The organism is Xanthomonas sp. BRIP62415 (assembly GCF_003993515.1).
Lineage (GTDB): Bacteria > Pseudomonadota > Gammaproteobacteria > Xanthomonadales > Xanthomonadaceae > Xanthomonas > Xanthomonas euroxanthea.
In genome coordinates this window covers 171805-227930 of record NZ_QEZH01000032.1, presented here as the reverse complement: position 1 = coordinate 227930, position 56126 = coordinate 171805, and the positions used below count along the sequence as shown (strand labels likewise).

Below are 56126 nucleotides of genomic sequence, written 5' to 3'. Positions count from 1 at the left end.
GCTGCGCCTGGCCAAGCCGTTCGTGCCACGCGCCAGTGCCGAGATCGCCGCGCAATCGCGCGGTGCGCGGCTGCGGCTGGCGTTGCAGGAACTGGGGCCGATCTTCGTCAAGTTCGGGCAGATCCTGTCGACCCGGCGCGACCTGATTCCGGCCGACGTGGCCGATGAATTGACCCTGCTGCAGGACCGTGTCAAGCCCTTCGATGGCGAAGCGGCGCGGCTGATCGTCGAGCGCGCGCTGGGCCTGCCGGTGAGCGTGGCGTTTGCCGCGTTCGACACCGTACCGCTGGCCTCGGCCTCGATCGCGCAGGTGCATGCGGCCACCTTGCCGCCGGATGCCAACGGCGTGCGCCGCGAGGTGGTGGTCAAGGTGTTGCGCCCGGACATCGAGCGCCAGATCGATGCCGATATCGCCTTGCTGCAGTCGCTGGCCACGCTGGTCGAGCGCACCCACCCGCGTGCGGACAAGATCCGGCCGCGCGAGGTGGTGGCCGAGATCGAAGGCACCTTGTCGGCCGAACTCGATCTGCAACGCGAAGGCGCCAACGCCAGTGTGCTGCGCCGGTTCTGGGAAGGCTCGGACGATCTGTACGTGCCCGAGGTGATCTGGTCGCACACCGCCGAGCGTGCGCTCACGCTGGAGCGCGTGTACGGCATTCCGTCCGACGACATCGCCAGGCTCGATGCGGCCGGTATCGACCGCAAGGCGCTGGCGGCCAAGGGCGTGCGCGTGTTTTACACGCAGGTGTTCCGCGACAACTTTTTCCATGCCGATGCGCATGCCGGCAACATCTGGGTCGATTCGGATCCGGAGCGCCGGCTCAATCCGCGCTTCATCGCGCTGGATTTCGGCATCATGGGCCAGCTCTCGCAGGAGGATCAGTACTACCTGGCCGAGAACTTCATGGCGATCTTCCACAAGGACTACCGCCGCATGGCCGAGCTGCACGTGGAAGCGGGCTGGATGCCCGACAACGTGCGCATCGACGAACTGGAAGCGGCCGCGCGCTCGGTGTGCGAGCCGTACTTCACCCGGCCGCTGTCGGAGATTTCGCTGGCCGAAGTGCTGATCAAGCTGTTCCGCGTCGCGCAGCGCTACGAACTGACGCTGCAGCCGCAGCTGATCCTGTTGCAGAAAACCTTGCTCAACATCGAAGGCGTCGGCCGCCAGCTCGACCCCAGGCTGGATATCTGGGCCGTGGCACGGCCGGTGCTCGAACGCATCCTGCGCGAGCGTTACAGCCCGCGCCGCGTGCTCGGCGAGCTGCGCAAGCGGCTGCCGGAAATCATGACGCATGCGCCGGACATGCCGCGCCTGGTGCACAGCTGGTTGAAGCAGCAGGTCGAGGGCCGCCATCAGCTCGACATCCGTTCGGCCGAGCTGCGCGCGCTGGACCTGAGCCTGCGCAAGCTGCAGACGCGCGTGGTCACCGCCATCACCGGCAGCGGCCTGCTGGTGGTGGCCGCCGTGCTGTATGGCCTGCACCCGAATGGCTGGTACCTGGGCACGGTGCCGGTGTGGAGCTGGATCAGCGGCGCGGCCGGCTCGGTGGCCCTGCTGGTCGCCTGGCTACGGCGCTGAAGCACTAATGCTGAAGCACTGCCGCAGGTGGCCTGCTGCATCCGGCTTGGTAGCGGTGGTGCCTGCAGCAGCACGATGACGAAGCCGTTCCCGGCGAGGTGGTGATGATCGATCTGCAGGCGTTGAAAGACGAATTGGCACGGTTCGGCAGCGACAACGATGCGCAGCAGCTGGCGCGCGACCGGCGCATGCTCAACATCACGCCCGACACCGGGCAGTTGCTGGCGGTGCTGGTGCGTGCCACCGCTGCGCGGCGCGTTCTGGAGATCGGCACCTCCAACGGGTATTCGACGCTATGGCTGGCCGAAGCGGCCGCGGCGATCGGCGGGCATGTCACCACGGTGGAACATGCGGCCGACAAGGTGGCCCTGGCGCGGGCCACGCTGGCGCGCAGCGGCCTGGCGGCATCGGTGGAGCTGGTGCACGGCGATGGCGGCGCGTGGCTGGCCCAGGCGGCCAGCGCCAGTCTCGATCTGGTGTTCCTGGATTCGGCGCGCGATGCGTATGTGCACTGGTGGCCGGCACTGCGCCGCGTGCTGCGCAGCGGTGGCCTGCTGGTGGTCGACAATGCGCTCTCGCATGCCGACGAACTGGCGCCGTTCACCGCGCTGCTGGCTGACGATCCGGCAGTTACCTGCAGCGTGGTGCCGGTGGGCAAGGGCGAGTTGCTGGCGGTGTGCGGCGGGGCCTGAGCATGCACTGCCCACCCGCCAGACCTCACGTCCCAAGCCGCACGGCTGGCGTGCGCCACCTGCTCTGACGGCGCCGGGTGCGGTCAACGGCGTCATGGCGTGCCGGCGCAGTGGCATGCGCTGCCCACGGCGCGGATAATCCGCCGGTGAGCACATCCCCCAAGCACTTGCAGATTCTCTTCCAGGACGAGCTCCTGGCCGTCGTCGACAAACCCGCCGGGCTGATGGTCCACGACAGCAAGCTGGCGCGCGGGGAGGACGACTTCCTGGCCGACCGCCTGCGCGAACAGCTGGGCCGGCCGATCTTCCTGGTGCACCGGCTCGACCGCGCCACCAGCGGCTGCCTGCTGCTGGCGTTCGATCGCGAGGCCGCCAGTGCGCTGGGCAAGGCCTTGATGGCCGGCGAAGTGGAGAAGGACTACCTGACGGTGTGCCGCGGCTGGCCGGCCGAGGAGCGCTTCAGCGTCGACCACGACCTGGACGGCGGCCCCGGCAAGCCGGTCAAGAAGCCGGCGGTGACCCACTTCCAGCGCCTGGCCACCGGCGAGCTGGAGATCCCGTCCACCGGCTTTGCCACCTCGCGCTATGCCTTGCTGCGCTGCCAGCCGCAGACCGGGCGGTTCCGGCAGATCCGCCGGCACATGAAACACCTGTCGCACCACATGATCGGCGACACCAGCCATGGCGATGGCCGGCACAACCGCAGCTTCCGCATGCTTGGCATCCACCGCATGCTGCTGCACGCCGAGCGCCTGGGATTCCCGCATCCGGCCGATGGACGGCGCATCAGCGTCACTGCGCCGCTGGATGTGGAGTTCGCCAAGGCCTGCGCGTTGTTCGGGTGGGAGATGCCGGGGTTGGGAGTCATGCCGGCGGCGTGATGGGGCGTGCCTGGTCCAGAGATCGAGACATCCACTCGGCATCAAGAAATCTGCGCAAGCGTCCCCGCACCCCAAACCCCTCTCCCGCAGGCGGGAGGGGCTCAAGCACGACGCCCACTGCCCGCCTTCCCCGCGTTCCCGCGTTGCCGCCTTCTCCGCTCACCTTCCAAGTTGCTTCCTTCCCTCGCTTGCGGGGGAAGGTGCCCGAAGGGCGGATGGGGGCCTGATCGCCACCGAGCCTCAGGACCGCGGCTCTCCCCAATGGGGGAGGGCTGCTTCGGTCAGCGGAAAAGTTGAAGCATTGCGATAACCGGCAACGCACTCAACCCCGGAGTCGCAACCGCCGCAGCAAGCACGCCGTTGCGACTCCCCAATCCCGAATCCCCAATCCCCGCCCGTCAGGGCTTCTGCGGCGCCGCCGCCGGCTCGTTGACGATCTTCTCCAGATCCTTCTGCAAATCGGCAAACAGCGGCAGCATCTTCTGCTGGATCGCGCCCATCAGGTTCTGGGTCAATGCCGGGGTCTTGTCCAGCAGGCTCTGGCCGGCCGAACTCTCGTAGAACTCGGCCATGGCCAGCACGTCCTCGCGCGAGAACGAGCGCTTGTAGATGTCCACATACATCGGGCGCAGCTCCGACCACGACAGCGCCTTGCGCACGGTCTGGCGGGTACGCTCCTGGATGCGCTGCAGCTGCGCCTGCTGGTCGGCGTCGAGCTGGCGCTGGGCGGTGAGCTGGGCGAACTGTTGCTGCTGCATCGCTTCGATCTGCGGCAGCATCGTGTCCAGCATGGTCTGCGCGCGCGAGGCGGCCAGCAGGCGGTTGATATCGGCATCGCTGGGCGCCTGCGCGAAGGCGGCGGGCGTGGCCAGTGCCAGCGCAGCCAGCACGATCAGGCGGCGCGCCAGGGCGCGGGCGGTGGCGACGGAACGGGGTGGGGTCATCGGAGCATCCTGCAGGCTGGGGAACCGGCCGCAGCATACGGGAAGCCGGCGTTCGCGCGCGCGTCCATGCCGGTGCCGATACAATCGGGTTGAATGGCCAGCGACCCGATCCAGATCACCCCCAGCCTGACGATCCCGCCCAGCGAGATCGTCGAGCGCTTCGTGCGCGCCAGCGGCGCAGGCGGGCAGAACGTCAACAAGGTCTCCACCGCGGTGGAACTGCGCTTCGACGTGGCCGGCTCGCCGTCGCTGCCCGAACCGTTGCGCGCGCGGCTGCTGTCGCGGCGCGACCGGCGCATGACCGCCGAGGGCGTGCTGGTGATCGACGCGCAGCGCTTCCGCACCCAGGACCGCAACCGCGAGGATGCGCGCGAGCGGCTGGCCGAGATCATCAGTGCGTGCCTGTCGGTGCCCAAGCGCCGGGTCGCCACCAAACCGAGTCATGGTGCCAAGCTGCGGCGGCTGGATGCCAAGCGTGAGCGCAGTCATATCAAGCGTGGACGCTCTGCGTCCCACTGGGAGTAAGCGTGAGTCACACCGACCCGTCGTTGCCACCGGTAACACAGGCCAACATCCTGCTGCAGCCCTCTCCACCCAGAATGCCCCGCGCCCACGGCCGCTTCGGCCGCTGGCTGGGGCGCACGGCGCTGCGCCTGACCGGCTGGCGCCTGCTCGGGCGACTGCCCGACGAACCCAAGCTGGTGATGATCGTCGCCCCGCACTCGTCCAACTGGGACGGCTTCCTGGGCTTTGCGGCCAAGTTCGCGCTGGGCTTCGACGTGCGCGTGCTGGGCAAGGCGCAGCTGTTCTGGTGGCCGCTGGGCCCGCTGCTGCGCAAGCTCGGCGGCATCCCGCTGGACCGCAGCTCGCCCCAGGGCACCATCGGCCAGGCGGTGCGGCTGATCCGCAATTCCGAGCAGATGTGGTACGTGATCACCCCCGAGGGTACCCGCAAGCGGGTGGAGCACTGGAAGGCCGGTTTCTGGAAGATCGCCTCCGATTCCAAGGTGCCGATCCTGCCGGTGTATTTCGACTACCCCAGCAAGACCGTGGGCATCGGCGAGCCGTTCTGGACCGGCACCGACATGGCCGCCGACATCGCCGCCATCCGCGCCTGGTACCGGCCGTGGCGCGGCAAGCATCGCGATACGTTGTGAGCGTGCCCCCGCGGGCGGCAAGGCGCTCATGCACCTCACGCACCGCTGTCGAAGGGCGGGCTGTGCGCGCACAGGTGCTGGCAGGCGCGACCTTGCGTGCCGATCCCGAGTGCCGATGACCGATCGCCAGGACCACGTCCGTTTGCCACCGCGCCGGGGTTTTTGTCGCTCCCGGTCGCCTGCATCCATGCCTGGCGTCGCCAGGCACGTTGCGACCTCCATCGAGGGAACACCATGATTGGCCTGTCCGCACGTGCACTGTGTCTGTCCATCTCTCTCCTGCTCGCCGCCGGCCCGGTATCGGCGGCCACGCCGATGCTGGTGATCCATGGCGGTGCGGGCGTGGAGAAATCCAGTCTTTCCAGCGAGGAACAGGCGCAGGCGCGCGAGGCGATGCAACGCGCGCTGCGCGCAGGGCATGCGGTGCTGCAACGTGGCGGCACTGCAGTGGACGCGGTGGCGGCCACCATCACCGTGCTGGAGGACGCGCCGCAGTTCAACGCCGGGCGCGGTGCGGTGTTCACCCATGACGGCAAGAACGAGCTGGATGCCGCGATCATGGATGGCGCCACCGGCAAGGCCGGTGCGATTGCCGGCGTGCACACGGTCAGGAACCCGATCCAGCTGGCGCGCAGCGTCATGGACCATTCCAGGCACGTGATGCTCGTCGGCGACGGCGCTGAACAATTCGCGCGCGAGCAGGGTGTCACCCTGGTCGACCCAAGCTACTTCCGCACCGACAAGCGCTGGCAGCAGCTGCAAAAGGCGCTTAAGGCCGAAGCCGGCGACCGTCAGGCCCAGGCCGAACTGGACCTGGAAACCGCCAAGCACTTCGGCACCGTGGGCGCGCTGGCGCTGGATCGCGATGGCCATCTGGCCGCCGGTACGTCCACCGGCGGCATGACCAACAAGCGCTACGGCCGCGTCGGCGATGCGCCGATCATCGGTGCCGGCACCTACGCCAACGGCCAGTGCGCGGTGTCCGGCACCGGCTGGGGCGAGTTCTACATCCGTGCGGTGGCCGCTTACGACATCTGCGCACGCATGAAATACGCCGGGCAGTCCTTGCAACAGGCGGCCGAGACGGTGATCGACCAGCAGATTCCCAAGGCCGGCGGCGACGGCGGCGCCATCGCGCTGGACGCACAGGGCAACGCCGCATTCCCGTTCAATACCGAGGGCATGTACCGCGGCTGGATCGGCGCCGACGGCACCCCGCACGTGGCCATCTTCAAGGACGAGACGCTGTAGCGCGCATCCTCAACCGCGCCCCTCCATCCAATCCAACGGCACATGCCGACGCTGCGCAAACCCGCTAGCGTGGCCGGCTGCACTACCCACTCAGGAATCACACGCCATGTCGCGTACCGTCGTTCTGGCCGCTGCCATCACCCTGGCACTGGCCGCTTGTTCCGGAAAAGAGCCGTCCGGTAAGGAGTCCACCACCGTGCCCGAGAAGACCGCCACCACCCCGGCCGCGGATGCCGCGCCGAACCCGCTGCTGACCGCCAGCACGCTGCCGTTCCAGGCGCCGCCGTTCGACAAGATCAAGGACGCCGATTACCTGCCGGCCTTCGAGGAAGGCATGCGCCTGCACCTGGCCGACATCCGCAAGATCGCCGACAACCCCGAGCCGCCCAGCTTCGCCAACACCATCGAAGCGATGGAGCGCAGCGGCGAAACGCTCACGCGCGTGTCGCGCATCTTCTTCGGCCTGGTGCAGGCCGATACCAGCGACGCACGCCAGAAGATCCAGGAAGAGATCGCGCCCAAGCTGGCCGCGCACCAGGACGAGATCAATCTCGACCCGAAGCTCTTTGCGCGGGTCAAGACCATTTACGACCAGCGCGACACGCTGAGCCTGGAGCCAGAGCAGAAGCGCCTGGTCGAACGCGACTACGAAGAGCTGGTGCGCGCCGGCGCGCAGCTGTCGGAGGCCGACAAGGCCAGCCTGCGCAAGCTCAATATCGAGGAGACCACGCTCTCCACGCAGTTCCACACCCGTCTGGTCGCCGCCTCGGCCGCCGGCGCGGTGGCGGTGGACGACAAGGCCAGGCTCGATGGCCTGAGCGAGGGCGATATCGCCGCCGCCGCCGATGCGGCCAAGGCGCGCAAGCTCGATGGCAAGTACCTGCTGACCCTGCAGAACACCACCCAGCAGCCGGTGCTGGCCTCGCTGAAGGACCGTCAGCTGCGCGCCGAGGTGCTCAAGGCCTCGGAAACGCGCGCGGAAAAGGGCGATGCCAACGACACCCGCCAGACCATCCAGCGCCTGGCGCAGCTGCGCGCGCAAAAGGCCAAGCTGCTCGGCTTTGACAACTACGCCGCCTACAGCCTGGGCGACCAGATGGCCAAGAGCCCGGACGCCGCGCTCAAGCTGCTGACCGACACCGTGCCGGCCGCCACCGCCAAGGCACGCCGCGAAGTGGCCGAAATGCAGAAGGTGATCGATGCACAGAAGGGTGGTTTCAAACTCGCCGCATCCGATTGGGACTTCTACGCCGAGCAGGTGCGCAAGGCCAAGTACGACCTGGACGAGGCGCAGATCAAGCCGTATTTCGAACTGGACAACGTGCTGCAGAACGGCGTCTTCTACGCAGCCACGCAGCTGTACGGCATCACCTTCAAGCAGCGCACCGACATCCCGACCTATCACGCCGACATGAAGGTGTATGAAGTGTTCGATGCGGACGGCACCTCGATGGCGCTGTTCTACACCGACTACTTCAAGCGCGACAGCAAGTCCGGCGGTGCCTGGATGGATGTGTTCGTCGAGCAGGACGGTCTTACTGGCGCCAAGCCGGTGGTCTACAACGTCTGCAACTTCACCAAGCCGGCCGCCGGCCAGCCGGCGCTGCTGAGCTTCGACGACGTCACCACGCTGTTCCATGAGTTCGGCCACGCGCTGCACGGCATGTTCTCCAAGGTGAAGTATCCCTCGATCGCCGGCACCAGCACCTCGCGCGATTTTGTGGAATTCCCCTCGCAGTTCAACGAGCACTGGGCCTCCGATCCCAAGGTCTTCGCCAACTACGCCAAGCATTATCAAACCGGCGCAGCGATGCCGGCCGAGCTGGTGGAGAAGATCAAGAAGGCCAAGACCTTCAACAGCGGCTACGCCACCACCGAGTACCTGTCGGCCGCGCTGCTCGACCTGGCCTGGCACACCCAGCCGGCCGACGCGCCGTTGCAGGACGTGAGCAAATTCGAAGCCGATGCGTTGAAGCGCTTCAAGGTGGACCTGGCCGAAGTGCCGCCGCGCTACCGCAGCAGCTATTTCGACCACATCTGGGGCGGCGGTTATTCGGCCGGGTATTACGCGTATTTCTGGTCGGAAGTGCTCGACGACGACGCGTTCGAATGGTTCAAGGAACACGGCGGCTTGAACCGCAAGAATGGCGACATCTTCCGCGCCAAGATCCTTTCGCGCGGCAACACGGTCGACCTGGCCACGTTGTATCGCGATTTCCGCGGCAAGGACCCCAGCGTCAAGGCGCTGCTGGAAAATCGCGGTCTGACCGAGTGAGTGACCGAGTGATGTGCATGCGTCGTTGGCGCATGCGTGTGTAGTTGCTGCAGTCAGCAATCGCAACGGGATGGCCACGCGCCATCCCGTTCTTGTTTGCGGCTGGTGCATCAGGTGACGGGGGTGCGATTGCCCCATCTGGAGTGGCAGCGCCTGTGATGCGTGGTGCGCGCTTGCACATAATCCGAATCGGCGGCATTAGCGCCCTGCGCTGACGAAGCAGCGCAGAGTTTTGTAGGCAGCAAGCATGCATGCCGCCGCGATGGCGCAGGGCAATGCGTGAACGCCGCCCGCTCATGCGCCAACGCCAACGCTGCGATGCACTCAGCTAGCGCGTTGCCACCAGGCCGTCCGAGGCTTGCGTCGCAGCATCCTGTCGCCACCAGCGCAGGCGATTGGCGGGCGCTTCCAGGTCCACCCGCTCGCCCATGCGCGGCGTCGCCAGCGCAACGCCGGCGCCGTCGGCCAATGCCAGGATCCGGTCCAGCGGCTCCTGCCACGCGTGCATCGCCAGGTCGAAGGTGCCGTTGTGGATCGGCAGCAGGGTCTGCCCGCCGACGTCCAGATAGGCCTGCAGGCTCTGCTCCGGTTGCATGTGCACGTGCGGCCATTGCTGGTCGTAGGCGCCGTTTTCGATCAGCGCCACGTCGAACGGCCCGAGCTGTTGGCCGATGGTCTTGAAATGCGGGCCGTAGCCGCCGTCTCCGCTGAAGAACAGGCGCAGCTCGCGGTCCTGGATCACCCAGGAGCACCAGAGCGAACGCCCGCTATCGAACACGCCGCGCCCGGAAAAATGCTGCGACGGGGTGGCGGTGAGCTGCAGGCCATCGATGGTGATCGCCTCCCACCAGTCCAGCTGGCGCACCTTGGCCGGGTCCACGCCCCAGCGCACCAGCAGATCGCCCACGCCCAAGGGCGCGACGAACACCCCGACGCGGTCGGCCAGTGCACGGATGCTGGTGCGATCGAGATGGTCGTAATGGTTGTGCGACAGGATCACCCCGGCCAGCGGCGGCAGCGCGTCCAGCGCGATCGGCGGCGCATGAAAGCGCTTTGGCCCGGCAAAGGGCACCGGCGAGGCGCGCTTGGAGAACACTGGGTCGGTCAGCCACAAGCCGCCGGCCAGCTTCATCAGCACGGTGGAATGGCCCAGGCGATACAGGCTGCGGTCGGGCGCGGCCAGCAGCTGCGCGCGGGTCAGCGGCTGCACCGGCAGCGGCGTGGACGGCACCGTGGTGCTGGGCTTGTCGAAGAAGAACCTCCACATCAGGCCAATCTGCTCGCGCAGGCTGAGCACGGTGGTCGGCAGCGGCACTGCATTGCGGAACCGGCCATCGCGAAACTGTGGCGAAGCGGCATAGCGGGAAGGGCGCGAGGAAGCCATTGGGGAGTCCGACCGGGCAGGGGTGACAACAGGGAAAAGTTACACTGAACAGTGTAGTTTCATCGGGCTGAAAGTAAACTGTCCGGTGTAAAATGACCCGATGTCGACTGCATCTTCCCCCCCGACTGCGCCGCAACGGCTGACCGACCGCAAGCGCCTCGCCATCGTCGAGGCTGCCATTGCCGAGTTCCGCCAGCATGGCTTCGAGGCCACCAGCATGGACCGCGTGGCGGCCACCGCGGGCGTATCCAAGCGCACCGTCTACAACCACTTCCCCAGCAAGGACGCGTTGTTTGGCGAGATCCTGCGCGGGCTGTGGCAGCGCAGCGCCGATGCAGTGACTCTGGTCTACCGGCCCGACCAGCCGTTGCGTGCGCAGCTGATCCAGCTGCTGCAGCAGAAACTGCACCTGCTCGACGACCCGGCGTTCATCGACCTGTCGCGCGTCGCCATTGCCGAAGGCATCCATTCGCCCGAGCGCGCGCGCGAACTGATCGCGCAGTTGGGCAGCAAGGAGGAAGGCACCACCACCTGGGTGCGCGCCGCACTGGCCGATGGCCGGCTGGCGGGCGTGGAGCCGGAGGTCGGCGCGCAGCAACTGCAGGCATTGATCAAGGGCTTCGCGTTCTGGCCGCAGATCGCCATGGGCCAGCCGCCACTGTCGCCGCAGCAACGCACGCAGGTGGCCGAATCGGCGGTGGCGATGTTCCTGGGTCTGTACGGGCGCGCGTGATGGCCTGCGATGCGCGGGCAGACGTGACGCGCCATGTCGCGCAACGACGCCGCGCCGTGTTTCAGCGCTGCCTCGTCACTGCGGCGACTGGCTCGCACCCAGCCCGGTGGCAGTGGCGGCCTGCCGGCCGCGTTGGCACCAGGCCACCATCGGCGAGGCCATCACCGTGGTCACCAGCGTCATGCCGAACAGCAGCGTGAACAGGTCCGGCCCGATCACGCCGCTGTCCAGGCCGATCTTGATCACCACCAGTTCCATCAGCCCGCGTGCGTTCATCAGCGAACCCACGCTCAGGCTGTCGCGCCAGTCGTGGCCGCTCAGGCGCGCGCCCAGGGTGCAGCCGGCCAGCTTGCCGGTCACCGCCACGCCGACCACCAACGCAAAGCCGGCCACACCTGCGCCAACGAACACACCGGGGCTGGCGGCCTGGCCGGCGACCGCAAACAGCACCGGCATCAGCAAGGTGATCGCCAGGGGTTCGATGCGCCCGGCGAGGTGTTCCAGCAGGCGGTCGTCGCGCGGCACGCAGACGCCGAACAGGAATGCGCCGAAGATCGCATGCAGGCCGATCCATTCGGCCACCGCGGCGCAGGCCAGCAGACCGATCAGCACCCACACCAGCGCGGTTGGCGCATAGCCTCCATCGCGTGCGCGCGGCTTGAGCACGCGCGCATACAGCGGCTTCAGCACGCCGAACACCACCGCAATCAGCACCACCGCAGCTGTCGCAGTAAACGCAACGCCGCCATGGTTGTTGCCGCCGGTCAGGGTGAGCACGATCGCCAGGAACATCCACACCGTGGCATCGTCGATCACCGCCGCGCCCAGCGCCAACCGGCCTGCGGGTGTGCGGGTCATGTTGCGATCCTTAAGGATGCGCGCTAGCACCGGAAACGCGGTCACCGACATCGCCGCGGCAATGAACAAGGCGAAGGGCCAGAAGCCGATGCCCTGCGGTGCAAAGCGCGCAAACAACCACGGTGCGGCGGCCAGCCCCAGCAGCAACGGCAGCACGATGCCGGACAGCCCCACCAGCACCGACGCACGCACCTGCGCGGTGGTGCCTTCCGGCGCGCGCAGCTCCACGCCGACGACGAACATGAAAAGCACCACGCCGATGTTGGCCAGGCCCGACAGCGGCGGCAGACTGCTGGCGGCGAACAACATGCCATGCAATTCCGGCAGCCACGCGCCGAATGCGATCGGCCCCAGCAGCAGGCCGGCGGCCATTTCGCCGATCACCGGCGGCTGCCCGACGCGCTGCAGCAGCGCGCCGCACGCACGTGACGCGCCCAGGATCAGCGCCAACTGCACCAGCAATAACGTGGTCGGATTCATTGCGTCAGCCTTGGTTGGTTGAGTCGGCTCGCCCCGCCCCGCCCCGCGGTGCGGGACGGCTACGCATCTGGTCAGTGAGTCCCCGGATTGACCAGCCGTTGATGACCTGCAGTGATACCCACAGCATCGGCTAGTCTATGACGACAACCATCGTGCAGTAGATCGAGCCGACATCGATGCGGCGCAATCCGGAGTGGTTCGCGCTGCACGCTGGAATCAACCGTCAGCGCTGCGCGCGCATGGCTTGACCAAGCGACGCCTTCAATGACGTACCGCATACCGCACACGGCATCGCCGATAAAGAGCGCATGGTGACCTCAGACGCAGCGCATGGCGAGCAAGCTCAGGCGCCATGCGAACTCACGCCTGCAGCAGTCACAAGACTCACCGCTCCGAGTCACCACTTTCGTCATACCCGCGCGGGGGAAACAGATCCGGCTGGATCAGCTCGATAAAGGCGCGTGCCTGCGGCGACAGATACTTGCCCTTGCGCACCACCACGCCATAACTGCGGGTGGGGAAGTAATCCTTCAGCGAGCGGGTGGCGAGTGTGTCGCGGTCGGCCTCGGTGACGCAGATCGCGGTGACGATGGAGATGCCCATGCCCATCGCCACGTATTGCTTGATCACTTCCCAGCCGCCCACTTCCAGTGCCACGGTGTAGGGCACGCGCGCCTGCTGGAAGACCAGGTCGACCAGCCGATAGGTCACCTGCCGGCGTGGCGGCAGGATCAGCGGATACGGCGACAGGTCCTGCAGCGTGACCGTGGACGTGCCGGCCAACGGGTGGTCGTGCGGGGTGATCAGCAATTGTTCGAAGCGATACACCGGCGCGTAATTGAGGTCGGCCGGCACGTCCAGCATCGAGCCGATCGCCAGGTCCACTGCATCTTCGCGCAGCAGGTCGGTGCCGTCGGCGCTGATGGCGTTGTGCAGGGTCAGGCGCACGTCCGGGTGACGCGCGCGGAAGTTCGCCACGATGCGCGGCAGCAGGTACAGGATGGTGGAACTGTTGGCGGCGATATTGAGTTCGCCGGCATCCAGGCCGCGCACCTTTTCGCGGAAGCTGGCCTCCAGCCCGTCCAGGCTCTCCACCAGCGGTAGCGCCATGTCGTAGAGCAGCTGGCCCTCGCGGCTGGGTGCCATGCGTCGCCCCGAGCGCTCGAACAGGGCCACGCCCAGGTCACGTTCCAGCGCCTGCAACTGCAAGGTCACTGCCGGCTGGCTCACATAAAGCGCCTCAGCCGCCCGTGAGACAGAGCCAAGACGCACTGTCTGGCAGAACGCACGCAGCGGCTTGAGCCGATCAGATTTGTAGGAAAATCGCGGAGTTGGCGCCATCTAGATGTCTGCAACGACGTTGTATAAGTCTTTCTTATTTACAGCATTGATAAAACTGCTTTGTCAAATAGTTGCATGCGGCGCACGGTGCAGGTCCGGATGCACAAGGACTCCCGACATGTCTGCCACCGCTTTCGCCCCACGTCCCACCGAACGCGCCACGCCCGGTCTGTCGCTGACCACGCAGATCTCAGGCCAGGCCAACCTCCTGCCGGCCGCTGTGCTGGCCCTGCTGGTATCGCTGCACCGGGCCATCGAGCCCGGCCGCCAGCAACGCCTGGCACAGCGGCGCGTCCGCCAGGCCGAGTTCGATGCCGGCCAGTTGCCGGACTTCCGCCCCGACACCCGCGCCATCCGCGATGGCGACTGGCGCGTGGCCGCGCCACCGGCGGCGCTGCAGGACCGCCGGGTGGAAATCACCGGTCCCACCGATCCGAAGATGGTCATCAACGCGCTCAATTCCGGCGCCAAGGTGTTCATGGCCGATTTCGAGGATTCCACCGCGCCGACCTGGCGCAACCTGCTGGCCGGCCAGCGCACGCTGGCCGCTGCGGTGCGTGGCGATCTCAGCTTCGATGCGCCCAACGGCAAGCACTACGCGCTGCGCCCGGAAGCCGAGCGCGCAGTGCTGATCGTGCGCCCGCGTGGCTGGCATCTGGATGAGAAGCACGTGCTCATCGATGGCCAGCCGCTGGCCGGGGGGCTGTTCGACGCGGCGGTGTTCGCCTTCCATAACGCCCGCGCGCTGCTGGCCAGGGATCGCGGCCCGTATCTGTATCTGCCCAAGCTGCAGAGCATGGAAGAGGCCGCGCTGTGGGAGACCGCGCTGGCGCATATCGAAGCCATGCTCGGCCTGCCGCATGGCCAGATCAAGGTGACCGTGCTGATCGAGACGCTGCCGGCGGTGTTTGAGATGGACGAGATCCTGCACGCGCTGCGCGAGCGCATCGTCGGGCTCAACTGCGGGCGCTGGGACTACATCTTTTCGTACCTGAAGACCTTCCGCGCGCATCGCGACCGCGTGCTGCCCGAACGTGGCCAGGTCACCATGACCCAGCCATTCCTGAAGGCGTATTCGGAACTGCTGATCAAGACCTGCCATCGCCGCGGCGCACATGCGATGGGCGGCATGGCCGCGCAGATTCCGATCAATCACGACGAGGCCGCCAACGAGCAGGCGATGGCACGGGTGCGTGCCGACAAGCTGCGCGAGGTCAGCGCCGGCCACGATGGCACCTGGGTGGCGCATCCGGCGTTGATTCCGGTGGCGATGAAGATCTTCGACGAGCACATGCCCACCGCGCATCAGCAGCATGTCCTGCGCAACGACGTGCAGGTGACGCGCGACATGCTGATCGCGCCTTCGCCGGGCACCATCACCCGCGCCGGTTTCGAAGGCAATGTCGAAGTCTGCGTGCGTTATCTGGCCGCATGGCTGGACGGCAATGGATGCGTGCCGATCCACAACCTGATGGAAGACGCCGCCACTGCCGAGATCAGCCGCGCGCAGCTGTGGCAGTGGTTGCATCACGGCCAGCATCTGGACGACGGCACCGCCATCGATCAGCCCTTGTTGCAGGCCACGTTGCGTGCGCTGCCGGCGCGCCTGGGCGCGACCGATGCACTGCCGGGCGCCGCGCGCATCGACGACGCCATTGCATTGCTGGACACACTCAGCCGTGCCGATGCGCTGGCCGATTTCCTCACCGTGCCGGCATACCGCCTGATCGAGTGAGCCAACGCGGCAGCGACACGCCGGCATCCGCGCGCTGTCGCTGCAATCCGTCCACGTAATGCACCACACCGCCCGTTGCGCCCATGCGCAACGACGGCCTTGCCATGCGTCACGTGCCGTGACGCACCGTCCTTTCTCGTTGCATCCGTCGTATTCCTGCCAGGAGAACGCACCATGAGCAGCACACTGCAGACCGCCGAACAGATCCAGCACGATTGGGCCAGCAACCCGCGCTGGGCCGGCATCACCCGCAACTACACCGCCGCCGATGTGGTGCGCTTGCGCGGCACCGTGCATGTCGAGCATTCGCTGGCACGGCTGGGCGCGGACAAGTTGTGGAACGCATTGCACGCCACGCCGTTCGTCAATGCATTGGGTGCATTGACCGGCAACCAGGCGATGCAGCAGGTCAAGGCCGGTTTGAAGGCAATCTACCTGTCCGGCTGGCAGGTCGCCGCCGATGCGAACCTGGCCGGGCAGATGTACCCGGACCAGTCGCTGTATCCGGCCGACTCGGTGCCGGCGGTGGTCAAGCGCATCAACAACACCTTGTTGCGGGCCGATCAACTGCATCATGCCGAGGGCAACGATGACATCGACTTCCTGCAGCCGATCGTGGCCGATGCCGAAGCCGGCTTTGGCGGCGTGCTCAACGCCTTCGAGCTGATGAAGGCGATGATCGAAGCCGGCGCGGCCGGCGTGCACTTCGAAGATCAACTGGCATCGGTGAAGAAGTGCGGCCACATGGGCGGCAAGGTGCTGGTGCCCACCCGCGAGGCGATCGAAAAGTTGAATGCCGCGCGTCTGGCCGCCGATGTGCTGGGCGTGCCCACGCTGCTGATTGCGCGCACCGATGCCGAAGCCGCGGATCTGATCACCAGCGACGTGGATGCCAACGACCAGCCCTTCACCACCGGCCAGCGCACCGTCGAAGGCTTCTTCAAGACCCGCAACGGGCTGGATCAGGCGATCAGCCGCGGGCTGGCCTATGCGCCGTACGCGGACCTGATCTGGTGCGAAACCGGCAAGCCGGACCTGGAATTTGCCCTCGCCTTCGCGCAAGCCATCCATGCCAGGTTCCCCGGCAAATTGCTGGCCTACAACTGCTCGCCGAGCTTCAACTGGAAGAAGAACCTGGACGACGCCACCATCGCCAGGTTCCAGACCGAGCTGGCGAGCTATGGCTATAAATTCCAGTTCATCACCCTGGCAGGTTTCCACGCCTTGAACTACGGCATGTTCAACCTGGCGCACGGCTATGCCCGCCGCCAGATGAGCGCCTTCGTCGAGTTGCAGCAGGCCGAGTTCGCGGCGGCCGAGATGGGCTTTACCGCGGTCAAGCATCAGCGCGAGGTGGGCACCGGCTACTTCGACGCGGTGACGCAGGCGATCCAGCAGGGTCAGTCGTCCACCACCGCGCTGCGTGGCTCGACCGAGGAAGAGCAGTTTCACGGCGAAAAGGCGGCCTAAGGCAGCGCATGGGGCGACGGGGCGGTCGCCCGGCGGCCGCGGGGTGGTTCGGAGCGTGCGGTCGATGCCCACCGGCAGGCCCGTACCAGCACCGCAACGGCGCCCGCATCGCTCGTAGTCTGTCGCAGATGGCCGGCAGGCCGCTGCCGGGAGGGGGATGGGCTCGGAGAACCGAGCCCATTTTTGTTGCCGATACCCGTCATTTCGTCTCGAGCGCTGTGAGAACGAGTGTGACCTGGTACTGAACAAAACGCTGCTGTACGATGCCAGGGCAGGCCGGCGCTGCAGGTCGGTCTAAGGGATTTGGATGACGTGCCATAACACTGCCGGCGCAGTAGAGCCGACGGGGAGCGTTGCAAAGACGCTGTCGGACGGGCTGCATGCGCTGATGACTGCCCAGGAGCTGGCGTTTTTCGCCCGCTTCGGGCGTGCCCGCGAGTTGGCGGCCGGCCAGGCGCTGTTCGAGCGCGGGGCGGTGGGCACGCAGATGTTCATCGTGGTCAGCGGCCAGATCGATCTGGATTTCGGCGAAGACCTGATGCTCAAGCACCTGGGCCCGGGCGAATTCTTCGGCGAACTTGGCCTGCTGATCGGCGACCATGCGCGCAGTGCCGGCGCCACGGCATCCACCGACACCCGCCTGATCGAGCTGGCGCACGAGGACTTCCAGCGCCTGGTCGACCACGACCCATCGATGGTGGCGCATTTTCTGCGCCGCTCCATCGTGCGCGTGGTCAACAACGAGCAGTTGTTGATCCGCCAGCTGCGCCGCCGCAACCACGATCTGGAAGCGGCGCTGGACAATCTCTACGTCACCTCGCACCAGCTCAACCACACCGAAGAACTCAGCCGCACCGACGAACTCACCGGCCTGCACAACCGCCGCGGGCTCGCCCTGCATCTGCAGGAATGCCGACGCGCCGGCAACGTGCCCGGCGTGGGCCTGATCCTGATCGATTGCGACCGTTTCAAGCGCATCAACGACGAGTTCGGCCACCTGGCCGGCGACCGCGTGCTGCAGAACGTCGCCCATGCGCTGCGTTCGGTGATCGCCGACGGCGACCTCGCCTGCCGGCTCGGCGGCGATGAATTCTGTGTGCTGGTCGCGCAAGGCACCCAGGAACTGCTGCACCACATCGGCGAATGCATCGTGCGCGCGGTGGAAGCGCGCCTGTGCAATGGCCAGAGCGAGCAGGGCTGCTCGGTCAGCCTGGGCCTGTGCATGATCGACCCCGACGCGGCATGGAACGATTGGTACACGCTGGCCGACAGCGCGTTGTACGAGGCCAAGCGACAGGGCGGCAACGTGCTGTGCATGCATGAAACGCTGGCGTCGGGACTCACGCTGCCATCCGGCAACGCCACCACGTCGGACAATCGCTGAGCAATGAGCGCCCGCGCCCACGCACGCAAGGATGCGTCGTCGGAAGCGATCCAGGCACCGCGCTTGCGTACCTTGTTGTTGACCGACCTGTGCGATTCGACAGCGCTGGTCGAGCGCATCGGTGACAACGCCGCCGCCGCGCTGTTTCGCGAGCATGACCGGCTGGTGGTCAAGCTGCAGCAGCAGTGGCGTGGCCGCCTGATCGACCGTTCGGACGGATTGCTGTTGCTGTTTGATCGCCCCATCGACGGCCTGGGCTTTGCGCTGGACTACGCGCGCGGCCTCAAGGCGATGGGCGATGCCCGCGCGCTGACGCTGTGCGCCCGCCAGGGCCTGCACGTCGGCGAAGTGCTGACCTGGCGCAACAGCGACGAAGCGGTGAGCATCGGTGCCAAACCGCTGGAAGTCGAAGGCCTGGCCAAGCCCACCGCCGCACGCCTGATGTCGATGGCGCGGCCCGGGCAGATCCTGTTGTCGGCGGTGGCCGAGTCGTTGACCCACCGCGCCGCACGCGAACTGGGCGACCGCGGCGAACGCATCCTGTGGAAATCCCACGGCCGCTGGCGCTTCAAGGGCGTCCCCACGCCAATGGAGATTTATGAAGTCGGCGAAGTCGGCCTGACGCCATTGCGCACGCCGAAGAATTCGGCAAAGGCCTGGCGCGATGTTCCGCTGTGGCGGCGGCCGGCGGCACTTCTGGCGGAGACGGTATTGGTCGTCGCTGTGTGTGTTTCGGTGTGGTTTTTCACCCGTTCCGAGCCAGCCATTGCGTTTTCCGAACGTGGGTGGGTGGTGGTCGGCGATCTACGTAATCTGACCGGCAACACATTGCTCGACAGTTCGCTTGATCAGGCGCTGCGCATCAGTCTGGAACAGTCGCGCTATGTCAATGTCCTGAGCGATATGAAAGTGCGCGACACCATGGCCCGGATGAAGCGTGATCCGGATCGCGTGATCGTCGATCGCGCCATCGCCTCGGAAGTGGCGCTGCGTGATGGTGCCAGCGCCGTGTTGCTGCCGACTGTCGCCGAGATTGGAGGCAAGCTTCGTTTCAGCGTGGAGTTGGTGGATCCACGTACCCAGACCACGGTCTACTCGGAGTTTGTACAAGGCGATGGCTTGCCATCGGCATTGTCCTCGGTGGATCAGGTCACCCGTAAGCTCAGGCAGGGCCTGGGTGAGGTGGTGGCCTCGATAGACAAGAATTCTGTGCCGTTACCCGCTGTGACCACCTCCAGCCTGGATGCACTGCGGGCGTACGCCCTGGGAGTCGATGCAACGGTGAAAGGCCAATGGAAAGAAGGTCTGGAACTGTTCGAGCGCGCGGTGGGAATAGATCCGGAGTTTGCGCTCGCGTATCTGGGCGCGGCACGCATCAAGGTGGCGGTCTCCGATCGCCGTGGCGCGCTCCCGTATTTGGAGAAGGCAATTCGTTTCCGCCAACGTTTGCCCGAGCGCGATCAACTGTATCTGGATGCATGGGCGTCCGAGCTGCTTGCACCCGACAAGGCACTGACGCTGTGGCGAACGTTGGGCTCGCTCTACCCGGACAATTTTGCCGGTACCGCCAATGCATCGTGGCACCTGTTCGTTGCCAATCGATTTGCCGAGGCGCTGCCGTATGCGCAGGCGGCTGATGTTCCGCAGGACCCGCTGCGCGCGATTGCGACTGATCGAGTTGGACGTATTTTGCTGGCGCACGGAAAGGCAGAAGCGGCTCTGCAGCGCTTTTCCGCTCCCGGTGATGCCGATCGCGCCGGCCCGCTCCGGCGTCAAGCGAACGCGCTTGCGGTGCTGAATCGTCATGCCGAAGCGAAACAGGCACTCGACAGGATCGTTGAGAAAGGCTATGCCAACGATGATGTGGTGCCCTTGATCGATCGCACCAGCATCGCGATCGATCAGGCCGACTGGACCGCCGCACGCGCAGCAATCACACAAGGCCTGAGGCGCAGCAGGCAAGGCGACGATTTCAACCATCGCCAATTCTCGGTCATTGCACTGACCACCGATGCATTGGGCGACCCATCCCTGTCGACAGCGGCAGCGCTCAAGCCGACGTTTGATCGGCTGGTGTCCGCAGTCATCGACGATGGATCGGCAACGGTAAACCTGCAGGACAATGCCGCAATGGTGCTGATCCTGGCAAGCCAGGCGCAGCGGGCCGGCGATGACAGTCTCACCGTCCGCGCGCTTGCGGCGATCAAGCCGGCACTTGTGCATGAAACGCCGGTGCTTGCCGAACTGCGCGCCATTGTCGAAGCCCAGCAGCTGGCGCTGTCGGGCGACCGCGCGGCCGCCATCGCGCGTCTGCCAATCAGTGACGACGATCTTTTCCAGACGCGCGTGACGCTATACATGCTGCTGCACGAAAGTGGTCGGCACGCTGAAGCGTTGCAGCAAGCACGTTGGCTGTATCTCCATCGTGGGCGTGCATATATAGAAGCAAATGCGTCGCAAACGCTGCAGCCGCTCAATGTTGCCGATACACGTCTGGCGCAGCTTTGGATGGCCGAGTCGCTGCATGCACTCGGCCATACCCAGCAGGCGCGCGAACAGGCGCAGGCATTCGTGCGCGCCTGGCCCGTATCGGGTCTGCCTGCTTACTTACGCAGCAGGGTAGAGCGCATGCTGTCCGATTCGAAGGCGAAGATGACGGTGTGATTGGCTTTTTCGGTCAAGTAGCTTTGCAGCTCGGCACGAGCCGCTGCAATGTCCTGCTTGGACGCGAGCTGACTGGTCGTCATGCAGTAATAGGCCTGTCCTGCGCTGGGGGCGGCATTGTCGGCGCTCACGCCGGGTGCACCGATCCGGGCAAGCGCCTGCGCCGGATTGCATTGAAAGCAGTCGCGGAAGTCGTCGTCGGTTGCCAGTAGTTCCAGCAGCTTGTCGGCGGTGGATGCATCAAACGGAAGATGGGTGTGGGGGGCGGAGTCGGTCATGGTGTGTCTTGCCTGGAGAGTGAGGGTCTGTGGTGTTGTATGACATGGGACCTGACACAATATCGACCGTGCTCATGCGTCCTTGAGATGTTCCTATGCAAATTCGTCGCTGTACCACGTTGTTTTTTGAGCTGCGCGACGATGCGGTGTTTGATCTTGCACGATTGCTTGCCGGTGGAGATGGCGTGAATCGCCGCACACGATGGCTGGCGCTGGCGCCTCATCTTGATGGAGATGTGGAGGTTTCCAAGGACGAGCGCGAGTGGTTGGGCGGGTTGAGTCCCTCGCGCTGGCATCGCATCGATCAGATGCAGCCCTTGCCGTTCCAGGTGGAGCGTTTGATCGAGCAAGGTCTTGTGGTCAGCGATCAACCAGAACACGTTCAGCATCGCCGCAACGACGAGTGCGTGCAGCAGCAGCGTTGGTGGCCGCTAGCCGCGTTGTGGCATCGATCGGCGCGCTGGCGCGGCGAGGACAGCGTGGCGACGATGGAAGCACACGGCTTGACTACTGCGGAAGGCATGGTCGGCCGACTGGGCGCCCCCCCAGCAGAGATCGTAGACCGAGGCGAGGGGGGCATCGAAGCGCGCATTGCCTTGCCACGGTCGACCCCGGGCACGTTCGATGAGCTGCTGTCGCGTCGCGTCACCTGTCGCAACTTCGATACGCAGCGTCCACTGTCACACAGCTTGCTGGGCCAGATGCTTGAGCGCAGCGTCATGGCAAGTGCGCGGATCGAAGTGGGGCACGACACCGCATTCTTGAAAAAACCGGTGCCCTCGGGAGGCAGTCTCCATCCCACCGAAACCTACTTGCTGGTCCAGCGTGTCGAGGGAATGACGAGCGGTCTCTATCACTATCGCCCTGTCGATCATGCATTGCAGCCATTGCAGTCGCCACCACAGCCGCTTGCGAAGTTTGCGCGTCGCGCTGTGTCCGGGCAGCACTGGTTTGCCGATGCGCCGGTGCTGGTGATCCTGGTGCCGCGGTTTTTACGTAGTTTCTGGAAGTATCGGAACCACGCCAAGGCCTACCGCGCGATGATTCTGGATGTCGGCCATATCGCGCAGACGCTGTATCTGAGCGCGACCGACCTGGGCCTGGGCGCATTTGTCACCTCGGCAATCAACGAGGTGGATATCGAACAGGCACTTGGCCTGGACGGCCTGCAGGACGGCCCGCTCGCCATCTGTGGGTTCGGTTGGCGGGGCGAGGAAATGAACAACACCGAGTTGGATCCCGGTGGGGCAGTGTGGCCGGCTGGTCTTGATTCAGAGGCCGCCAAGGACATCGCCCCACATTAGCGAGCAACCAAGTCAGGCATCTTCCTGTCTGAATCGCTGGGCGGGAATACCGGCGTGGCGGCGCGTTGGAGAACATCGATACAGCCGTCGTCGTTCGTGTTTGCAGGCGAGCGACGACGTAGATGTAAAGCAAGCCACCACGTAGGCAGACCTACCGCCGAATTGCCTGCGTATGCGTCTTCAACGCTTCGCTCAGGCCGTTCACCTTGTCGGCGCCTTCCGGCACGGTGATGCTGGAGCCGGCCAGGTCGTTGCCGATCGGTTGCACGCGGCCGCCCAGGCACTGGCCCAGGAACCCCTCGGTCACCGCGTTGAAGGCCTTGCTGTTTTCCGGGCGCCGGAAGCCGTGGCCTTCGTCCGGGAACAGCACGTAGGTGACCGGAATGTTCTTGGCCTTCATCGCGTTGACGATCTGGTCGCTCTCGGCCTGTTTGACGCGTGGATCGTTGGCGCCCTGGCCGATCAGCAGCGGCTTGCTGATCTTGTCGACATGGCTGAGCGGGGAGCGCTCGGTCAGCCACTGCTTGCCGGCCTCGGTGGCCGGGTCGCCCATGCGTTTGGTCAGCTGCTTGTAGAAGCTGGCCCAGTACGGCGGCACGGTGCCGAGCAAGGTGTTGAGGTTGGCCGGACCAACGATGTCCACGCCGCACTTGAACGCGTCCGGGGTGAAGGTCAGGCCGACCAGCGTGGCATAGCCGCCGTAGCTGCCGCCCATGATCGCCACGTCCTCGGGCCTGGTCACTCCTTGCTTGACGGCCCATTGCACCGCGTCGAGCAGGTCGTCGTGCATCTTGGCGGCCCACTCGCCGTTGCCGGCGTTGGTGAATGCCTTGCCGAAGCCGGTGGAGCCGCGGAAGTTCACCGCCAGCACCGCATAGCCGCGATTGGCCAGCCATTGCTCATACGGCCCGTAGCCGTAGCTGTCGCGCAACCACGGGCCGCCATGCACGAACAGCACCAGCGGCACCGGCTTGTCGGCCTTGCCGTCGTGATTGGCATCGGCCTCGGCGGGCAGGGTGAGATAGCTGACCAGCTTGAGGCCGTCGCGGGCGGTCAGTTCCTGCGGCCACATCGGCACCAGCGGCTTGCCGTCGAGCGCGGGGCGGGCGGAGAACAACTTGGTCAGCTTGCCGCCGTCTGCACGGTCGTAGCGGTAGTAGGTCAGCGGTGTTTCCGCCGCCGAATACCCCACGATCCAGATGCGATCGTCGAGCGTGCGTGCGGCAACGCTGGCATCGCCGCTGCCGAGCGACTTGAGCTTGTGCAGGTCGGCAGCAATGCCGGTGTCCAGCGCCGTCCACTCCTCGCGCAGGTAGTCGGTGGACACGGCCTGCACCACGCCGGTCCTGGGGTCGTTCAAGGTGGCGCCGACATCGGTGCGCGGGTTTTCGAACAGCAGCGTGCGGGCGTTGCTGGCAGTGTCGATGGCATACAGCGCCGCGGTGTCGCGATTGCGCGAATCCTGCATGTACAGCGTCTTGCCGTCGTCGGTGAGGCCGTCGGGCGAGGTGTTGGTGACATCCTCGAACGGGATGCGGTCCACGCTCTTCCAGCGCTTGCCGTCCGGTACCAGCAGCTCCCTGCCCGCATCGTCGGTGGCACGCGTGGCATAGCGCAGCTGGTAGTTGCCATCGAGCAGGTAGGAATCCAGGCTGTCGGTGTTCTGCTGCACCAGGCTGCGCTTGCCCGAAGCCAGGTCCACCCGATACAGGTCATGCCATTTGGGGTCGCGGTCGTTCATGCCGACCATGATCGAGTCGGGATGCTGCGCGCTGACGCGATACACCTCGGCGTTGGTCTTCTTGAACGGGGTGAGGTCCTTGCTGCTGCCATCGCTCAGGTTCACCGAGAACAGATGGAAGTCTTCATCGCCACCGTTGTCGCGCAGGTACAGCAGCGTGTTGGGTTGATAGGTCCAGAAATAATTGCGGATGCCGCGTGCGGTGTCCTTGGTGATCGCGCGTGCCTGGTCCGGTGCATCCACCGGGGCGACCCAGACATTGAGCACACCGTCCAGCGGCGCGACCCAGCTGAGGTACTTGCCGTCCGGGCTGATGCTCACGTTCGCCCGCTCCGGGTTGCCGAACAGCGCATCGCGGGTGATCAGTTCGGGCGGTGCCGCGGGTACCGCCGCAGCAGCCGGGGCCGGCGTGGCGGCCTTGTCGGTGGCGGGCGCGGTTTTATCGCTGCAGGCAGACAGCGCGAGCAGCATGCTGGAAACAAGAAGCAGGCGTTGCATGGAGGTCTCCGGTCGTGAGCGCGGCCATTCCAGCCGCTTTCCTCACGCTAGAGCCAAGGTCCGTCCCTGTGGACGTGCCGTTGGTCACGCTGCGAGGCGCCGCTACGCAGACGCGGACACGAATTCCACCAACGCGACACCCTCGGCAACCAGTTCGCCTTCTGCCACCAGGTACGCCGCCACCGTGCCGTCGCTGGGCGCGTGCAAGGTGTGCTCCATCTTCATCGCTTCGAGCACCACCAGGGCCTGCCCGCGGGTGACCGGCTGCCCTGCGGGGGCGACCAGCGACACGATGCGGCCCGGCATCGGTGCGGTCAGGCCGCCGGCGTCGTGCGCGGGCTGATCGGCTTCGAGCAGCGCGTCATGGTGGCGGAAGCTCGCCCGCTGCGTGGCATCGCGCAATGTCAGTGCATTGCCGTCGCGCAGGGCCTGCATGCGCCATTGCCGGCCATCCATTTCCACGCGCAGTACCCCGTCCTGTACGTGGTAGCGCAGCGTGTGGGTGTGGCCCGCACACGTCACCTGCCAGCCATCGCCAAGCGGGCGCACGCCGAACTGGCGGCGCTCGCCTGCCGCTTCCAGGGTCATGGTGTGCGCCGCATGCGCGCCGATGCGCCAACCATCGGTGTGCTGCCAGGGCGAAAACGGGTCGGCGGGATCGGCGGCGGCCTTCGGCAACGCTTCGGCGATCAACGCCGCTGCCAGGCACCACCAGGCAGTGGCCGGACTCACCGCATCGGGAAACAGCACTGCCTGCTCGCGTTCGATCAGTGCGGTATCCAGATCGGCCGACGCAAACGACGCCGTGTCGATCAGGCGCGCAAGGAACGCGCTGTTGGTGGTGACACCCACCGCATGGAACTGCGCCAGCGCCTGGCGCATGCGTGCCAGTGCGGCGGGGCGATCCACATCCCACACGATCAGCTTGGCAATCATCGGGTCGTAGTACGGGCTGATGCTGTCGCCTTGCTCCACGCCGGCATCGATACGTACATGCGCGCTTGCTGCGGGAAACTGCAACTGGTGCAGCGTGCCGGTGGAAGGCAGGAAGCCGCGGTCGGCATCTTCGGCATACAGGCGCGCTTCCAGCGCATGTCCATGGATGCGCAGTTCCTGCTGACGCAGCGGCAGCGGTTCGCCCGCGGCAACACGCAATTGCCACTCGACCAGATCGGTGCCGGTGATCAACTCGGTCACCGGGTGCTCGACCTGCAGCCGGGTGTTCATTTCCATGAAATAGAAATCGCCATCCGGGCCGGCAATGAACTCCACCGTGCCGGCGCCGACATAACCCACCGCGCGTGCGGCATCCACGGCCGCCTTGCCCATGGCGGCGCGACGTTGTTCGCTCATGCCGGGGGCGGGCGCTTCTTCCAGCACTTTCTGGTGCCGGCGCTGCACCGAGCAATCGCGTTCGAACAGATAGACGACCTCGCCCCGGGTATCGCCAAAGACCTGAATCTCGATATGGCGCGGCCGCTCGACGTACTTTTCCACCAGCACCTGCGCATTGCCGAATGCCGACTGCGCCTCGCGCTGGCAACTGGCCAATGCGTCTTCGAATGCCGCGCTCGCATCCACCCGGCGCATGCCCTTGCCGCCGCCGCCGGCGCTGGCCTTGATCAACACCGGATAGCCGATCGCGTCGGCCTGTGCACGCAGGAAGGCCGGTGCCTGTTCGTGGCCGTGGTAGCCCGGCGTCAGCGGCACGCCGGCGCGTTGCATCAGCGCCTTGGCCGCGCTCTTGTCGCCCATCGCGCGGATGGCTGCCGCCGGCGGGCCGATAAACACCATGCCGGCCTGCGCACAGGCATCGGCAAACGCCGCGTTTTCCGACAGAAATCCATAGCCGGGATGGATTGCCTGTGCGCCGCTCCTGCGTGCCGCATCCAGGATCGCATCGCCACGCAGATAGCTCTGCTGCGCCGGTGCGGCACCGATATGGATTGCTTCATCGGCCAGCCGAACATGCCGCGCATCACGGTCGGCATCCGAGTACACCGCCACCGTTGCGATGCCGAGCTTGCGGCAGGTGGCGATGACGCGGCAGGCGATCTCGCCGCGATTGGCGATCAGGACCTTGTCGAAATACGGCTGTCTTGCTGCGGCGGTGGAATCGCGCTGGGTCATGGCAAGGGTCTCTGCACCCCGCCATGGCGGCGGGCACTGCGATGGAAAAACGGCTGCACAGAGTACGCGGGACACAATGCGATGGCCGACGCCGCACTGCGCGAACGCAACTCACTGCTTGGAGCAGGTAACGTGCGCGCACTCATGCACTGCTCCAGGCAACACGCGGCACCCCGCGTGCAGGTGCATGCGCAGTGGCTGGCAATGAAGAGCCGTACATGCAAGCGGGCATCACCGCCTCACATCCGGAACACGCCGAAGCGTGTCGGCTCGATCGGCGCATTCAACGCGGCCGACAGCCCCAGCCCCAGCACGCGACGGGTGTCGGCCGGGTCGATGATGCCGTCGTCCCACAGGCGCGCGCTGGCATAATACGGATGGCCCTGCTGCTCGAACTGGGCACGGATCGGTGCCTTGAACGCATCCTCTTCCTCGCCCGACCAGGCACCACCCTTGGCTTCGATGCTGTCGCGGCGCACGGTGGCCAATACGCTGGCGGCCTGTTCCCCGCCCATCACACCGATGCGCGCATTCGGCCACATCCACAGGAAGTTCGGCGAGTACGCACGGCCGCACATGCCGTAATTGCCGGCGCCGAACGAGCCGCCGATCACCACGGTGAACTTGGGAACCTTGGCACAGGCCACCGCCATCACCAGCTTGGCGCCGTCCTTGGCGATGCCGCCATGTTCGTATTTGCGCCCGACCATGAAGCCGGTGATGTTCTGCAGGAACACCAGCGGAATGCCGCGCTGCGTGCACAGCTCGATGAAGTGCGCGCCCTTGAGCGCGGACTCGGAAAACAGGATGCCGTTGTTGGCGATGATGCCGACCGGGTAGCCGTGCAGATGCGCAAAGCCGGTGACCAGGGTGCTGCCATAACGCGGCTTGAATTCGTCCAGCTGCGAGTCGTCGACGATGCGGGCGATCACTTCGCGCACATCGAAGGGCTTGCGCGTATCGGCGGGAATCACGCCATATAGTTCGTCGGCCGCATAGCGCGGCGGCAGCGGTGCCTGCAGGGCCAGCGATGCCGCCGGCTTGCGCCAGTTGAGCCGGGCGATGATGGCGCGCACGCGTGCCAGGGCCTGCAGGTCGTTTTCGGCGAAGTGATCGGCCACGCCGGAGATGCGCGTATGCACATCCGCACCGCCGAGTTCTTCGGCACTGACTTCTTCGCCGGTGGCGGCTTTGACCAGTGGCGGACCGCCGAGGAAGATGGTGCCTTGCTCGCGCACGATCACCGTTTCATCGCTCATCGCCGGCACGTACGCACCGCCAGCGGTGCACGAGCCCATCACGCAGGCGATCTGCGGAATGCCGCTGGCCGAGAGATTGGCCTGGTTGTAGAAGATGCGCCCGAAGTGGTCGCGGTCGGGAAACACTTCATCCTGCAACGGCAGGAACGCGCCGCCGGAATCGACCAGGTAGATGCATGGCAAGCGGTTCTGCTGGGCGATTTCCTGCGCACGCAGATGCTTCTTCACCGTCATCGGGTAATAGGTACCGCCCTTGACGGTGGCGTCGTTGGCCACGATCACGCATTCCACCCCGGACACCCGTCCGATGCCGGCCACCACACCGGCGCATGGCACCTGATCGTCGTACATGCCGTGTGCCGCCAGGGGCGCGATTTCCAGCAAGGCGCTGCCCGGATCCAGCAAGGCATCGATGCGCTCGCGCACCAGCAACTTGCCGCGTGCGGTGTGCTTGGCACGCGCGGCATCGCTGCCGCCTAACGCGGTCTGCGCCAGCGTGCGGCGCAGGTCCTCGATCACCGTGCGCATGGCCGCAGCGTTATGTTGGAAGCTTTCGCCGCTGGCCTGCAGCTGGCTGGTGATCACACTCATGGTGGCTCCGTCAGGCGGTGCGTTCGAACAGCTCGCGGCCGATCAGCATGCGTCGGATCTCCGAGGTGCCCGCACCGATTTCGTACAGCTTGGCATCGCGCCACAGGCGCCCGGTGGGGTAGTCGTTGATGTAGCCGTTGCCGCCCAGCACCTGGATCGCCTGGCCGGTGAGCCAGGTGGCTTTTTCGGCCGCGTAGAGAATCGCACCGGCCGCATCCTGGCGCGTGGTCAGCCCCGCGTCGCAGGCGCGCGCCACTGCATACACATAGGCGCGGCAGGCGTTGAGCCCGACGTACATGTCGGCCAGCTTCGCCTGCATCAACTGGAAGGTGCCGATCGGCGCGCCGAACTGCTTGCGCTCGTGCACGTACGGCAGCACCACATCCATCGCGGCGGCCATCAGGCCCAACGGGCCGCCGGCCAGCACCACACGTTCGAAATCCAGGCCCGACATCAGCACACGCACGCCACCGTTGAGCGCGCCCAGCACGTTCTCGGCGGGCACTTCGCAATCGCTGAACACCAGCTCGCAGGTGTTGGAGCCGCGCATGCCCAGCTTGTCGAGTTTCTGCGCGGTGGAGAATCCCTTCATCCCTTTTTCGACGATGAAGGCGGTGATGCCGCGTGCGCCGGCCTCCGGGTCGGTCTTGGCGTACACCACCAGCACATCGGCGTCCGGGCCGTTGGTGATCCACATCTTGCTGCCGTTGAGCACATAGCGGTCGCCGCGCGCATCGGCGCGCAGCTTCATCGACACCACATCCGAGCCGGCGCCGGCCTCGCTCATCGCCAGTGCCCCGACGTGCTCGCCGGTGCACAGCCTGGGCAGGTAGCGCTGTTTCTGCTCGGGCGTTGCGTTCTTGCGCAGCTGGTTGAGGCACAGGTTGGAATGCGCGCCGTACGACAGGCCGATCGCCCCGCCGGCCCGCGAGATTTCCTCCATCGCCACCACATGCGCCAGGTAGCCCATGCCGCTGCCGCCGTACTCTTCCTCCACGGTCAGCCCGAGCAGGCCTTGTTCGCCGAACAGGCGCCACAGCTGGGCGGGAAAGACATTGTCCTGATCGGCCGTGGCCGCGAGCGGGGCAATATGGTGGCTGGCAAAGGCCGCCACGCTTTCGCGCAGCAGATCGATGTCTTCGCCAAGCGCAAAATTCAGGGACGGCACGTGCATGGAGCGACTCCGCAGGGATCGGGGTGTGCCGGGTGGGAGCGGGCAGGCCGCACGGCGCTTGTGCGCAGCCTAGCGGTCCGCAGTGAAAAAGTGAACTAAAATTCAACTATTGAACCAAGAATCAGACCATGGCTTATCGACGCTCCGCCCTGATGGAAGAACGCCTGGCCGGCAACCGCGAACGCATCCTGCACGCGGCCCGTGCCCTGATCGCCGAAGGCGGCTACCGCAACGCGCCGGTAACCGCCGTCGCAGCTGCCGCCGGCGTGTCCACCGGGCAGATCTATCGTCACTTCCCATCCAAAGCCGAGCTTTTCGTGGAAGTTCTCAACGAGGCGGTGCAGCGCGAGATGGCCATCCTGCGCGCCATCGCCACCACCCAGGCCAGTGCTGCCGAGCGCCTGCGCAATGCGATCGCCACGTTCGTGCGGCGGGCCCTGGCCGGTCCCGCGCTGGCGTACGCCTTCATTGCCGAGCCGGTGGAAAGCGAGGTGGATGCCGAGCGCATCCGTGGCCGACGCCTGTTCGGAGAGGTGTTCCGCCAGCTTCTCGCCGAAGGCGTGGCGGCCGGCGAGTTCCCGCAGCAGTCGCTGGACGCGGCGGCGGCGTGCATCGTCGGCGCCTTCACCGAGGCCCTGGTGGGACCGATCGCCCCCAGTCGCAGCGATCCGCAGCAGGGCGAGCAGCTGGTCGATGCGATCTGCGGGTTCTGCCTGCGCGCGGTGGGCGCGCGGCAGCCGGCGGTCTGACAGTGCACTGACCGGGCGTGCTGCTGGGCTGTGCCGAGGCAGAAAACTGTGCATATACTGTGCACCCGCCCTGCCGGAGTCGTGCGATGGTCGCCGTTCTCAATCCCCTGGCCCTGACCGAACGCCTGCGCGTGCCGGATCGCACCATCCTGTCGCCCTCGGCCATGGCCGGCCTGCTGGATCTGTCGCAGCAGGAACTGGCCGAGCTGGCCGGTGTACATCGCAACAGCCTGCGCGTGCATCCGGAAAGCCCGCGCGTACAGGACCTGCTGCGCAACCTGTCGCGCCTGCTGGTGGCGATGACGCAAGTCCAGCCGGACGAACGCCAGGTGGTGTTCCATCTCAAGAACACCCCGATTCCGGCGTTCGAGTTCGCCACCCTGCTGGAAGTGGTCAAACAGGGCCGCACCGATGATGCGCTGACCTATCTGCGTACCGTTGCCGCGGGGGCCGCCGGTTGAAGCTGAGCGCTCCGGCGCACTGCACGCTGTATCGCGCCTTCACGCCGCGCTGGGCTGCCGAACCGTTGAGCGGCGCCGGTGCGGCACGCTCGGGCGGGCGCTTCAATCGCTTTGGACAGCCGGCCCTGTATTTATCGCTGCAACTGGAGACTGCCGCCGCCGAATACGCGCAAGCGGCGCTGTTCCTGCCGCCATTGACCTTGGTCAGTTATGCGGCCGACCTGCCGGCGCTGGCCGATCTGCGCCTGCTCGATGCGAGCTGGGATCCGCTCTGGGCCGACTGGACCGAGGACTGGCGCAAGGCGCTCGTCAACAAGATCGAACCGGTCAGCTGGGTGCTCGGCGACCTGCTGCGCGAGGCGCAGATTCCTGGCGTGATCTTTCCCAGCATGGCGCTGCCGGAGGGCATCAACGTGGTGCTGTTCATTGACATGCTGCAGCCCGAACACGTGTTGCGCGTGCTCGACGATGGTCGCCTGCCGCGCGACGGGCGCAGCTGGGGCGATCCGCCGATCGTGGCGTAGCGACGGACGTCCTTCACCCCACCAACAGCTGCAGCGCACCCGCCAGCAGCGGCGCGGCCACTGCCGTGGGCAGGATCAATCCACGCCGATACGGCAGCAACCACAGCGACAGCAACGCGGCAGCGCCGGTCAATGTGCCCAGCCACAGCACCGGGCCGACGCCCCAGCCTTGTGCGTGTACCGCCAGGCCGAAGGTGAGCAGCACCAGCAGCCAGCCCAGCACGCGCAGTTGCCGCGAGCGCGCAGCGCCCAGTGTGCGACCCGTGACTTCCTGCTGATGCTTGTCCATCGCCAGGCACAGCGCGGCGAATCCGGAAAAATTCAGCGCCAGCAGCAGCCACACGCTCATGCGCTTTCCTGCAGCGGCACGCTGCCCTGCGCAGGCGCGGCGGCAGTGGCGCGTGCGCGTCGCGCCGATGCGGCTTGCGGTGCCTTCCACTGCTGCAGGCGCCAGCCCGCCACGCCCAGCGACATGCCAAGGAACAGGCAGACCAGATCGACCCCGGCCAACATCCATTGCCCGGCCGGCAGCGTCACGCCCAGATGCACATCGGTGGTGATCGCGTTGACCACCGGCACCAAGGCGAACAAGGCCGCGCCCAGATACAGCTGCCAACTCCACATGGCGCGCCGTGGCCACACGAACGCCGCCAGCAATGCAGCGGCCCATGCGGCAAAGAACAGGTTGGCCTCCATCTCCGCGCGCGCCTCCAGGCTCACCGGCAACACCCGGTTGGCCCAGAAGAAACTGGCGAAGGCGATCGGCAAGCCGGCGACCGTGCCGATGTTGAGCGCATCCACCAGCCGCAGCCCGAAACCGATGCGCCCGGCCTTCAGGTGTTTGGGGCGTTCCTTCACCGCCCACATCACCACGCCGCTGGCTACCATCAGGCAACCGAGCAAGCCGGAGCCGAAGAACAGCGCGCGCATCCACGGCCCGGCGAAGTGGGCGATATGCAGGCCCACCATCACCCCGCGCGTCTGGCTGGCGCCACCCGGTGGCCCGCTGTGCTGCAGGCGCTGGCCGCTGACCGCATCGAACAGGATCGATGGCGCATTGGTGGACAGGTGATCGGCAAGTTGGGTGACGCCGACCGCTGCGTGCGCATCGTTGGGCAGCGACACCGCCACGTTGCCGACCTCACCACCGCGCCAATGGCTGCGCGCACGCGCCACGAATTGCTCCAGCGGCAGCATGTGCGCCGGGGTACCAGACGCTTGTCGCGTATCGGCAACCCGGTTGGCGGATTCTTCGTAGAACCGCATTTCGTTGTCCGGGTACTGCGCCTTGATGCCCCACGGCAGGTACATGAACATCAAGGTCACGATGCCGGTGTAGGTGATCATCGCGTGGTACGGCAATGCGGTCACGGCGCTGACGTTGTGGAAATCCAGCCACGAGCGCAGGCCCTTGCCCGGGCGGAAGGTGAAGAAATCCTTGAAGATCTTCTTGTGCGTGATCACGCCGCTGATGATCGCCACCAGCATGAACATCGCGCAGAAACCCACGATATAGCGCGACCACATCACCGGCAGATAATGCAGATCGAAGTGCAGCCGGTAGAAGAATTCGCCGCCCAGGGTGTCGCGCGCGGCGATTTCCTTGCCGGTTGCCGGGTCGATGATGGCGTTGCCGTACATCTCGCGGCGACTGGCCGGTTTGCCATCGGTTGGCGCGGGGTTTTGCCAGTACATGCTGACCACCGGATTGCGCGCGTCCGGCAAGGTGATGTTCCAGCTCTGCGCATCGGCGGCATGCGTCTGCAGATACTGCTCGGCACTGCGCAGCGCGGTCGCGCTGCTCACCGTGGTGGTGGGCAGTTCCGGACGCATCCAGCGGCTGATTTCGTCGCGGTAATAACTCGCCGTGCCGCCCATGAAGATCAACAGCAACACCCAGCCGACCAGCAGCCCGGTCCAGGTGTGCAGCCACGCCATCGACTGGCGGAATCCCTGCTTCATGCCACGCCCCGTTGCAGCCATGCGGCCAGTGCGAACATCAGCGCCGCCGGCACGGCGATGCCGGCCCAGGCGCGCCACACGCTGGCGGTGGCGAAGGCCCATAGCGGCGCGCAGGCACACACTACGATGCCGACCAGCATGCTGGTCAGCACCGCTTCGCTGCGTGGCAGCGGCAACACCAGCGCCAGCAGCAGATTGGTGGCGCTGGCGAGCGCATAGCCGCCAAACATCGCCGCCAGCGTGCGCGCAAGCACGCCCAGCCAGGGGCGCCTGAACCAGGGAAGCGGCAGGGACGGGGCGGTAGCCATCTGATCGGCGGCGCGTGTGGCCGGCTTACTCGGCCAGGAAGGTCAACGTGCTGATGTGGTGGATCATCGCCACCTGCTTGCCGGCGATCTCACGCTTCACCGGCTCCTTGTTGGTGGCGACCAGGATGTGCCGGCCGGCGCGCAGCTTGGGCAGGGTCACCTGGCCGTTGGCATCGGAGGTCAGCGTCTTCTGCCACTTCTGCGGGTCGATCACCGTCACCTCGACCTTGGGCAGCGGCTTGTTGCGATAGAGCACGGTCAGCGTATTGCTGTTGGCAGCGGTGGGCGCCAGCTCGAAATCGAGCTTGGCCGACGGCGTGGCGCGCCCGGCGCGTGCGTAGTAGCTCACCGTCTCGAAGCTGCCGGCTTCGCCCTTCCACGGCTCGAACACGCTGTCGTCGCTCAGCCACGCATCGCCGGTGCCGGACAGCGGCGCGGTGAGGAACGCGCTGCCGCGCTGCAGGGCGCCGGCCTTGCCCGCCGTGCCGAACACGGTCGGCTTGACCACGCGCTTGATCTCGTCTTCGCCATGGTCGAGGGTGTCCTGCGCCGGCTCGCCGAAGTAGATGCGCACCGGGCCGCTGCCGTCGCGCTCGATCCAGATCTCGTGGGCCTGGGCAGACAGGCTGATGCTGGCCAAGGCCAGGCAGGACAGCAGGAAGGACTTCATCGCGGCGACTCCTCGTAGGCGGGACCGGGCGAGGCGAGAACCGCGTCACCGTGGATTGATGGGAATGATACGCAATTCCCTCGAGCGAGACCAACGTGTCATGCGGCATTGCGGCAATTCATCGGGCTGCGCAGACCGGCGTGCCTGCAGGACCCATAGCGCGCCAGGGCGCAGCGCACACCGCTGCAATCACTGTCATACACAGTGGCCAGACGGGCGCGAACTGTGCTCTATACTCCGGCGCTAGCAGAGGTCTTCGACCAACAGCCAGGGGTGAGCGCGTGCGGAATTACGACCTCGAGTTCCTGAAGAAATTCTCGATGGTGATCGGACTACTGGTGGTGATCACCCTGGGCCTGATTGCCCTGGCAGCCTATTTGCAACGCGCCATTCCCGACGAAGTCTCGCCCACCGCGGCCAAACGCGTGCAGCAACGCATCGCCCCGGCCGGCGCGGTCTATGCCGGCACCACCGGTGCGTCCGCACAGGCCGCGGCCCAGGCCGCAGCGCTGGCCAAGGCCGCCTCGCAGTCTGCCTACGGTGGCAGCACCGACGGCAAGACCATCTTCGACAACCTGTGCACGGCCTGCCACACCACCGGCGTGGGCAAGGCGCCGACGCTGGACCATGCGCATTGGGACGCGCGCATCGCCCAGGGCAAGGACACCTTGTACAAGCACGCGATCGAGGGCTACACCGGTCCGGACGGCGGCATCATGCCGCCCAAGGGCGGCAACCCGGCACTGACCGAAGAGCAGGTGCGGGCCACGGTCGACTGGATGCTGAGCAATCTGAAGTAGGCCTCTAAAGCAGCAAGCGCCTGGAACACGTGGCTGACACAGGCAGTCGGTGTGTGGCCAGGTGGCCGCATGCCGTACGCGGGTGCGTCGACTGGCAACCGCGAGGCCTGCGCGTACGGGAGCACGCTTTTTTTTATAGGCCGCAGGCATTGCGCGCGCGTTTGCGCTCGCTGCGCGACGTGCTTGCACGACGACGCCAGCCTTGCGCGACCGCCTCAGCGCCGTTGCTTGAGGGGAATGCCGCAATTGCCGGCAGCTGTGCACCGGCCACGTCATCCACGCAGCAGCTGGTCGCCACTTGCAACGTTTTGCTAGCCTGTCACGGTTCTCACGCGCCGCCTTCAAGGCGGCGCCTGCAGGTGGTCCAGGTCTTTCCGGAGTGTGTCGATGTCGCGTTGCTCGCTGGTTGTGCTCGGTGTGATCGGTCTGTTGGTGCCACTGCTGGGCAGTGCCGCCGACGGCGCGCCGCAACGTCTGTCCATCGCCGACGTCCAGGGCGAAGACACCCGTAGCCCCCACGACGGCCGTGTGGTCGACGTGGAGGGCATCGTCACCGCCGATACGCGCGTCGGCCTGGGCGGGCTGTTCGTGCAGCAGCCGGGCTTCGAGCCGCGGCGCTCGCATGGGTTGTTCGTCACCGGCGCCGGCAGTGCCGAGGTGGCGGTGGGCGACCGCGTGCGCATCGTCGGCACGGTGCGCGAGGTGTCGGCAGGTGGCGAGGCGAGTCTGACCACGCTGGATGCCAGCAGCATCGAGCGGCTCGCCAGCGGCCAGCCGGTACCGGTGCGCATGCTCAGCGGGCCGCCGGCCAGCTGGGAAGCGCTGGAAGGCGAGCACGTGCGCATCGCCGCGCTGACGCTCAACGGCAGCGATCGCCTGGACGCCGACGGCGAGCTGGTCGCCGCCTTCGGCGGGCGCCTGTGGCAGCCCAGCGAAGTGGCCGCCGCCGGCACCCCGGCCTTTGCGCAGGTGGAGGCCGACAACGCCCGTCGCCGGGTGGTGCTGGACGATGCACGCAATGGCCGCAGCCCCAAGACGGTGGCCTATCTGCCGGCCGATCCGGCGCTGCGCACCGGCAGCCTGCTCAAGTCGGTCGATGGCATCGTCGACCAGCGCTACGACGGCAACTACCGCATCCAGGTGCTGACCCCGTTGACGCTGCCGGCCATGCCGGCTGCTGTGGCGCCGCAGGTGGGTGGCGATCTACGGATCGCCTCGTTCAATCTGGAGAACTTCTTCAACGGCAATGGCCGCGGCGGCGGCTTCCCGACCAAGCGCGGTGCGCGCACGCATGAGCAGTTCCAGGCCCAGCTGACCAAGCTGGTGTCCACCATCGTGCCGTTGCGCGCCGACGTGGCCGCGTTGATGGAGCTGGAAAACGACGGCAATGGCGCCGATGCGGCCGTGGCGCAACTGGTCGCCGCGCTCAACGCGGCCGGCACCGACAAGGACTGGCAGTTCGTGGACACCGGCAGCGGCCCGGGCGATGACGACATCCGGGTCGGCATCGTGTATCGCAGTTCCCAGGTCACCCCGGTCGGCAAGCCGGCCACGCTGACCGGCGGCCCGTTCGACAGCCATAGCCGGGTGCCGCTGGCGCAAGCCTTCCGCAGCACCCGCGGGGCAACCTTCGTGGTGGTCGCCAACCACTTCAAGTCCAAGGGCTGCGGCAGCGCCAGCGGCGCCGATGCCGACCAGCGCGATGGCCAGGCCTGCTGGAACGCCACCCGTACCGAGTCGGCCAAGCGCCTGCACCAGTGGCTGCAGACCGACCCCACCGGCGCGCAGACCAAACTGGCCGTGCTGCTGGGTGACTTCAACGCCTACGCCATGGAAACCCCGATGCGCAGCCTGCGTGCCAGCGGCTGGCAGGACGCCTTCGCGGTGGCCGGCGTGAAGCAGCCCTACAGCTACGTCTACGACGGCATGAGCGGGCGGCTGGACCACGCCCTGCTCAGCCCGGCGATGGCCAAGCAGCTGCGCGGCGCGGTGGAATGGCATATCAACGCCGATGCCAGCGACGACGCCGGCTACGCCAAGCGCAACCTGCCCGGCCCGTGGCGCAGTTCCGACCACGACCCGGTGTTGCTGGGCTTTTCGCTGTAGCAGCGCCGGTGGTCGGCCGTGCTCCTAGCGCGCGCACTTTCCATGCCGGCGACGTAGCCGCAGATTGACCAGGTGCGTGCTGGCCAGCAGCAGGCTGCCGGTCACCGTGACCGGGGTTTCCAGCGCCGCGCCGGCCACGCCGCTTGCGCCCAGGACCAGGCCGGCCAGTCCGAAGACCGCCAGTGCCCATACCGGCGCGGGCAGTGCATGCCGGCGATGGCTGCTCCATAGCGCATAACCGCTCAGCGGCACGGCTGCCGCGGCGAACACCACATGCACCCATTCGGCCCGGCTCCACGCGCCCAGCAGCGGCAGCGCGGCGGCCAGCAGTGGCAGCGCCAGGCAGTGCAGCAGGCACAGACTGGAAAGAGCGATGGCCGAGTTGTCCAGCACAGAAGCGGTGACGCGCATGGAGCGGGGTTCTGTCGAGTAAGTGTTATATAGTAACACTTCACTCCAGCCAGGCTCTCAGGATGTCCCTGTCCCCCAAGCGCGATCCACGCCTCCCCGTCACCGTGTTGTCCGGCTTTCTTGGCGCAGGCAAGACCACCTTGCTCAATCGCCTCCTGCACAACCGCGACGGCCTGCGCGTGGCGGTGATCGTCAACGACATGAGCGAGATCAACATCGACGCGCAACTGGTGCGCGATGGCGGTGCGGCCTTGCGACGCACCGAAGAGACGCTGGTGGAATTCAGCAATGGCTGCATCTGCTGCACGTTGCGCGATGATCTGCTGCAGGAAGTGCGGCGGCTGGCCGAGCAGAAGCGTTACGACTATCTGCTGATCGAATCGACCGGCATTGCCGAACCGATGCCGGTGGCGGCCACCTTTGCGGTGCGTGATGCCGAGGGCTTCAGCCTGGCCGACATCGCCCGGCTCGACACCATGGTGACGGTGGTGGACGGCAGCCGCTTCCTGCAGGATTTCGGCTCGGCCGCCACGCTGGCCGAGCTCGGCCAGCAGGCCGGCCCGGACGATACCCGCGGGCTGGTGCAGTTGCTGGGCGAACAGGTGGAGTTCGCCGACGTGCTGGTGATCAGCAAGTGCGACCAGATCGACGCACGGCAGCTGCAACGCCTGCGCGCGGTGTTGCGTGCGCTCAATCGCGAGGCGGCGATCGTGGACGCCGTGCAGGGCCAGGTACCGCTGGATCGGTTGCTCGATACCGGCCGCTTCGATTTCACCCGTGCGCAGCTGGCACCGGGCTGGATGCAGGAACTGCGCGGCCAGCACACGCCGGAGACCGAGGAATACGGCATCAGCAGTTTCGTCTATCGCGCACGCCGGCCGTTCCATCCGCAGCGCTTTGCGCGCATGGTGCAGCGCGGGCTGCCGCAGGTGATTCGCAGCAAGGGCTTTTTCTGGCTGGCCAGCCGCATGGATTGGGTCGGTGAATTGTCCAGCGTCGGCGGCGCGACCCAGACCAATGCAGCCGGCTTCTGGTTCGCCGCACGCCACCGGGTGGATGCGCACGCCATCGGCGAGCCGCTGCAGACCAGCATCACGCCACTGCCGTATACCGATATCGGCTGGCAGCGTCAGCAGACGCAATGCTGGACCGCGCCACTGCCGCGCCTGCACGAAGTAGGCGATGCCGGCGAATACGCCGCGATGCAGCGGTTGTGGCACCCGTTGTGGGGCGACCGCCGCCAGGAGCTGGCGGTGATCGGCGTGGACATGGATGCGCCGCGCACGCGCGCCGCGCTGGATGCCTGCCTGCTCAGCGACCACGAACTGCGCCAGGGCCCGGCGCAGTGGCAGCTGCTGGACGATCCGTTTCCGCACTGGGAGCGTTGATGGCGGGCTGGATTACGCTGTGGACATCCGTCGTTCGTTGTCTGGATGCGAACGGCTGCGGGCTTGCATCTCCGGTGCGGCGTGCAGATGCGCCGCTACGTGGCGACGCGTCGCATGCCTCACAGGTGGCAGCCGGGCAGCGCGCACGTGCAAGCAGCGCTGTCCGGACCCTCAGGAGTAGCCGTTGTCGATGGCCTCCTGATGGGCATCCCTTTCTTTCCTGACGGACTGCCGGCGCTCTTCGGCGGTGGTGGGGATGCCGGCCATCAGCCGTGGCGCTCCCAGCCTTTCCAACTGGTCGTCGGTGTTTTTGACGATCTGTTCCAACGCGAGCATGTTTCGGTAGCCCTGCATCATGCGTTGCAGGCGCCGTATCTGGTCGTCGGGTGCGTCGCCTTTCTTCAGGGACTCCAGGCGTCGTTCCGCGCGCGCGTAATTTTTGGCCAGGGCAGTTCTGTCGACGGATTTGCGCCGTGCCTTGAGGACTTCGCGGCGATTGTGCTGCATGACGTCCATCTGGACCATGGCCAGGCCGCTGGTCGTGGTCCGTGGTGCACGGATGTCTTCCATCGGTGCAAGCGCGACCAAGAGTGCATCGAGCTGACTGTCGCGGACCTCATTGCGCCGGGCGATCAGGACCGCACACGTCTCGAGCAGTTGTTGCTCCTCGGGAGTGGCCTCGCGGTCCTCGATGAACAGCTGTTTTTGAATGTCGCTGCACCGCTTGGTTATCTCGACCAATTCCCGATCCAGGCTGCGCAAGGAGAGGTGCCTTCCGGGCTGGGGGCGTGGAGAGGGCACCGACGATCGCGAGGGCTTGGGCGTGATCGGCACCGAATCCGGCGCCGGCATGCCGTGCTGCGGCGGTGGCCCCTCGTCACGGCGCATTCTTTCGGGGACAGGCGCCTGCATTCTCGGATCGATGGGACGTTGCTGCCCGTGCAGCTGCTGCGCACGCGATGGCTTAGACGGAATCGAAACGGACGGCCTGGTGGGCGGCGCCTGCTGCGGTTGCGGCCACTGCTCCCGCTGATGATCCGTTCTATGGGGCATGGGTGGCTGCCGACGCTCATCGACGCGGGTTTGCTTCCCGTGCATCTGCTGCGTGCGACCGGGCGTCACCGGTGGCGTGCGTGCAGGTGGGCTCTCCACTGATTCAAGCGTCGGGGAGCCCATGCACGTCAACGGCAGCTGCTTGCGCAACGATGCCAGCGACCTACGCGCGGAAGCGAGCATGCCGCGATGCGAGTTCGGTGCGCCCTGTGCTGCGGCGGACTTGGGGGCTCGAGACAGCGGGTGCTGGGGTGAGGCGCCTGCAATCAACGGCGTCGTTTCGGTCGAGTTGGCGCTGTGCGGGTCCGGCGCGACACGAGGACGGCTGCCGAATAAGTGACTCAGGCGCATCACACACTCCCGTGGGTCATCTGCACGCATGATAGCCAGCGCTGCCGCGCCCTCGAGGCGAGTTGCGAACCGGAGTCGCGCCGGCCGAATGCCTTCGTCAGCCCAACCGCATCCCCCAGGCGATCGCCGCAATTGCCGGTGCCGCCAACAACAGCCCCACCCATCCACGTCGGCCGATGTGCTCGCCAAACCCCAGTTTGCCGACGAGCGCTCCCAGGACGACCACGCCCAGGTTCATGCTGGCGAAGACGGTGGCCGGGCTATGCGGCAGCAGCTGATGGGCGCGCACGTAACACAGGATGTTGCCGAAGTTGAGCGCGCCTAGGAGTACGCCGGCGAGCAGGTTGCGCAAGCTCAGACCTGCGACACCGCCCCGGCGGATGCCTTGCAAGCCAAGCATCAGTACCCAAGCCAGGGCAAAGCACAGCGTCAATGACGTCAACGACGGCGTGCCGGCCTGTGCAATGTGCTTGAGCAGCAGGTCGATCAGGGCAAAGCCCATCCACACGCCTGCCAGCCATGGCCAGCCGACGGAGGTCGGCGTTGCATCCGCGCCGGTGTGGTGACGTGGCCGTTGCAGGATGCAGACGATGGCCAGCAGGCCCAGCCCCAGTCCGGCCAGCTTCCAGGCATTGACCTGTTCACCGAAGAGCGTGAAGGCCGCCGCCAGCGAGAGCAGGAGCGAGAGCCGTTGTGCAATGTCGGTGCGTACGATGCCGGCCGTGGCGACCGCACGTGCCAGCAGCATGAAGATCGCAGGCAGCGCCACCGCCAATGCGAACAGTGCCAGCCAGGGCGTGGTCGGCGCGCGCAGCGTGTCCAGCGACGGATGCAGGGTCAGCCACGCCAGCAGCGCGGCGGTGGCGTAGTTCCAGGTGATCGCCTGCGCAGCGTCCAGGCGATAGCGCGGCAGCAGCTTGAGGACCACCGACACCAGGACACTGCAAACGACGGCAAACAACAGAAAATGCATGGGCAACACAACGAAGTGTGCAGGCAGGGCGATGAACGCGGCCGGCGGGGCGGCTATTATGACGGTATGTCCAATCCCTTATTCCCCACCGAATCGGCTGCGTTGACGCTGGATGGGCCGGTCGGCCCGCTGGATGTCGCGGTCGATCTGCCCGAGCCGGATGCCGCCGTGCAACCGGTCACCGCCATCGTCTGCCACCCGCTCTCCACCGAGGGCGGCAGCATGCACAACAAGGTCGTCACCATGGCGGCGCGCGCGCTGCGCGAGCTGGGGATCACCGTGGTGCGCTTCAATTTCCGCAGTGTCGGCAATTCGGCCGGTGCGTTCGACCATGGCGATGGCGAGCAGGACGACCTGCGCGCGGTCGCCGCGTGGGTGCGCAGCCAGCGCCCGGGCGACACGCTGTGGCTGGCCGGTTTCAGCTTCGGTGCCTATGTGTCGTTGCGTGCTGCCGGCTCGCTCGAGCCGCAGGTGCTGATCTCGATCGCGCCGCCGGCCGGGCGCTGGGATTTCAGCGACGTGCAGCCGCCGGCGCACTGGCTGGTGATCCAGGGCGATGCCGACGAAATCGTCGACCCGCAGGCGGTGTACGACTGGTTGGAAACCCTGGAGCAGCAGCCCGAACTGGTCCGCATGCCCGACACCAGCCATTTTTTCCACCGCAAGTTGATCGACCTGCGCGGTGCGATCCAGCATGGTGTCCGGCGCTGGTTGCCGGCCGCCGTCTGACTGCGGCAGGGCCCATGCGTATCGCCCGGCGATGCGCCGTTGAGCGGGCAAGGCAGCAGCCGGCCCGCGGAGAACACGATGAGTGAGATGACCCCGTCGCAGCGCTACGCCGCCGGCGTACAACGCGGCGACTGGCGTGCCGACCCCGCGCAGCAGGCGGCCCTGGCGGAACTGGACCGCATCCACGAGGCACTGGTGGACAGCGCGCAGGACGGCTGGCTGGACCGGCTGTCGGCGTTCTGGAAGAAGCCCGAGCCGGTGCGCGGCCTGTATTTCTGGGGTGGGGTGGGGCGCGGCAAGACCTTTCTGGTCGACCTGTTCTACGACGGCCTGCCGATCAAGCAGAAATACCGCACGCATTTCCATCGCTTCATGCGCGGGGTGCACGAGCAATTGCGCGAGCACGCCGGGCAGAGTGATCCGCTGGCCAAGATCGCGCAGCAGTGGCGGGAGAATCTGCGCGTGCTGGTGCTGGACGAATTCTTCGTCACCGACATCGGCGATGCAATGCTGCTGGCGCGCCTGCTGGAACGCCTGTTCGCCGAAGGCGTGACCCTGGTGACCACCTCCAACACCGCGCCGGAAAACCTCTACGCCAACGGCCTGCAACGCGACAGCTTCATGCCGGCGATCGGCCTGCTGCAGAAGTTCTGCGTGGAACTCTATGCCGAAGGCACCGAAGATTACCGCATGCGCGCGCTGACGCGCTCGCCGGTGTATCGCGCGCCGCTGGATGCGCAAGCCGACGCGTGGCTGCTGCAGCGCTGGGGCGAACTGAGCGGAAATTCCGAGGCGCGCAGCGGCAACATCGAAATCGAGGCACGCAAGATTGCCGTGCGTGCGCGCGGCAAGAGCATCGCCTGGTTCGATTTTGCCGCGCTGTGCGAGGGCCCGCGCGGCCCGGGCGACTATATCGAGATCGCGCGTGAGTTCACCACCGTGTTGCTGGGCGGCATCCCGCACTTCGACCGCATGAACGAGGACGCCGCGCGCCGCTTCGTCAATCTGATCGACGAGTTGTACGACCGCCATGTCAACCTGGTCTGCACCGCGCAGGACGCCCCGCCGGCGTTGTACAGCGGCCAGCGCCTGGCCGGCGCATTCGAGCGCACCGCCTCGCGCCTGATCGAGATGCAGAGCGCCGACTATCTGGCCACCGCGCATCGCGCATAGACATGCAGGCGCGCCCCGGCCCCGGACTCCACAAGATCGTCGTTGCCGACGAAGACCGCGGCCTGGGCCAGTTCGGCGGCGGTGCCTGGTTGCACGATGCCGCGCAATGGCCAACGGATCCAGCGACCGGACAGCCGATGCTGCCCATCGTCATGCTTACCGGGTCGTTCCTGCCCACGCCGTATCTGCCCGAGGAGATGGCGCTGACCGTCTTCGCCTCAATCGAACGACCTGGCGGCGGTCGCAGCCGATCGTCGCTCCGCAGGCTTACCGTCAATCAGCAAGGTGAATGCGACAAGCTCGCACTGGGCCACAGCAAGGTGCTGCTGCATCGACGTGCCGCGCAGGAGGTGTGCGTCGGTGACGGTGCGTTGTTGCTCGGGCGTCATTGGATCGGTCTGCAGCCATTCAATGACGACGACATGGCCGAAGAACTGGAAGACGACGACAACGGCGCAGGCATGAGCAAGCAACTTGGGCGACCGTGCTGGGTGCACGATCCCATCCATACGAGCCCGCGCTACTACTTCCTTGCCCAGTTTGTAGAGTCGCAATTACGCCGCGTCGATCCCGGCTACGCCGGCCTGTTCGGTGATGGCACCGGTTATCTGTTTGCAGACCAGCGTGCCAGGAAGCTGGGCGACGGCGCTGCGGCGGGGCATTTCTTCATCCAGTTCACCTGAGCCGTGGCTCAGGGCGGTGGTGTGGCAGTGGCGCAGCCGCTTACCCGCGACAACGGCACACCGGAAATCGCTTGCTATTAAATAGCGTGCGATGTAGATTGCAGCCATGGACACCGCCACAGCCCCCACCGCCCGGACCGACGCGCTGCTACAGCTCGACAACCAGCTGTGCTTTGCGCTGTATTCGGCCAACCTGGCGATGCACAAGCTCTACCGCGGGCTGCTCAAGACGCTGGACCTGACCTATCCGCAATATCTGGTGCTGCTGGTGCTGTGGGAAACCGACGGCCGCAGCGTGTCGGAGATCGGCGAGCGCCTGTTCCTGGACTCGGCCACGCTGACCCCGCTGCTCAAGCGGCTGCAGGCCGCCGGACTGGTCACCCGCACGCGCGCTGCCAGCGACGAGCGTCAGGTGATCATCGCGCTGACCGATAGCGGCCGCGCGCTGCGCGCCAAGGCCGGCGCAGTACCCGAGCAGGTCTTCTGTGCCTCGGCGTGCTCCCTGGAGGAATTGCGTCACCTCAAGCAGCAGCTGGAGACATTACGCTCCAACCTCGGCGCGGGGTAAGGCGAGCCAGCAGTGCCTACGTACCATGCAACATGTCGCACACGATTCAATCGCCAACTATTCATTCACATCACGCGCTGACAGCGCTCACCTGGAGAACCACCATGGCTGTACTTGAAAAAGTCCTCTACACCGCCCACGCCACTGCCACCGGTGGCCGCGAAGGCCGCGCCGTGTCTTCCGACAAGGCCCTGGACGCCAAGCTGTCCACCCCGCGCGAGCTGGGCGGTGCCGGCGGCGATGGCACCAACCCGGAGCAGCTGTTCGCTGCCGGCTACGCTGCCTGCTTCATCGGCGCGATGAAGGCTGTCGCGGCCCAGGACAAGCTCAAGCTGCCGGGCGAAGTGAGCATCGACAGCAGCGTCGGCATCGGCCAGATTCCGGGCGGCTTCGGCATTGCCGTGGAACTGCGCATCGCAGTGCCGGGCATGGATCAGGCCGAACTGCAGGCGCTGGTCGACAAGGCCCACCAGGTCTGCCCGTACTCCAACGCGACCCGCGGCAACATCGACGTCACCCTGACCCTGGCCTGATCCACGCCAGCATCGCCACCCGCACCATGGGGTGGCGCCAGAAACGGCCCGGCGCATGCGTCGGGCCGTTTTGTTGCAGCAGCGCAGCGCAGCTGCGCAGAACCACCGGCAACCGGCGTCGCCGACAGCGCAACCTGGCACGCCCGCGGGACGAGACGCCATAGCGGTCGATGCGACGCGCATCTGGATGCGCATGCATGTGCTGGTGATGTGCATCGCCGCGCGGCACACTGTTGCGATGACAGTGCCTGTTTCTGCGCCCTTGATCGGACGCTGCTGCGCATGAGCGCGACGCGTCCCACCTTGTTGCTGCTTCCCGGTCTGCTCAACGATGCGCAGTTGTGGCACGCCCAGCGCGTGGTACTGGCCGACGTTGCCGACTGCGTGGTCGGCGACCTCACCCGGGGCGAGAGCATGCGCACGCTGGCAACGCAGCTGCTGGCGCAGATGCCGCCGCGCTTTGCATTGGCGGGGTTTTCGCTGGGTGGCTACGTCGCGCAGGACATCCTGCGTATCGCCCCTGAGCGCGTCGAGCGGCTGGCGTTGCTGGATACCTCTGCACGTGCCGATTCGCCCGAGCGCGCGGCACAACGGCGTGCGCAGGAAGCGAGCGTGCGTGGCGCCAGTGCCTTCCACGGATTCGGCGAACGGCTGCTGCGGCACTATGTGCACCCCTCGCGCTGGCACGACGAGGCCTTGCTGGAACGGGTGCGTGGCATGACCCAGCGTCTGGGCGTGGAGGTATTCCTGCGGCAGAACCGGCTGGAGCGGGAGGACGGCCGCGCACTGCTGCGCGCCTATGCCGGCCCGCTGCTGGTGCTGTGCGGTCAGGACGATGCGATCACTCCGCCTGCATTGCACGAGGAAATGGCCGCACTGGCAGCACACGCGCGACTGGTAACGGTGCCTGCCTGCGGGCATCTGTCGCCACTGGAGCAGCCGCAGGCGGTATCGGATGCGCTGCGCCACTGGTTGCTCACCTGACTGCGGCAGCCGAGCTGACGCAACCACGCCTGTGGCCGTGCGACCGCCCTGCGGCAGAGGGTATCAACCAGCGCGGAATGAGCCAGCTCCAGACCAGCGGTTCTGGCAAGACCATCAACGCGCCGTTGGCTGACACGTGATGCATGCGCGCACCATGTCGTGCGCACTCACCGCAACCGGACAGCCGACGCGAGTCAGTGTGCTGCGAGAACCGATTTGCAGGTACGCCCATGCCGCCTGCACTGCATCGCCGCTGTCAGTGCGCCGCCGTCACCACGACGCTGTTGGACGCCGGTAGATCGGATTGGTCGTTCTGCCGGTGCGTGTCGAGTTCCAGCATCTGCAGCCGCTCGCCCTGGAAGCGATATTCCAGCGCCTGCTGCAGCCCATACAGTGCCTGCGCCTGCGTGCACAGCGTCCGTGCCTGCGCTTCCAGCGCCTGACTGCGTGCCTGCATCTGCTGCTCCATGCGTGCGTCCAGTTGTTCGCCGCGCTGCTCCAGCTGCGCAGTGCGTCCGGTCATCACCGTCCACATGACGCTGCGGGTCAGGCTGCCGGCCAGGTCGTCGGCAGCGCGTTCGACACTGGCTTCGAACCGTTCGTCGAACAGTGCCTGTTCCCAGCGCCCACGCCCCAGCGTGGCATCGACCTGCGCAAGCGCGGTGCCGCGCAGGCGCTCGACCTTGCGCTCCTGGCGCCTACTGTCGGTGAGCATCTGCACCACCCCGGCCAGTGCGTCGAAGCTGATGTCGACCACCGAGCGGGCAATGGCGGTCACGGCCGGCATCAAGGCGCGGGCACCTTGTTCGAGGTCGCGCAGGCGTTGCGCATCGGCAGCGCTGACCGGTTGTGGCTGGCGGTCGATGTTGAGCTCGCCACCGTGGAAGAAAATCTCGCGCGGTATGCCTTGCTTGCGACGCAGCCAGATGCCGCCGCTGTCGGCCAGCACGTCGTAGGAGGTCCTGACATCGCACTGCTTGGCGGACACCTGCGGCCTGGCGGCTGTGGCCTGTGCGCTACAGGCCGCCAGCAGCAGGAGCGGGGCCAGGACGGTGGGCAAGCGCATGACGATGCCTGGGAGCGGGGATGCGGCAGCATGGCGTGCGGCTGCGCGCCTTGCCATGGGCAGGAAGTCAGGGTGCCGCGGCGGCGGCCGGGGCCAATGCGCACCGCGTGAGCGGGGTCGAGCATTGGCGCGCCGACATCTTTCAAACGTTTGGCTCACTCGATACTCACGGTGTATGGTGTGAATTATGTTGCACAGCAGCATCGGAGCTCAGCAATGCGCGACTCACGCATCGACAAGGTTGATCTGGCACTCACCGAGATTGCCAAGGACCCATCGGAGAAGGTGGCGCTCTGGCAGTGGGCGTGCCGCGAGATGCTGCACGAAACGCTGATCGGCATGCACCAGCTCTCGCACCTGGCCGGCATTTCCCAGCAGGTTGCCAACGACTGGCGCGCGCCGGTGGACGTGATTGCACCGGAAAAGCCGTACCTGGCCGCCTCCGCACTGGCCGACCGCCGTCTGCCGCAGGTGCTCGATGGCCTGGGCAATACCCACGACGACAATGCCCGCGCCACGCTGTGGCGCCTGCGTTATGCCAGCCTGATCGCCGCCACGCTGCAGGGCATGCAGGCACTGGCCGACAAGCACCGCATCGATCGCCAGGCGATGGCGCTGGGGCAGTGAGCTGAAACGCTGCGCGGCCGCACGGGCTGCGCAGTGGCCGCAGTGGTCGCGTTAGGTCAGGACGCTCGCTTCAATGCCGGACGACGGCTTCTTCCAGATGGCGCCAGGCATGCCGCACGATCCAGCGCGCCTGGTCCCAGGGCACCGACAGCATCGGTCGATAGTGGTAATAGCCGTCCTGCAGCACGCGGTACAGCTGCGCTTCGGTCGCGCGCGGATAGGCCAGATAGATGTCGTAGCCGAGCGTCAGTAACCGGGCGTAATCGGCAAAGGCGTAGCCACCCAGGTGGCCTTCGGCGTGGACATTGCGCCAGTAGGCGATCTCTGTATCGAGATTGACGGTGCGGCGGGTCAAGACGGATGCGCTGTGCATGGGTAGGACTCCGTTGCCGAGGCTACCCCCCTGTGCCTGGCACCGTAGCAGCGCCTGCCGTGTGCAACCAGCACGCGACGACGAGCGGTCGCCGCGGTGGCGGTGCCACGGACCGGACAGCGCCGATCCGTGGCACCGCCGGGACCTCAATCCCAGTCGGGTGCGATCGCCTTCGGATTGGCCAGGCGCTGGCCGCGGTCCAGGGCGGCGATCTCGGTCATGTCCTGCTCGCTCAACCGCAGCGTTTGCGCCTTGAGATTGCTTTCGAGATTGTCGCGCTTGGTCGAGGACGGAATCACCGAATACCCCTGCTGCAAGGCCCAGGCCAGCGTGACCTGCGCCGCAGTGGCGTCGTGGCGCGCAGCGATTGCCTGGATCACCGGATCCTTCAGCACCTCGCCCACGGCCAGCGTCATGTACGAGGTGACATGGATGCCCTGCTCGCGCAAGAACGCGATCAGGGTGCGGTTCTGCAGGTAGGGATGCACTTCGATCTGATTGGTGGCGATGGCATCGGCGCCCAGGATCTCGATGGCCTGCCTGATCAGCGCGATGGTGAAGTTGGACACACCGATTGCACGGGTCAGGCCCTGCTGCCGAGCCTGGCTCAAGGCTTCCAGATATTCGCGCATCGGCACCTGATCCTTCGGCGAAGGCCAGTGGATCAGGGTCAGATCGACATGGTCGGTGCCCAGTTTGCGCAGGCTGTCCTGCAGGCTGGGCAGCAAGGCGCTGCGTTCGAACTTGTCGACCCAGATCTTGGTGGTCAGGTACAGCTGGTCGCGCGGCAGCCCGGAGGCGGCGATGGCCTGGCCAACCTGCTCTTCGTTGTCGTAGATCTGCGCGGTATCGATGGCGCGGTAACCCAACGCCAGTGCGTTGCGCACCGAGTCGATGACGACCTGGTCCTTGAGGCGAAAGGTGCCGAGGCCGAATGCGGGGACTGTCATTGTGTTCCTTTGGTAATCGGGAATGGGGAATCGTAAAAGCGGGGAGCGTATCCGGCGCTGCGAGTCGAGCTAGTCGAGGGCAACGACGGCCTTGCCGAAGTTCTCGCCGCGCAGCAGGCTGATCAGGCCCTGCGGGGCGCTGTCCAGGCCGTGCAGGACGTGTTCGCGGTACTGGATCTGGCCCTCGCGCAGCCACTGGCCCATCTCGCGCAGGAAGGCGGGCATCAGGCGGATGAAATCGTGCTGGATGAAGCCGCGCACGGTCAGCCGCTTGCGCAGCACCTGGCCCATGAACTCCGGCAGGCGATCCGGCCCCGGCGAGGCCTGGCCGCGGCTGTTGTAGGTGGCGATCACGCCGCAGACCGGGATGCGTGCGAAGTCGTTCAATTGCGGCAGTACCGCGTCGAAGACCTTGCCGCCGACATTCTCGAAGTAGACGTCGATCCCGTCCGGGGTGGCCGCGCGCAGCTGCTCGGCGAAGTCGTCGGCGCGGTGGTCCAGTGCCACGTCCACGCGCAGCACCTCGCGCAGGTACCGCACCTTTTCCTCGCCACCGGCAATGGCCACCACGCGCAAGCCCTGCAGGCGCGCCAGCTGGGCCACGGTGGCGCCGACCGGCCCGCTGGCCGCCGCCACCACCAGGGTTTCGCCGGCCTGCGGCTTGCCGATTTCGTGCAGGCCGGCGTAGGCGGTGAAGCCGGGCATGCCGTACACGCCCAGCGCGGTGCTGGGCGGCAGGGCATCGTCCTTGGGCAGCTTGCGCAGTGGTGTGGTGGGCGTGAGCAGGCTATGGCTCTGCCAACCGCCGGGCAGCACCAGCAGGTCGCCGGGCTGATAGCCGGCATGGTGCGATTCGAGCACCTCGCCGACGGTGCCGCCTTCCATCACTGCGTCGATCTCCACCGGTGCGGCGTAGGACGGGCCGTCGTCCATGCGTCCGCGCATGTACGGGTCCAGCGACAGGAAGCGGTTGCGCACCAGGATCTGTTCGTGCCCGGTGGGCGGCAGGGCAACCTCTTCAATGCGGAAATTGTCGGCGCTCGGCTCGCCGTGCGGGCGCGAGGCCAGCACGATGCGGCGGTTGGTGATCGATGTCATGGGGATTCCTTGCGGAAAGGGCCGCGCGTACGCGGCCGGAAGGCACAGCCGCGCTGGCGGCTGCACGCGGGAAGACGTGTGTCCGTCGCTGCGATGCGCGCGTGCTGCAAACCGATGCGTCAGGCCGCGTCGGCCGGCTCGGGGGCGCTTGCGGCATCGAGCTGTGCAATCTGATCGGCGCTCAGCGACAGCTGTGCAGCGGCCAGCACATCGTGCAACTGGGTCACGCTGGTGGCACTGACGATCGGTGCGGTCAGGCCCGGACGCGCGATCAGCCAGGCCAGTGCGATCTGGGCCGGCGTCGCAGTGTGGGTGGCCGCCAGATCGTCCAGCGCCTGCAGGATGCGCAGGCCGCGCGGATTGACGTATTGCTTGACTACCGAGGCGCCACGCGCGCTGCTCTTGCCGGCGTCGTCGGCGCTGCGGTATTTGCCGGTCAGAAAGCCGCTGGCCAGCGAGTAGTAACTGATCACCCCGAGCTCGCGCTCGCGCACCAGCGGCTCCAGCTCGGCTTCATAGCCGGCGCGGTCGTAGAGGTTGTATTCCGGTTGCAGGCTTTCGTAACGCGGCAGCTTGTACTGCTCGGAAACATCCAGGGCGTCGCGCAGGCGGGCGGCGCTGTAGTTGGACGCACCGATCGCGCGCACCTTGCCCTGCTCGATCAAGCGGCCGAACGCGGCCAGCGTGGCTTCCAGCGGAATCGATGCGTCGTCTTCGTGCGCCTGGTACAGATCGATCACATCGGTCTGCAGACGGCGCAGCGAATCGTCCACGGCAGCGGCGATATTCTCCGGCGACAGGCCCGGATGCTCGCTCCACTTGGCCACCTTGGTGGCGATCAATACCTTGTCGCGTTTGCCGCTGCGTGCGAGCCAGCGCCCGATGATGGTTTCCGACTCGCCACCGCGGTTGCCCGGCACCCAGCCGGAGTACGCATCGGCGGTGTCGACCAGATTGAAACCGGCATCGACGAAGGCATCGAGCAACGCAAACGAGGTCGCCTCGTCGGCGCTCCAGCCAAACACATTGCCACCGAAGACAATCGGTTGAACCTGCAGGCCGGAGCGGCCTAACGCGCGGGAATGGGTCATCACGGATGCTCCTGATTCGAACTGCCGACAGCATAGTCATGCGTGTCGATGTTGCGTGTGACACCTGCGTGGATTCTGCGTTCCGCCGATCGCCCTCATCGACTCACATCATTTGAACATGTCGCTTCCCGCCTGGTGCGGCGCGTCATGCGGCGCCTTGATCCATGCACATGGCAGGCTTCCGGCCGCATGCTAGGCTCGCGCTACTTTTTCCCGCAAAGGGCGCTGCGATGATCCGCAACAAGCTGGTGTGTGCATGTGTGGTGGGGATGGCAGTGGCGATGAGCGCGCCACTGGCAATGGCAATGAAACCGGCCGATAGCGCCAGCCTGCCGGCGCCCGACGCGGCGCTGCAGAAAGCCATCGACGGCAACTGGCGCGATCGTGTCTACGTACAGCGCGATGTCTACCGTCATCCGGGCCAGACGCTGGCGTTCTTCGGCATCAAGCCGACCCAGACCGTCATCGAAATCACGCCGGGCGGCGGTTGGTACTCGGAGATCCTGGCGCCGTACCTGCGCGACAAGGGCAAGTACGTGGCGGCAGTGGTCGACCCGGCGGCGGTGCCGGAAGGCCGTGGCCGCGATTCGGCACAGCGCGGGCGCGACGAGCTGGAGAAGAAGTTCGCCGCCAAGCCGCAGGTGTACGGCAAGCCGTCGTTCGTCTCCTATGTGCCCAAGACGCCCTCGTTCGGCGTGGACAATTCGGCCGATCTGGTGCTGACCTTCCGCAACGTGCACAACTGGCGCATGGCCGGCAATGCCGAGGCGATGTTTGCCGGCTTCTACAAGGTGCTCAAGCCCGGCGGTGTGCTTGGCGTGGTCGAGCACCGTGCCAAGGCCGACGTGCCGGCCGACGACAAGAGCGGCTATGTCGGCCAGGCGCAGTTGATTGCGATGGCCGAAGCGGCCGGGTTCAAGCTGGCCGGCAAGAGCGAGGTCAACGCCAATCCGCGCGACACCAAGGACTATCCCGGTGGCGTGTGGACCTTGCCGCCGAGCAACAGCCACGACAAGGCCGACGATGCCAAGTACAAGGCGATCGGCGAGAGCGACCGCATGACCCTGAAGTTCGTCAAGCAGTGAGGCTTTGCCTGCATGCCGACGCATTGCGCGTCGGCGTGCAGGTCTCTGGCGGTCCGTCGCGGTGCGTCGCTGCTGGAATGACGTGCGCCATGCGATGACGGCGCTGCCAGGCGCACAGCCGTACAGATAGCGCGGTCAGCGGTGGTCGCCCGCAGCAGGCCAATGCTTGCAGCAGCGCCAGCGTCGCGGTGCTCGCTGCATCAGCGTTCACCGCCGTTGCAGGCAGGTGCAGCGCCTCGGCGTCGCGCGCGGCGCGACTTCTTCAACCCGGTGCACGACCCCCGCGCCACGCGCGTGGCATGCAACGCTCTTGCGCAACAGGACTGGCATGTTGGTGTTGTTGAACAAACCCTATGGCGTGCTGTCGCAATTCAGCGACCGCTCGCAGCCGCCCAAACGCACGCTGGCCGAATTCGGCCTGCCGGCCGATGTGTACGCGGCGGGCCGTCTGGATCACGACAGCGAAGGCTTGTTGTTGCTGACCGACGATGGCGCATTGGCGCATCGCCTGACCGACCCGCGCCACAAGCAACCCAAGACCTATTGGGTGCAGGTGGAAGGCGACCCGGCGCCTGCGCACCTGCAGGCCTTGCGCGATGGCGTGCTGCTCAACGACGGCCCGACCCGTCCGGCCAAGGTGCGCAGGCTCGACCCGGCACCGGACCTCTGGCCCCGCGATCCGCCGGTGCGGGCCCGCAAGACCGTGCCCGATGCCTGGCTGGAACTGCAGATCACCGAAGGCCGCAATCGCCAGGTGCGGCGCATGACCGCCTCGGTCGGCCTTCCGACCCTGCGTCTGATCCGCGTGGCGATCGGCGACTGGAGACTGGATGCGCTTGCGCCCGGCCAATGGCGCGTCGAACAGCCGCATGCGGCGCGGCCGGGCAGGACGCGACGCTGAGCCTGGTGCATCCGGTACCGCGGTAGCTTCACCGCACGCGACGCTGAGTTGATGCATTCAGTACACCGGTCGCTTTACTGCACCGCCCATGCAGCATTACCCGCTGGATTGGCAACGCAGGAAGGATGCAACGGTTGCGTGTGTCTGGATGGCCGATCCATTCCAACGATGCCTCGACCTGCAGTGCTTCAGGACATGCTTGCTGAGAGGGGCGCGGGTGTGGACAGGCAATGCGACCCACGTGGTCGGTGATGGTCTGGACCCGCACATGGTGTGCCGCATTCCTCGACCGCGCGAGTGGGTGTCGATGACTTAGCGAGGTGGTTGTGCCGATGGCATCCACAAACAAAAACGCCACGGCGCAGGGCCGTGGCGTTTTTGTTTGTGCCTGGAAGGACGGCTTATTCGATGCCGTCGCTCGGCGTCACTGCGCCGCGGCGCTGGTAGGCCGCGCGACGTGCGCTGGCGTTGCTGGCGTTTTCGCGATCCAGGCGGTGCACGTTGCCGCCGGGGAGCTGCTGGTCACGCTGGCGCTTGCGATACACGGCATAACCGATCAGGCCCAGGCCGGCGACGGCAGCAGCCACGGTGACGGCCGGGTTGCGCTTGACCACTTTGCCAACGACCTTGCCGCCGGTCCGCACGGCACCCAGTGCTGCGCCGGTCTTCAACCATTCGCTGGCGCCCGGGCCGAAATGACGCAGGCTGCTGCCTGCATGACGGGCCTGATCACCGGCATTGGATGCGGCGTGACGCAGGTGGTCGCCAGCATTGCCAGCCAGTTCCAGGGCACGCTCCAGGGCGCGTTCGGTGATCACAGTCAGCTTGCTCATTGGAGGCGTTTCCTTTCTGAGTACGTGGGCCGCAGTGTGTGGGCTGATGCGTATAGACCGTGTTAGCGGTGGTGGAGCTTGTTTGGCTTGCGGTTAAGTAATGCGGTGGGGCGCATTGGGCGCGGGCGTCTGAGTAGCGGTAAATAACAGAGCGATGCGCATGCGCGTCGCTTCCCTTCTCCCACCGGGAGAAGGTGCCCGAAGGGCGGATGCGGGTACGGGCGAAGCCCTCGCGTTGTTCCACCGCAGGTGGCTTCGCTCGTACCCTCACCCCAGTCCCTCTCCCGCGGGGAGAGGGGCCTCAAGTGCCACGTGGTTTTGCTCTATGGGTTGCAGTCGCAGTCCAAGGATCGTCGGGCCACGGATGTCTGGGATACCGCCCCTTCATCTCCTTCCTGACATCCGGATAGGTCGTGACCCAGAAGCTCTTCAGATCCTGGGTAACCTGCAACGGGCGCCCGCCGGGCGAGAGCAGATGCAGGGTCAGCGGGATGCGGCCGTCGGCAATGCGCGGGGTTTCGGCAAGGCCGAACAGTTCCTGCAACTTGACCGCCAGCACCGGCGGCAACGGCTGCCCGGCGTGGTCGAGGGCGTAGACGATCTGCCGCTCCATGCCCGAGGGCACGCTGATGCGGTTGGGCGCGTGGCGGTCGATCAACTGGCGGCGGTCCCACGGCAGGGCGGCCTTGAGCGCTTCGCCCAGCGTGGCGTCGTCCAGCGCATCCAGGCGGGTCTTGCCGGCGAAGGCCGGGCGCAGCCAGGTGTCCAGCGTGTCCAGCAGCGCCTTATCGGACAGATCGGGCAGCGCCAGCTCGGGCATCCAGGCGCGCAACGATTGCAGGCGTGCACGCCATTGGCGCAGGTCGTCGGTCCAGGGCAAGGCATCCAGGCCCAGCTGACGCACAGCTTCGGTCAGGGCGCCGGCGGCTTGCGCCGGATCGACGCGGCCGGCCGGGCGGCTGTCGAGCACGATGCGGTCGAAGCTGGATTGCCGGCGCGCGACCAGGGCGCGCTTGTCCGCATCCCATTGCACCAGGTCCTGCTGCACGAAGCGCTCTGGCACGCTGCGGCGCAGGTAGCCTTCATCCACCGGCGCGGCGCGTAGCAGCAGCGCGTCCTTGGCTTCGTAACGCAGTTCGCTGGCGACCAGCCACGGCTCGCCGCGCAGGTCGCTGTGGTCGAACAGGCGCGCGCTGCGGCCGTTGGCGAGCAGGTAGCGCAGCGGGTCGTTGGGGTGGCGCGCGGCAATGCGGTCGGGGAAGGCGTGCGAGAGCAGGTCGCCCAGTGCATGGGCCTCCACGCTGGCAGGCGGGGCGCTGTCGCAGCGCAGCCGGCGTCGCCATTGCTTGGCGGCGCTGTCGATCGCGGCGAGGCCGCCGCGGTTGGCATCGTGCGCGCTGCGGCCCTGCCGGAAGGCAGCCAGTGCACGCCAGCGCGCGGCCAGCCCATCGCCGCCCTGACGCAGCGGGTCGCGTGCTTCCAGCAAGGCGGCCAGGTCGCAGGCCAGCGCCACGCGGGTCGCATCGCCGGCCTGCACCAGCATCGCGGCCAGGCGCGGATGGGTGCCCAGCGCGAGCATGCGCCGGCCCAGCGCGGTGATGCCGCCGCTGCCGGTGAGTGCGCCCAGCCGCTGCAGCAACTCGTGCGCGGCGGCCAGCGCGCCGGCCGGCGGTGCATCGACGAAACGCAGCGCGGCGCTGCCCCAGGCGGCGAGCTCCAGCGCCAGGCCCGCCAGTTCCACCTGGGTGATCTCCGCGCGCCGCTGCGGTTCCAGCCGTTGCGACTGCGGCCACAGCCGGTACGCCCAGCCGCTGGCCACGCGCCCGGCGCGGCCGGCGCGCTGGTCGGCCGAGGCCTGCGCAATGGTGGT

The 56126-nt window shown here is 66.5% G+C and carries 51 protein-coding genes (2 of these 51 only partly in view); 28 read left to right on the top strand and 23 right to left on the bottom strand.

The window, feature by feature from the left end:
* The 3 genes from ubiB to EO141_RS18165 all read left to right on the top strand — a co-directional run.
* A protein-coding gene (gene ubiB, locus EO141_RS18175; protein ID WP_104583959.1) for a ubiquinone biosynthesis regulatory protein kinase UbiB crosses the window boundary here: on the top strand, nucleotides 1-1582 show its 3' portion. It extends 92 nt beyond the left edge of the window; 1582 of the gene's 1674 nt are visible here — the last part of the coding sequence; its start codon lies off the left edge, out of view; the stop codon is at nucleotides 1580-1582.
* A 104-nt stretch (nucleotides 1583-1686) separates the two neighbouring features.
* Entirely contained in the window at nucleotides 1687-2274 is a 588-nt protein-coding gene (locus tag EO141_RS18170; protein ID WP_115675644.1) for an O-methyltransferase, read from the top strand.
* A 146-nt stretch (nucleotides 2275-2420) separates the two neighbouring features.
* Nucleotides 2421-3155 carry a pseudouridine synthase gene (locus EO141_RS18165; RefSeq protein WP_115675645.1) on the top strand — a complete coding sequence of 245 codons (735 nt, stop codon included), beginning with the start codon at nucleotides 2421-2423 and terminating at the stop codon, nucleotides 3153-3155.
* Nucleotides 3156-3553: 398 nt separating this feature from the next.
* Here EO141_RS18165 and EO141_RS18160 read toward each other — a convergent pair whose 3' ends face one another.
* The gene (locus EO141_RS18160) at nucleotides 3554-4099 is read right to left on the bottom strand and encodes a DUF2059 domain-containing protein (RefSeq protein ID WP_104583956.1); all 546 of its coding nucleotides are present in this window, start codon (nucleotides 4097-4099) and stop codon (nucleotides 3554-3556) included.
* 93 nt (nucleotides 4100-4192) lie between these two features.
* Between EO141_RS18160 and arfB the strand changes: the two genes are divergently transcribed.
* From arfB to dcp, 4 genes are all read left to right on the top strand, one after another.
* Nucleotides 4193-4624: an alternative ribosome rescue aminoacyl-tRNA hydrolase ArfB gene (gene arfB, locus EO141_RS18155; protein WP_104583955.1), complete on the top strand. Its 432-nt coding sequence runs from the start codon at nucleotides 4193-4195 to the stop codon at nucleotides 4622-4624.
* Between the two features lie 2 nt (nucleotides 4625-4626).
* A complete protein-coding gene (locus tag EO141_RS18150) occupies nucleotides 4627-5256 on the top strand; it encodes a lysophosphatidylcholine acyltransferase (RefSeq protein ID WP_104583954.1) in 630 nt (209 codons plus the stop codon).
* 234 nt (nucleotides 5257-5490) lie between these two features.
* Entirely contained in the window at nucleotides 5491-6507 is a 1017-nt protein-coding gene (locus tag EO141_RS18145; protein WP_164739292.1) for an isoaspartyl peptidase/L-asparaginase, read from the top strand.
* A gap of 106 nt (nucleotides 6508-6613) precedes the next feature.
* On the top strand, nucleotides 6614-8782 hold the full coding sequence (gene dcp / locus EO141_RS18140; protein ID WP_164739291.1) for a peptidyl-dipeptidase Dcp: 2169 nt from the start codon (nucleotides 6614-6616) through the stop codon (nucleotides 8780-8782).
* Nucleotides 8783-9110: 328 nt separating this feature from the next.
* Here the strand turns inward: dcp and EO141_RS18135 are convergent, their stop codons facing one another.
* Complete coding sequence (locus tag EO141_RS18135; protein ID WP_127169878.1) at nucleotides 9111-10166, bottom strand: MBL fold metallo-hydrolase; 1056 nt, start codon at nucleotides 10164-10166, stop codon at nucleotides 9111-9113.
* 100 nt (nucleotides 10167-10266) lie between these two features.
* On the opposite strand from EO141_RS18135, the gene EO141_RS18130 reads away from it, so the two are divergent.
* Nucleotides 10267-10899 carry a TetR/AcrR family transcriptional regulator gene (locus EO141_RS18130; RefSeq protein ID WP_115675648.1) on the top strand — a complete coding sequence of 211 codons (633 nt, stop codon included), beginning with the start codon at nucleotides 10267-10269 and terminating at the stop codon, nucleotides 10897-10899.
* 75 nt (nucleotides 10900-10974) lie between these two features.
* Here the strand turns inward: EO141_RS18130 and EO141_RS18125 are convergent, their stop codons facing one another.
* Together EO141_RS18125 and EO141_RS18120 are read right to left on the bottom strand one after the other, a co-directional pair.
* Nucleotides 10975-12237: a cation:proton antiporter gene (locus EO141_RS18125; protein WP_127169877.1), complete on the bottom strand. Its 1263-nt coding sequence runs from the start codon at nucleotides 12235-12237 to the stop codon at nucleotides 10975-10977.
* Between the two features lie 384 nt (nucleotides 12238-12621).
* Nucleotides 12622-13578 carry a LysR family transcriptional regulator gene (locus tag EO141_RS18120; protein ID WP_127169876.1) on the bottom strand — a complete coding sequence of 319 codons (957 nt, stop codon included), beginning with the start codon at nucleotides 13576-13578 and terminating at the stop codon, nucleotides 12622-12624.
* A 118-nt stretch (nucleotides 13579-13696) separates the two neighbouring features.
* On the opposite strand from EO141_RS18120, the gene aceB reads away from it, so the two are divergent.
* The 4 genes from aceB (at nucleotide 13697) to EO141_RS18100 (ending at nucleotide 20831) form a co-directional block, all read left to right on the top strand.
* Nucleotides 13697-15313 (top strand): malate synthase A, encoded by a 1617-nt coding sequence (aceB, locus tag EO141_RS18115; protein WP_127169875.1) that lies wholly within the window; start codon nucleotides 13697-13699, stop codon nucleotides 15311-15313.
* 174 nt (nucleotides 15314-15487) lie between these two features.
* Nucleotides 15488-16783 carry an isocitrate lyase gene (gene aceA, locus EO141_RS18110; RefSeq protein ID WP_127169874.1) on the top strand — a complete coding sequence of 432 codons (1296 nt, stop codon included), beginning with the start codon at nucleotides 15488-15490 and terminating at the stop codon, nucleotides 16781-16783.
* A gap of 307 nt (nucleotides 16784-17090) precedes the next feature.
* A complete protein-coding gene (locus EO141_RS18105) occupies nucleotides 17091-18167 on the top strand; it encodes a GGDEF domain-containing protein (protein ID WP_115675651.1) in 1077 nt (358 codons plus the stop codon).
* A 3-nt stretch (nucleotides 18168-18170) separates the two neighbouring features.
* Nucleotides 18171-20831 carry a putative peptide modification system cyclase gene (locus EO141_RS18100; protein ID WP_127169873.1) on the top strand — a complete coding sequence of 887 codons (2661 nt, stop codon included), beginning with the start codon at nucleotides 18171-18173 and terminating at the stop codon, nucleotides 20829-20831.
* On the opposite strand, the gene EO141_RS18095 is transcribed toward EO141_RS18100, so the two are convergent.
* Nucleotides 20771-21109, bottom strand: coding sequence for an NHLP-related RiPP peptide (locus EO141_RS18095; protein ID WP_104583946.1), 339 nt, complete (start codon nucleotides 21107-21109; stop codon nucleotides 20771-20773). The genes EO141_RS18100 and EO141_RS18095 overlap by 61 nt on opposite strands.
* Before the next feature lie 95 nt (nucleotides 21110-21204).
* Here EO141_RS18095 and EO141_RS18090 point away from each other — a divergent pair, with 95 nt between their 5' ends.
* On the top strand, nucleotides 21205-22413 hold the full coding sequence (locus EO141_RS18090; RefSeq protein ID WP_127169872.1) for a putative peptide maturation dehydrogenase: 1209 nt from the start codon (nucleotides 21205-21207) through the stop codon (nucleotides 22411-22413).
* 151 nt (nucleotides 22414-22564) lie between these two features.
* Here EO141_RS18090 and EO141_RS18085 read toward each other — a convergent pair whose 3' ends face one another.
* The 4 genes from EO141_RS18085 to EO141_RS18070 all read right to left on the bottom strand — a co-directional run bounded on the left by EO141_RS18085 (nucleotide 22565) and on the right by EO141_RS18070 (nucleotide 29806).
* A complete protein-coding gene (locus EO141_RS18085; RefSeq protein ID WP_127169871.1) occupies nucleotides 22565-24652 on the bottom strand; it encodes a S9 family peptidase in 2088 nt (695 codons plus the stop codon).
* Between the two features lie 102 nt (nucleotides 24653-24754).
* Nucleotides 24755-26782 (bottom strand): acetyl/propionyl/methylcrotonyl-CoA carboxylase subunit alpha, encoded by a 2028-nt coding sequence (locus tag EO141_RS18080; protein ID WP_127169870.1) that lies wholly within the window; start codon nucleotides 26780-26782, stop codon nucleotides 24755-24757.
* A 239-nt stretch (nucleotides 26783-27021) separates the two neighbouring features.
* On the bottom strand, nucleotides 27022-28632 hold the full coding sequence (locus EO141_RS18075; protein ID WP_127169869.1) for a carboxyl transferase domain-containing protein: 1611 nt from the start codon (nucleotides 28630-28632) through the stop codon (nucleotides 27022-27024).
* 10 nt (nucleotides 28633-28642) lie between these two features.
* On the bottom strand, nucleotides 28643-29806 hold the full coding sequence (locus EO141_RS18070; protein ID WP_115675656.1) for an isovaleryl-CoA dehydrogenase: 1164 nt from the start codon (nucleotides 29804-29806) through the stop codon (nucleotides 28643-28645).
* A 128-nt stretch (nucleotides 29807-29934) separates the two neighbouring features.
* Here EO141_RS18070 and EO141_RS18065 point away from each other — a divergent pair, with 128 nt between their 5' ends.
* The 3 genes from EO141_RS18065 to EO141_RS18055 all read left to right on the top strand — a co-directional run bounded on the left by EO141_RS18065 (nucleotide 29935) and on the right by EO141_RS18055 (nucleotide 31540).
* Nucleotides 29935-30555 (top strand): TetR/AcrR family transcriptional regulator, encoded by a 621-nt coding sequence (locus EO141_RS18065; protein WP_127169868.1) that lies wholly within the window; start codon nucleotides 29935-29937, stop codon nucleotides 30553-30555.
* Nucleotides 30556-30641: 86 nt separating this feature from the next.
* On the top strand, nucleotides 30642-31016 hold the full coding sequence (locus EO141_RS18060) for a hypothetical protein (protein ID WP_010370465.1): 375 nt from the start codon (nucleotides 30642-30644) through the stop codon (nucleotides 31014-31016).
* Nucleotides 31013-31540 carry an RES family NAD+ phosphorylase gene (locus EO141_RS18055; RefSeq protein ID WP_104583939.1) on the top strand — a complete coding sequence of 176 codons (528 nt, stop codon included), beginning with the start codon at nucleotides 31013-31015 and terminating at the stop codon, nucleotides 31538-31540. The genes EO141_RS18060 and EO141_RS18055 overlap by 4 nt, the downstream gene beginning before the upstream one ends.
* A gap of 13 nt (nucleotides 31541-31553) precedes the next feature.
* Here EO141_RS18055 and EO141_RS18050 read toward each other — a convergent pair whose 3' ends face one another.
* Genes EO141_RS18050 through EO141_RS18035 form a run of 4 tightly spaced genes read right to left on the bottom strand, consistent with a single transcriptional unit; the run spans nucleotide 31554 to nucleotide 34480 of the window.
* A complete protein-coding gene (locus tag EO141_RS18050) occupies nucleotides 31554-31889 on the bottom strand; it encodes a DUF3325 domain-containing protein (RefSeq protein WP_119129309.1) in 336 nt (111 codons plus the stop codon).
* Nucleotides 31886-33502: a PepSY-associated TM helix domain-containing protein gene (locus tag EO141_RS18045; RefSeq protein ID WP_127169867.1), complete on the bottom strand. Its 1617-nt coding sequence runs from the start codon at nucleotides 33500-33502 to the stop codon at nucleotides 31886-31888. The genes EO141_RS18050 and EO141_RS18045 overlap by 4 nt, the downstream gene beginning before the upstream one ends.
* Nucleotides 33499-33810: a DUF3649 domain-containing protein gene (locus EO141_RS18040; protein ID WP_104649592.1), complete on the bottom strand. Its 312-nt coding sequence runs from the start codon at nucleotides 33808-33810 to the stop codon at nucleotides 33499-33501. Before EO141_RS18040 ends, EO141_RS18045 begins: the two co-directional genes overlap by 4 nt.
* 25 nt (nucleotides 33811-33835) lie before the next feature.
* Entirely contained in the window at nucleotides 33836-34480 is a 645-nt protein-coding gene (locus EO141_RS18035) for a DUF4198 domain-containing protein (RefSeq protein ID WP_127169866.1), read from the bottom strand.
* A gap of 281 nt (nucleotides 34481-34761) precedes the next feature.
* Here EO141_RS18035 and EO141_RS18030 point away from each other — a divergent pair, with 281 nt between their 5' ends.
* Nucleotides 34762-35280, top strand: a complete 519-nt coding sequence (locus EO141_RS18030) for a c-type cytochrome (RefSeq protein ID WP_016902056.1) — start codon at nucleotides 34762-34764, stop codon at nucleotides 35278-35280.
* Nucleotides 35281-35667: 387 nt separating this feature from the next.
* Entirely contained in the window at nucleotides 35668-37386 is a 1719-nt protein-coding gene (locus tag EO141_RS18025) for an ExeM/NucH family extracellular endonuclease (RefSeq protein ID WP_127169865.1), read from the top strand.
* Nucleotides 37387-37410: 24 nt separating this feature from the next.
* Here EO141_RS18025 and EO141_RS18020 read toward each other — a convergent pair whose 3' ends face one another.
* Nucleotides 37411-37797: a MerC family mercury resistance protein gene (locus tag EO141_RS18020; RefSeq protein ID WP_115675662.1), complete on the bottom strand. Its 387-nt coding sequence runs from the start codon at nucleotides 37795-37797 to the stop codon at nucleotides 37411-37413.
* Between the two features lie 62 nt (nucleotides 37798-37859).
* Here EO141_RS18020 and EO141_RS18015 point away from each other — a divergent pair, with 62 nt between their 5' ends.
* On the top strand, nucleotides 37860-39185 hold the full coding sequence (locus EO141_RS18015; RefSeq protein ID WP_127169864.1) for a GTP-binding protein: 1326 nt from the start codon (nucleotides 37860-37862) through the stop codon (nucleotides 39183-39185).
* A 171-nt stretch (nucleotides 39186-39356) separates the two neighbouring features.
* On the opposite strand, the gene xopR is transcribed toward EO141_RS18015, so the two are convergent.
* Entirely contained in the window at nucleotides 39357-40589 is a 1233-nt protein-coding gene (gene xopR, locus EO141_RS21870; protein WP_127169863.1) for a type III secretion system effector protein XopR, read from the bottom strand.
* Nucleotides 40590-40686: 97 nt separating this feature from the next.
* Entirely contained in the window at nucleotides 40687-41562 is an 876-nt protein-coding gene (locus tag EO141_RS18005; RefSeq protein ID WP_164739290.1) for an EamA family transporter, read from the bottom strand.
* Between the two features lie 66 nt (nucleotides 41563-41628).
* Here EO141_RS18005 and EO141_RS18000 point away from each other — a divergent pair, with 66 nt between their 5' ends.
* The 6 genes from EO141_RS18000 to EO141_RS17975 all read left to right on the top strand — a co-directional run bounded on the left by EO141_RS18000 (nucleotide 41629) and on the right by EO141_RS17975 (nucleotide 46232).
* Nucleotides 41629-42291: an alpha/beta hydrolase gene (locus tag EO141_RS18000; RefSeq protein ID WP_104583978.1), complete on the top strand. Its 663-nt coding sequence runs from the start codon at nucleotides 41629-41631 to the stop codon at nucleotides 42289-42291.
* 78 nt (nucleotides 42292-42369) lie between these two features.
* Complete coding sequence (gene zapE, locus EO141_RS17995; protein WP_104649585.1) at nucleotides 42370-43464, top strand: cell division protein ZapE; 1095 nt, start codon at nucleotides 42370-42372, stop codon at nucleotides 43462-43464.
* A gap of 2 nt (nucleotides 43465-43466) precedes the next feature.
* Nucleotides 43467-44147: a hypothetical protein gene (locus EO141_RS17990; protein WP_232099183.1), complete on the top strand. Its 681-nt coding sequence runs from the start codon at nucleotides 43467-43469 to the stop codon at nucleotides 44145-44147.
* Between the two features lie 106 nt (nucleotides 44148-44253).
* Complete coding sequence (locus EO141_RS17985) at nucleotides 44254-44715, top strand: MarR family transcriptional regulator (RefSeq protein ID WP_104583930.1); 462 nt, start codon at nucleotides 44254-44256, stop codon at nucleotides 44713-44715.
* A 104-nt stretch (nucleotides 44716-44819) separates the two neighbouring features.
* The gene (locus EO141_RS17980) at nucleotides 44820-45248 is read left to right on the top strand and encodes an organic hydroperoxide resistance protein (protein ID WP_104583929.1); all 429 of its coding nucleotides are present in this window, start codon (nucleotides 44820-44822) and stop codon (nucleotides 45246-45248) included.
* 282 nt (nucleotides 45249-45530) lie between these two features.
* Nucleotides 45531-46232, top strand: a complete 702-nt coding sequence (locus tag EO141_RS17975; protein WP_127169861.1) for an alpha/beta fold hydrolase — start codon at nucleotides 45531-45533, stop codon at nucleotides 46230-46232.
* Between the two features lie 256 nt (nucleotides 46233-46488).
* Here EO141_RS17975 and EO141_RS17970 read toward each other — a convergent pair whose 3' ends face one another.
* Nucleotides 46489-47355 carry a DUF2884 family protein gene (locus EO141_RS17970; RefSeq protein WP_127169860.1) on the bottom strand — a complete coding sequence of 289 codons (867 nt, stop codon included), beginning with the start codon at nucleotides 47353-47355 and terminating at the stop codon, nucleotides 46489-46491.
* 159 nt (nucleotides 47356-47514) lie between these two features.
* Here EO141_RS17970 and EO141_RS17965 point away from each other — a divergent pair, with 159 nt between their 5' ends.
* Nucleotides 47515-47925, top strand: coding sequence for a hypothetical protein (locus tag EO141_RS17965; protein ID WP_164739289.1), 411 nt, complete (start codon nucleotides 47515-47517; stop codon nucleotides 47923-47925).
* Between the two features lie 70 nt (nucleotides 47926-47995).
* Here the strand turns inward: EO141_RS17965 and EO141_RS17960 are convergent, their stop codons facing one another.
* The 4 genes from EO141_RS17960 to EO141_RS17945 form a co-directional block, all read right to left on the bottom strand.
* Nucleotides 47996-48298: a hypothetical protein gene (locus EO141_RS17960; protein ID WP_127169859.1), complete on the bottom strand. Its 303-nt coding sequence runs from the start codon at nucleotides 48296-48298 to the stop codon at nucleotides 47996-47998.
* A gap of 146 nt (nucleotides 48299-48444) precedes the next feature.
* Entirely contained in the window at nucleotides 48445-49248 is an 804-nt protein-coding gene (dkgB, locus tag EO141_RS17955) for a 2,5-didehydrogluconate reductase DkgB (protein ID WP_126941614.1), read from the bottom strand.
* Between the two features lie 69 nt (nucleotides 49249-49317).
* Complete coding sequence (locus EO141_RS17950) at nucleotides 49318-50346, bottom strand: NADP-dependent oxidoreductase (RefSeq protein WP_126945230.1); 1029 nt, start codon at nucleotides 50344-50346, stop codon at nucleotides 49318-49320.
* Between the two features lie 119 nt (nucleotides 50347-50465).
* On the bottom strand, nucleotides 50466-51437 hold the full coding sequence (locus EO141_RS17945) for an aldo/keto reductase (protein WP_104583922.1): 972 nt from the start codon (nucleotides 51435-51437) through the stop codon (nucleotides 50466-50468).
* A gap of 230 nt (nucleotides 51438-51667) precedes the next feature.
* On the opposite strand from EO141_RS17945, the gene EO141_RS17940 reads away from it, so the two are divergent.
* Together EO141_RS17940 and EO141_RS17935 are read left to right on the top strand one after the other, a co-directional pair.
* Nucleotides 51668-52522: a class I SAM-dependent methyltransferase gene (locus EO141_RS17940; RefSeq protein ID WP_053046057.1), complete on the top strand. Its 855-nt coding sequence runs from the start codon at nucleotides 51668-51670 to the stop codon at nucleotides 52520-52522.
* A 328-nt stretch (nucleotides 52523-52850) separates the two neighbouring features.
* Complete coding sequence (locus tag EO141_RS17935; protein ID WP_119130213.1) at nucleotides 52851-53423, top strand: pseudouridine synthase; 573 nt, start codon at nucleotides 52851-52853, stop codon at nucleotides 53421-53423.
* Nucleotides 53424-53824: 401 nt separating this feature from the next.
* On the opposite strand, the gene EO141_RS17930 is transcribed toward EO141_RS17935, so the two are convergent.
* Both EO141_RS17930 and hrpB read right to left on the bottom strand, forming a co-directional pair.
* Entirely contained in the window at nucleotides 53825-54256 is a 432-nt protein-coding gene (locus EO141_RS17930) for a hypothetical protein (RefSeq protein ID WP_104649576.1), read from the bottom strand.
* A 301-nt stretch (nucleotides 54257-54557) separates the two neighbouring features.
* On the bottom strand, nucleotides 54558-56126 hold the 3' portion of the coding sequence (hrpB, locus tag EO141_RS17925) for an ATP-dependent helicase HrpB (protein WP_127169858.1). The gene runs 933 nt beyond the window's last position; the window shows 1569 of its 2502 coding nt (coding positions 934-2502); the start codon falls outside the window, past its right edge; its stop codon occupies nucleotides 54558-54560.

What these genes read in the sequence shown, in the direction of transcription:
- EO141_RS18170 (WP_115675644.1), top strand. Translation starts at nt 1,687, where the DNA reads ATGATCGATCTGCAGGCGTTGAAAGACGAATTGGCACGGTTCGGCAGC.
- EO141_RS18160 (WP_104583956.1), bottom strand. Translation starts at nt 4,099, where the DNA reads ATGACCCCACCCCGTTCCGTCGCCACCGCCCGCGCCCTGGCGCGCCGC.
- arfB (WP_104583955.1), top strand. Translation starts at nt 4,193, where the DNA reads ATGGCCAGCGACCCGATCCAGATCACCCCCAGCCTGACGATCCCGCCC.
- EO141_RS18145 (WP_164739292.1), top strand. Translation starts at nt 5,491, where the DNA reads ATGATTGGCCTGTCCGCACGTGCACTGTGTCTGTCCATCTCTCTCCTG.
- dcp (WP_164739291.1), top strand. Translation starts at nt 6,614, where the DNA reads ATGTCGCGTACCGTCGTTCTGGCCGCTGCCATCACCCTGGCACTGGCC.
- EO141_RS18135 (WP_127169878.1), bottom strand. Translation starts at nt 10,166, where the DNA reads ATGGCTTCCTCGCGCCCTTCCCGCTATGCCGCTTCGCCACAGTTTCGC.
- EO141_RS18130 (WP_115675648.1), top strand. Translation starts at nt 10,267, where the DNA reads ATGTCGACTGCATCTTCCCCCCCGACTGCGCCGCAACGGCTGACCGAC.
- EO141_RS18125 (WP_127169877.1), bottom strand. Translation starts at nt 12,237, where the DNA reads ATGAATCCGACCACGTTATTGCTGGTGCAGTTGGCGCTGATCCTGGGC.
- EO141_RS18120 (WP_127169876.1), bottom strand. Translation starts at nt 13,578, where the DNA reads ATGGCGCCAACTCCGCGATTTTCCTACAAATCTGATCGGCTCAAGCCG.
- aceB (WP_127169875.1), top strand. Translation starts at nt 13,697, where the DNA reads ATGTCTGCCACCGCTTTCGCCCCACGTCCCACCGAACGCGCCACGCCC.
- aceA (WP_127169874.1), top strand. Translation starts at nt 15,488, where the DNA reads ATGAGCAGCACACTGCAGACCGCCGAACAGATCCAGCACGATTGGGCC.
- EO141_RS18105 (WP_115675651.1), top strand. Translation starts at nt 17,091, where the DNA reads ATGACGTGCCATAACACTGCCGGCGCAGTAGAGCCGACGGGGAGCGTT.
- EO141_RS18100 (WP_127169873.1), top strand. Translation starts at nt 18,171, where the DNA reads ATGAGCGCCCGCGCCCACGCACGCAAGGATGCGTCGTCGGAAGCGATC.
- EO141_RS18095 (WP_104583946.1), bottom strand. Translation starts at nt 21,109, where the DNA reads ATGACCGACTCCGCCCCCCACACCCATCTTCCGTTTGATGCATCCACC.
- EO141_RS18090 (WP_127169872.1), top strand. Translation starts at nt 21,205, where the DNA reads ATGCAAATTCGTCGCTGTACCACGTTGTTTTTTGAGCTGCGCGACGAT.
- EO141_RS18085 (WP_127169871.1), bottom strand. Translation starts at nt 24,652, where the DNA reads ATGCAACGCCTGCTTCTTGTTTCCAGCATGCTGCTCGCGCTGTCTGCC.
- EO141_RS18080 (WP_127169870.1), bottom strand. Translation starts at nt 26,782, where the DNA reads ATGACCCAGCGCGATTCCACCGCCGCAGCAAGACAGCCGTATTTCGAC.
- EO141_RS18075 (WP_127169869.1), bottom strand. Translation starts at nt 28,632, where the DNA reads ATGAGTGTGATCACCAGCCAGCTGCAGGCCAGCGGCGAAAGCTTCCAA.
- EO141_RS18070 (WP_115675656.1), bottom strand. Translation starts at nt 29,806, where the DNA reads ATGCACGTGCCGTCCCTGAATTTTGCGCTTGGCGAAGACATCGATCTG.
- EO141_RS18065 (WP_127169868.1), top strand. Translation starts at nt 29,935, where the DNA reads ATGGCTTATCGACGCTCCGCCCTGATGGAAGAACGCCTGGCCGGCAAC.
- EO141_RS18060 (WP_010370465.1), top strand. Translation starts at nt 30,642, where the DNA reads ATGGTCGCCGTTCTCAATCCCCTGGCCCTGACCGAACGCCTGCGCGTG.
- EO141_RS18050 (WP_119129309.1), bottom strand. Translation starts at nt 31,889, where the DNA reads ATGAGCGTGTGGCTGCTGCTGGCGCTGAATTTTTCCGGATTCGCCGCG.
- EO141_RS18045 (WP_127169867.1), bottom strand. Translation starts at nt 33,502, where the DNA reads ATGAAGCAGGGATTCCGCCAGTCGATGGCGTGGCTGCACACCTGGACC.
- EO141_RS18040 (WP_104649592.1), bottom strand. Translation starts at nt 33,810, where the DNA reads ATGGCTACCGCCCCGTCCCTGCCGCTTCCCTGGTTCAGGCGCCCCTGG.
- EO141_RS18035 (WP_127169866.1), bottom strand. Translation starts at nt 34,480, where the DNA reads ATGAAGTCCTTCCTGCTGTCCTGCCTGGCCTTGGCCAGCATCAGCCTG.
- EO141_RS18025 (WP_127169865.1), top strand. Translation starts at nt 35,668, where the DNA reads ATGTCGCGTTGCTCGCTGGTTGTGCTCGGTGTGATCGGTCTGTTGGTG.
- EO141_RS18020 (WP_115675662.1), bottom strand. Translation starts at nt 37,797, where the DNA reads ATGCGCGTCACCGCTTCTGTGCTGGACAACTCGGCCATCGCTCTTTCC.
- EO141_RS18015 (WP_127169864.1), top strand. Translation starts at nt 37,860, where the DNA reads ATGTCCCTGTCCCCCAAGCGCGATCCACGCCTCCCCGTCACCGTGTTG.
- xopR (WP_127169863.1), bottom strand. Translation starts at nt 40,589, where the DNA reads ATGCGCCTGAGTCACTTATTCGGCAGCCGTCCTCGTGTCGCGCCGGAC.
- EO141_RS18005 (WP_164739290.1), bottom strand. Translation starts at nt 41,562, where the DNA reads ATGCATTTTCTGTTGTTTGCCGTCGTTTGCAGTGTCCTGGTGTCGGTG.
- EO141_RS18000 (WP_104583978.1), top strand. Translation starts at nt 41,629, where the DNA reads ATGTCCAATCCCTTATTCCCCACCGAATCGGCTGCGTTGACGCTGGAT.
- zapE (WP_104649585.1), top strand. Translation starts at nt 42,370, where the DNA reads ATGAGTGAGATGACCCCGTCGCAGCGCTACGCCGCCGGCGTACAACGC.
- EO141_RS17990 (WP_232099183.1), top strand. Translation starts at nt 43,467, where the DNA reads ATGCAGGCGCGCCCCGGCCCCGGACTCCACAAGATCGTCGTTGCCGAC.
- EO141_RS17985 (WP_104583930.1), top strand. Translation starts at nt 44,254, where the DNA reads ATGGACACCGCCACAGCCCCCACCGCCCGGACCGACGCGCTGCTACAG.
- EO141_RS17980 (WP_104583929.1), top strand. Translation starts at nt 44,820, where the DNA reads ATGGCTGTACTTGAAAAAGTCCTCTACACCGCCCACGCCACTGCCACC.
- EO141_RS17975 (WP_127169861.1), top strand. Translation starts at nt 45,531, where the DNA reads ATGAGCGCGACGCGTCCCACCTTGTTGCTGCTTCCCGGTCTGCTCAAC.
- EO141_RS17970 (WP_127169860.1), bottom strand. Translation starts at nt 47,355, where the DNA reads ATGGCAAGGCGCGCAGCCGCACGCCATGCTGCCGCATCCCCGCTCCCA.
- EO141_RS17965 (WP_164739289.1), top strand. Translation starts at nt 47,515, where the DNA reads ATGCGCGACTCACGCATCGACAAGGTTGATCTGGCACTCACCGAGATT.
- EO141_RS17960 (WP_127169859.1), bottom strand. Translation starts at nt 48,298, where the DNA reads ATGCACAGCGCATCCGTCTTGACCCGCCGCACCGTCAATCTCGATACA.
- dkgB (WP_126941614.1), bottom strand. Translation starts at nt 49,248, where the DNA reads ATGACAGTCCCCGCATTCGGCCTCGGCACCTTTCGCCTCAAGGACCAG.
- EO141_RS17950 (WP_126945230.1), bottom strand. Translation starts at nt 50,346, where the DNA reads ATGACATCGATCACCAACCGCCGCATCGTGCTGGCCTCGCGCCCGCAC.
- EO141_RS17945 (WP_104583922.1), bottom strand. Translation starts at nt 51,437, where the DNA reads ATGACCCATTCCCGCGCGTTAGGCCGCTCCGGCCTGCAGGTTCAACCG.
- EO141_RS17940 (WP_053046057.1), top strand. Translation starts at nt 51,668, where the DNA reads ATGATCCGCAACAAGCTGGTGTGTGCATGTGTGGTGGGGATGGCAGTG.
- EO141_RS17935 (WP_119130213.1), top strand. Translation starts at nt 52,851, where the DNA reads ATGTTGGTGTTGTTGAACAAACCCTATGGCGTGCTGTCGCAATTCAGC.
- EO141_RS17930 (WP_104649576.1), bottom strand. Translation starts at nt 54,256, where the DNA reads ATGAGCAAGCTGACTGTGATCACCGAACGCGCCCTGGAGCGTGCCCTG.